The sequence below is a fragment of the Flavisolibacter ginsengisoli DSM 18119 genome, assembly GCF_900129295.1.
GTDB lineage: Bacteria > Bacteroidota > Bacteroidia > Chitinophagales > Chitinophagaceae > Flavisolibacter > Flavisolibacter ginsengisoli.
This window is the reverse complement of sequence record NZ_FQUU01000004.1, coordinates 57,672-115,342: the sequence shown is the minus strand read 5'-3', so window position 1 is coordinate 115,342 and position 57,671 is coordinate 57,672. Positions and strand designations below refer to the sequence as shown.

Here is a 57,671-nt window from a genome sequence, read left to right as displayed (position 1 = left end):
AGGGTAGTATCTGATTCCATCAATGAATCTGACGAGTTGTTTAAAAACAAACCATTTACAGTCTTCATCACATACGCACATGCCTTAAAGATCCTTTCATCACAGGCATTCCCCGAGTTGCTGGTTACAGAGTATTTGCCTGCAGAAGAATATTCCATAGACTGCCTGGCACAAAATGGAGAAGCTAAACTGATTGTTCCAAGGCTGCGCACAAAAATGATCAATGGTATTAGTGTGCAGGGCCAGTTTGTGAATGACAATGACATCATTGATTACTGCAAAAGACTCATATCTCTTATAGGCCTGCATGGCAATATAGGCATCCAGTTAAAAAGATCAGCTTCAGGCAAACCTTTGTTGGTAGAGGTAAACCCCCGGGTACAGGGTACCATTGTAGCTGCACTGGGGGCGGGCGTAAACCTTCCCTTATTAGCTATCAAGCAGGAAATGGGACTTGACATTGATCCATCAGAGTTGAATGTAAAATGGGGTACAAGGTTTTCCCGCTACTGGACAGAGGTTTTTTATTAGTCCTTGTTAAACTGTGGATCTTACCATTTTGTTATTCAATTGAAAACGTAAATTGCTCACATGAAAAGAATTCTGTGGCTTGGGGTACTGGCTATAATTGCATTTGTAGCCAATGGTCAGCCTGTAAAGAAAACATCAGCCAACAACACATTGCTATGGCGCATTACGGGTAAGAATATTGTGCAGCCATCCTATCTTTTCGGAACCATGCATATGCTTTGTGCTGATGATATTGACCTGAGTGATAGTCTGGTAAATGCCATTCGCAAGGCCGATAATGTGTATTTGGAACTGGACATGGACAACCTATTTGAAATGATGGCCGCCATGACCAAAATGAAGATGAGAAATGACACCACGTTATCTGATCTTCTTTCAAAAGAAGAGTATGAAAAAGTAAAAAACTATTTCAAAGAAAATAGCTCCATGATTCCTTTTTCCATGCTGGAAACTTACAAGCCTCTCCTGGCAGCATCTATGATCATGGAAAAGCAGGCAGGGGCTTGCGACAATATGATATCCATGGAGCAACTGATCATGAAAGAAGCCAAAAGGAATGATGTGGGCATAAAAGGAATGGAAACTATGGAATATCAAATGAGCATATTCGATAGCATTCCTTACGGTTTCCAGGCAAAGCAACTGGTAAAAATGGTAGAGGAAGGTAATAAAAACGAAGACAATGAAATGCAGACACTGACCAACGCTTACCGGGATCAACAATTGGATAAAATGGAAGAGCTCACCAAAAATGAAGACCTGGGCATCAAGAATTTTGCTGATATGCTTTTATACAACCGCAATGCTAACTGGGCCAGGAAGCTCGATGGTTTGTTGCCCGGCAAGTCGTTGGTAGTAGCAGTGGGTGCAGGTCATTTGCCTGGAGACAGGGGAGTGATAAATTTGTTGAGAAAAGCAGGGTATAAAGTGGAGCCTGTGGAAAATAAAATGATCAGGAAGAAAACCAAAGAGATCTGATCAAAGAAAACAGGAATTGAAATTATATTAATACTGTTTCATCAAAAGATAGATCAAATATTATAAAAAAGGTTGATGGCTTGCAAACCATCAACCTTTTTTTATTGGAAATACCGAAAGCATTAGAACTGCTCCAGTCCGGAGAAGAAGAAATCACCTTCGATCTTTGCATTTTCATCACTGTCACTCCCGTGTACTGCATTTTCGCCTACAGAAGTAGCGAAAAGTTTCCTGATTGTCCCTTCATCCGCCTTGGAAGGATCGGTGGCACCTATCAGAGTTCTGAAATCTGCAACTGCATTATCTTTTTCAAGAATAGCCGCTATGATCACACCACTGCTCATGAATTCCACTAACTCGCCGTAAAAAGGCCTTGCCTTATGTACCGCGTAGAACTCACCGGCTTTCTCTTCTGTCAATTTGGTTTGCTTCAATGCCACGATACGAAATCCCGATTTAATGATCTTATCCAATATAGCACCTGCATGGCCATTCTTCATGGCATCAGGCTTAATCATTGTAAATGTTCTGTTAGTCATTACTCTTATTTTTCAAATTTGGCCGCAAAAATAGGGAGAACTTATCGATTAGCTAACGTTCTGTGGTTTAGTAATCAAGAGTGTTGTTCAAAACTTAACATGCTGTTGTTTGATTATTGCAGAGCTGACAGTTTGTCCTAACACCCTACCATAAATATCACTTACCATATAGTTTCGCCTGCTTTACTTCCTATCAACTACCTATCTACGGTATAGATACTCCGTACCAGCACGGAGTATCTATACCGTTACTATACTGTTGATAGGAGGTAGGTATGAAGTAACTATCAACTGGCCTTAATGGTGAATAGGAGGAAGGTGTAATAATGATTATATTAATTAAGCATTGGTTATCAATATTGTATTGGTAGCTGCTTGCAATACTACTTTATATAAAAAGTAATGATGCTTTAGACATTGAAATCAGAGGGGTCGTCTGCGGGTTATTCTTTTAAATAGTCTTGCGACAACCCAAACACATAAGATCAAAAGTAGCAATGCCACCATGACAGGAATGACAAAGCTTAATAAGGAGCTTGTAACTGCAGCGACATTCTCGGTTGTAGCCACTACTGCATTTCCGGTGCCAATGGTTGCCTTACTGCTTAACAACCGCAACAGGCCGGTTCCCAACTGGATAGTACCGGCAGTGGAACCACCCGCCAGGAAGGCAAGTCCCCACCTGACAATGGGTTCCTGGCCGGAAAGGGGAAGTATGGAAAACGCAAGTAATGTTCCCGCTGCCACCGACAAGGGTGTAGCGATCGTATCAAGCAGGTTATCAATAAATGGTATGTAATAAGCGGCTATTTCCGCTATTGCGGCCGTTGCGAAGCATATAATAGATGTCCAACTGCTTAGCCACCCCATATCTGGTGGCAGGTGTATTATATTAAAATGGCCTGCTACAGCTGCTGCAAGCATAGGAAGGAATACCCTGAAGCCTGCAGTGGCGCTGAGGGCAATTCCCATGGCTATGGTCGTTATAAGACCCTGATCCATATCAAAAAGATACAAACTATTCTAATAAACACCTGACTGGAGTTTCTATGAACAAGCGTCAATGACTTCATAATGTAGGCTGGAAAGGCCATTTGACAGGCATACCTGGATGGAAACTTAATAAAAAGCCTAATCCTGCTATACTAAAAGCGAAACAACAAACTTTGCCCTACTTTTGCCGCTCTTTATGCAGGCAATACAGGAAATATATGGTCAATTGAAGGACCCAAAGCGCGTCGTGATTACTATGCATCAGAAACCTGATGCCGATGCTATGGGCTCGGCATTGGCATTGTTTCATTTTCTAAAGGAATTTGGGCATGATGTCATTGTCATATCTCCAACCAACTGGGCCCGTTGGCTGAACTGGATGGATGGTGTCAGCGAGGTGCTGGATTATGAACTGAATAAGGTGGAAGCCAACGAAATTCTTGACCGGACAGAATGGTTATTTTGCCTGGATCACAATCATTTCAGCAGGGCCAAGTCCATGGCTCCAAAACTTGCGGCCATTGATTGCGTAAAAATATTGATAGACCACCACCAGGAGCCTGATTGCGCTTCTTTCAATTATGGTATTTCCAATACTGGGAAAAGCTCTACCTGCGAAATGATCTATGACCTGATTGTCAATTCCGGTCACAGGGATAAGATCAATAAAGTAATATCAGAATGCCTGTATGCCGGGGTAGTTGCTGATACTGGTTCCTTCCGCTTTTCATCTACCACCGCCAATGTGCATCATATGGTAGCCGCTTTAAAGGAACACGGCCTGGAGCATACAAAGGTTCATGAAGCACTGTATGACAATTTCCTGGAGAACAGGCTTCGTTTCCTTGGTCATGTACTCACGAACAGGATGGAGATATTTTATGAGCTTAACACTGCTCTGATCTATATATCTAAGATAGAATTGCTTAAATATGAGATCAAAACAGGAGATACAGAGGGTTTGGTAAATTATCCATTATCTATACAGGGAATCAAACTTGTAGGCTGTGTCATTGACAGGGATGAAGAAAGAAAATGGTCATTCAGGAGCAAAGGTCAGTTTGACTGTAATACATTTGCCCGCAAATATTTTAATGGCGGTGGCCATTATAATGCATCCGGCGGAAATGATTCTGCTTCTTTGCAGGAAACTGTTCAGAAATTTAAAAATGCAATTAAAGAAAATAGTTCTCTTTTACAATAATTAAACAATCCAAATGCAATTTTCAAAAACTATTCTAGGTGTTTTGTCTGTAGCTATGCTTTTTGCAGCATGCAACAGCGTTGATTTTAAAAAAACAAAGGCAGGTGTACCGTATAAGGTTTTTGGTAATGGGAAAGGTGATTCCATTAAACAAAACAACATTGTTAAGTTTGAGGTGATCCAGAAAACAAAGGATTCTGTTTTGTATAGTTCCTACAAAATGGGTCAACCCCAGTTCATCCAGATCCAGCCCATACCAGCCACCTTTAGCTACAATGATATAGGCTCTAATATCATGGAGATCTTTATGAATGCAAAAAACGGTGATAGCATCTATATGGTGCAATCTACGGATTCATTGATCAAGCAGAACCCGCAGATGGCAGAGCAGGCTAAGATCAAAAAAGGACAGGAGTTCATTACTACCATCAAGGTGCTTGAAGTTTTCAAGACGCCTGAAGAAGCTCAGGCTGCTGTTAATAAGGACAGGATAGCGAACGCAGATAAGATGGAAAAAGAAAGCCTTGAAAAGTTTAAGAAAGATACAGCAGCCCAGGCAATGGTAAGCAAGGACGCAAAAACCATTGAAGCGTACCTGGCTAAGAATAATATCCAGGCTCAAAAAACAAGTTGGGGTGTTTATGTACAGATCCTCAACCCGGGCCAGGGACCAAAGTTAAAAGTTGGACAGTATGGTACTGTACGCTACAAAGGGCATAAATTATCAGGTGAAGTATTTGACTCCGGCACTTTTCCTTTACAGGCAGGCATGGGTGGATCAATACCTGGTTTTGATATGGGAGCAAGAGAACTGGCAAAAGGTGGTAAGGCAAATATTTACATTCCTTCCACGCTTGCTTATGGACCAAATGGAAGCGGTCCCAAGATTGGACCAAACGAGATCCTGGTATTTGAAATGGAGTTGCTTGATATCTCAGATACGCCTCCAGCACAAAATCCACAGGGAAATATTGATACGACAAGAGCTCAAAAGCAATAATAGTATTAAAAAAATTCCGAACTTTGAAGCCCATCGAAAGATGGGCTTTTTCTATTGAATGGAAAATGCTAATGTCCCGTTTTTAGTCCAAATTTCCATTTAATCCAGTAACCTGTTTTAACGTCGTACCCGCCCGTACTTTTCTGAGCTACCATCTGTAGACCTGTTGGAAACAATACCATAATTTGAATTCTATACTTGCGTTATTGAGGCGGAAGGGCAGTGCGTACACTGCTCTTTTTTTTGTGTTTATATTTCACTCAGGCCTCTGAATATTTCTGCACCAGTTTAATAGCTTCCATTGCTTCTTTCACATCATGCACCCTTAAAATATTGGTTCCGTTCAATAATGCCATTGTATGTAATACAGTAGTGCCATTCAGCGCTTCCTCCGCTTTTATACCTAATGTTTTATAGACTGTTGCTTTGCGCGACAAGCCCACCATTAATGGTTTATTTAGCTGCCGGAAATACTGCAATTCTTTAAGCAAGGTGAAATTATGGGTAGCTGTTTTTCCAAATCCAAAGCCCGGGTCGATTATAATATCATTGATGCCGCTTTTTATGAGTTCAGCCATTTTGAAATTGAGTGAGTCGAAAACCTCTGTTACTACATTTTCATAACTGGGGTTCAGTTGCATGGTTTGTGGATGCCCCTTCATGTGCATCAATACATAGGGCGCTTTTAAAGCAGCAACGGTTGGCAATAAGTCTTCGTCAATCGCGCCGGCACTTACGTCGTTAATTATATGCGCGCCTGCATGAATGGATTCCTTAACTACTTTTGAGTAAAAGCTGTCTATAGAAATAAATGCTTCCGGAAATCTTTTGGCAATAGATTCTATGGCAGGCAATACTCTTCTCAATTCTTCTTCTGCGCCTACCTGTTCACTTCCCGGCCTTGTACTTTGCCCACCGATGTCAAGTATGGTCGCACCATCCTGCAACATTTTTTCAGCCCGCATCAATACCTCTTTTTCATTAGCTGAGCGACTCCCCGGATAAAAGGAATCAGGTGTTGTATTAATGATGCCCATTACAATAGGCTTATCAATAACCATCAATCGTCCTTTACAATTAAGTGTAAACATTAAGCGCCGTTTATTACTTTTGAAGCTAATGTAGATAATAAATCATTTCATGTCCGATACCAACCAGCAATACGAAGCAATTGAACATAAATGCCAGGATATATTTATCCATAAAACAAAAGATTATGGTACTGCCTGGAGAGTACTAAGAAATATTTCCATCGTTGACCAGATCTATATCAAAGCACAGCGCATCAGGACCATCCAGGAAAAGGGAGAACAGAAGGTTGGAAACACCGGGGATGATATTGCATCTGAATTCATTGGTATTATTAACTATTCCATTATAGGCCTGATCCAGATGGAACTGTCCGAAAACGATCCCGAAGAACTGGAAGTAGATGCGGTCGAAACCTTATACGACAGGTATTTTACAGCCGCAAGGATGCTGATGCAAAGTAAGAACCACGATTATGGAGAGGCCTGGAGAAATATGACACAGGAAAGTTTTGTTGACCTGATATTGATGAAACTGCAGCGTATGCGGCAGATCATTTCAAACAAAGGTAAAACCCTTATCAGCGAAGGCCTGGATGCCAATTATTATGATATGATCAATTATGCTGTTTTTGCATTAATATTAATGGAAGAATCAAAACAACAGTAATGCGAATTCTTATTCGTATCATCCAGGCGGCTGTAGGCATCTTATTTATTATCTCAGGATTGGTGAAAGCCAATGATCCATTGGGACTGAGTTACAAGATGCAGGAGTTCTTTGAACTATGGAGCAGTGAATTGACAACAGGTCATTTTTTTCTGAAAGGTGGGTTGATCGGTTTTTTTGATTTTCTTCACCAGCAATCCCTTTCACTTTCCATATTTATGATCACGCTTGAGATCATTGCGGGTGTGGCCCTGCTTTTGGGATGGAAAAAGAATTTTATTCTCTGGCTGTTATTAACACTTATTGTATTCTTTACTTTCTTAACGGGCTATGCTTATTTATCGGGCAAGTTTACCAACTGCGGATGCTTTGGTGATTGCTTGCCTATTACGCCATTAACATCTTTTACCAAGGACCTTTTTCTACTTGTATTTATCATTGCATTGCTCCTTGGTAAAAAATACATCACACCCGTATTTACCAGTGCAACACGCGGATTTATTGTTGCGGCATCTTTAGGACTTACATTACTGTTACAATGGTATGTGTTAAATTACCTGCCCCTGGTAGATTGCCTTTCATTAAAAAAGGGAAACAACATCGCTCTGCAAATGAAACCACCTCCGGGTTCAGTTCCTGATAGCTTTGCCATTCGTTTTATATATGAAAAAGGTGGAAAACAATTTGAATTTGCGCCTGAGAATTTACCTGCGGACTTTAATACCTACAAATTCATTGACAGGAAGGATCAATTGGTTCGCAAAGGAAATGCTGAACCTGCATTGAAAGGATTTTCCCTGACAGGCGTCAGCGGCCAGGATTCAACCACTGCCATCTTATCACAGCAATTAGCTGTGTTATTGTTTTTCCAGGATGTACATTCAGGTAAATGGATCAACAAAGACCTTGAATCGCTGATTATGGCTGCCAATAAAAAAGGAATTCCACTTTGCATTCTATCTCCATCAGCCCCGGATGCTTCGAAATTATTCAAAGACACAACTGGTTTACAATTCTTTAATTGCGATTTTACAGTAGTGCGCATTGCGGCAAGAACCGAACCTGCCGTATATATACTAAAAAATGGGTCAATCTGGAATAAATACAGTTCACAACAATTAGGGAAGGCTGGTAACGACCTGTCTTTTCTTCAACCCTAACAAAAGAGAAACCGTGTTACCTTTTATTTTCCGAAAGATAGTTTATGGCCTGCTGGTACTGGTAGGGGTAGTGGTGCTGGTGTTTGTTTTATTCCAGGGATTTGGAGATCCTGCACGACTGGTAATGGGTCAGACGGGTGATGCTGCCACACAGGCAAATATTCGTAAGGAGCTTTACCTGGACCAGCCCAAATGGAAACAATTCCTGTATTACCTGAATGATGTCTCGCCTGTAGCATTTCATTCTAAAGAAGAGATACAAAAAAAGGAACTAAAAGGACTATTTATTGGAGGGGATACAAAATTTGCCTTTAAGCTTCCTTATCTCAGAAAATCTTACCAGACAAAGAAATCTGTCAGCGCCATCTTGTTGGAGGCCCTTCCAGGCACCTTGCTTTTGGCCATTGCCGCCATGACCATTGCTGTGCTTATTGGTATCCCACTTGGCATGCTGGCAGCAGTTAAACAAAATACATGGATGGATACTGGTGCTGTATTTTCCAGTATCATAGGTATTTCCGCCCCTTCTTTTTTTATGGGCATCATCATCGCCTATCTTTTTGGTTTTGTCTGGACAGACTGGACCGGGCTACATATTACAGGGAGCTGGTTTGATATTGACGAAAAGGGAGTAAAAAGACTCACGCTTCAAAATCTTGTATTGCCAGCAGTGACTTTAGGAATTCGTCCACTTTCCATTATAACTCAATTGACCAGGAGCGCCATGCTGGATGTGCTTGACCAGGATTATATCAGGACAGCTTACGCAAAAGGGCTTAGTAAGAGCCAGGTTATTTGGAAACATGCATTGCGTAATGCACTTAACCCGGTAATCACAGCCATTACCGGATGGTTTGCTGAGCTGTTGGCAGGAGCTTTTTTTATTGAATACATCTTCGGATGGAAGGGGATAGGTAAAGTTACCGTTGATGCCCTGGAAAAGCTGGACTTTCCCGTAGTTATGGGATCAGTACTTATCTCGGCTACTTTCTTCATACTCATCAATATCCTCGCAGATATTCTCTACGGTATAATTGACCCCAGGGTACGAGTTAAATAGGTACAAATTTTGTTGAAGGGTTTGGCAGTTTCACGGGTGTAAAAGCTTAACTTTAATACGAACCAGCAATAGATTACCACCCATTTTATCATCCTTTTAAAAACTATTTCTATGGAAAAAGTTGCTGAGGTATTGGACCGCAAGTATCCCCAATTCAACACTGTTTCCCCTGACTGTTTTGTTAGCGATGCATTGTATCAAATGGCGTGTGAAAACGTAGACCATTTGATCGTGTTGGAAAATGATAAATTCATGGGGGTGCTGACCGATCATGACATTGCAAGTAAGGTACTGTTTGATGATCGGCCATTGAAAAGTATAAGGGTAAAAGAATTCATGACCCGTACACTGCCGGTTGCCACTTCGCAGGATTCACTGGAACACTGTATGCAATTAATGGAACGTTTTAACGCACGGCACCTTGCTATCTATGATAACTTTTTATTCAAAGGAGTGCTTTCTTCTTACGACCTGATACAGGAGGCGTTAAGTAAACGTAAGTCGATATTTGAGGAGGAAGGAGCTATTCGCCAGGGGTATCCTTGGAATTATTGAATGACAATATTCTCAATCACTTTCTCACCTAAAGCTTCGTTAACGCGAAGCTTTATTTTTTCTTTCTGAAAATTAAGTTCCTGCTTCAGCGGTGCTACATTGGTAGTAATAAAAAGTGTTTTATTGATCACCTTTAAACTTTCTGTGTAGCGGGCTATTGTTTTTCCCATGACATTTTCCCAGACCTGGTCAATCTGTAAAGCCTGTATATCGCCCTTGATGCGACTTTGAGCCAGGTATTGCTTTAAAACATCTCCAATTGAATATTGCCCCATGGGGTAAAAATAATACTATTAGTTTCAGTAATCATGACCTTAATAGATTTGTGGAAAAGCAAGTGAAATAGCTTCAATAATATCTGATGCAAGCATGCTTTCCATAGAAAGTTTTGATGCTGCAAGGTCACCTGCCAGCCCATGGATATAGACACCAAGTATGGCAGCCTTTTCCGATTCATATCCCTGTGCTCTAAGTGCTGTAAGTATCCCGGTCAAAACATCTCCACTTCCTCCTTTGGCCATGCCTGCGTTGCCTGTGTTGTTGAAAAATATTTGTCTGCCGGGCGTGGCAATGATTGTATGATGTCCCTTTAATACAATGATGCATTTCAATTCAGCAGCTTTTGCAGTAGCAGTTGATAACCTGTCGAAATCATTGGTATGATCTCCAAACAGCCTGTCAAATTCCTTAGGGTGTGGGGTAAGGATACTGTCAGCAGGGATATGGGTCAATAATTCTTTGTGTAGTGATAAGATATTTAAAGCATCGGCATCTATAACAAGTGGCATTGTATAACGCCTGGCAATAAAAGAAACCATCTTTTGCGTAGCTTCCTCAGTGCCTATCCCAGGGCCAATTCCAATGGCAGCATATTTATCCAGGTCACCGGGCAGGGAAGATAAATGTTCATCGTTTTCATCTGTCATCACCATGGCTTCAGGTGCAACGCTTTGTAAAATGGAATAACCACACCTGGGTACAAAAACAGTGGTAAGTCCTGCCCCCGAACGCATACAGGCCCTGGTGGCTAAAACAGCAGCTCCTATCTTACCATAACTCCCAGTTATAAGAAGTGCATGGCCAAAATTTCCCTTGTGTGAGAATTCATTTCTTGGTTTGAATATGGATCTTATCAAAGCAGGTTCTGTCAATTCCTTATGGAATATGTTATCCTTTAAAAAGCCGGGGTGCAATTGAATATCCAGAATGTGAATTCTTCCTATATATGGTGCATTCTCCTGGACCAGCAGGCATAATTTATACACCTGGAAAGTAAGCGTATGATCTGCCACTATGATAGGATGCCCTTTGGATGATTTATCTAAAAAAAGACCTGAAGGGACATCTATGGAAACTACGATTGCATGGGCTGAATTAATATGTTCAACAAGCAATGCTGCGATACCAGACAGAGGCTTATTCAATCCGGATCCGAAGAGTGCATCAATGATAATGTCAGTCTCCGTGATGGAAATAACAATATTTTCCGATTGTATAAAATGTATATCAGTAGTGATCTCATGAAGGCGTTGAAGGTTCTCCTGGAAATCGGGGCTGCCAGGCCTGCCATTTTCAAGTATATAAATAATGGTACTGAAGCCTGCTTGTAGTAACATTCTTGCAATGGCTAATCCGTCGCCACCATTGTTACCCTTGCCACAAAATATTTTAAAGGAATGTCCACGCCAGTGTTGTGCCCTGATCCAATCAAAGCAACAGGTAGCAGCCCGTTCCATTAGATCAACCGAGCGTATAGGTTCATTGTAAATGGTATATTGATCCCATGCCTGTATTTGCTCCCTTGATAAGATCTGCATGGTCTTGTAAACTTTGGATCATCTATTCCTCACCGTCATCCTGCTTGCCATCATAATTCCCAAACAAGTTATACAATTTTTTGGCTGTGGTGTACACATTCGTATTGTACTTGTTTGACAAAATGATAATAGTAGCATTTTCTTCAGGTAGGCGGGCAAAAGCTGAATTGAATCCATGCCAATGACCATTGTGATAGATCACCTTCTTTTTATTAGGCAATAAAAGCATCCTCCAGCCCAGGCCATAATTATGAATGCCTGGTTTTTCATTGCTGTAAGGAGTATATGCTGAGTCAAGTAATGGTTGCTTGATGATTGATTGAGCATATAAAGACTGGTCCCATTTCAGGAGATCCCTTGGTGTTGAAAAAACATTTTTATCACCATAAGGGCCATCAGAAAAATCAAGCGTCCATGGTGCGCCATTACGCTGGTATGATTGGGTGATAGTAGAGTCGTTCATGGTATGAACAAATGTATTGGTCATGCCTAATGGAACGAAGAAGTTCTTTTTCATGTATTCAGGGAAGGATAGCCCGCTTGCCTTTTCTACGATGAGTGCGAGCAATACGTAATTGGTATTGCAATAATTGAAATGACGGTCAGGCTGGTAGGCGTGTGGGGGATGCCAGTTGATCAATGTAGCTAATACTTCATTATTACTGGCTTGTTGCGTGCGGGGCCATTTGCCAGCTTCCATATAATTCAGGTAATTAGGTAAACCACTTCTGTGGTTCAAAAGCATTTTTACCGTGATGCCCTGGTAGGGGAATTGTGGAAAGAATTTATTTACTGAGTCATTTAAGCTAAGCTTTCCTTCCTGTACCAGTTTTAATACCGCTGCAGATGTCATGGTTTTGCTGGTAGAAGCGATCTGAAATGGGATATCTGCATTCAGTGAATCTTTCTGCCTGAGGTCATGGAAGCCCACATAATTTTCATAAACGATCTCTCCATTCTTAGCTACTATGATACCGCCATTGAATGAACTCCTGTAAAGTGTATGCCTGAGCATATCTTCAACTGCATCATGATAATGTTGTTTTTCCTGCACAGTTAAAGCGGGAAATAATGGTGCAGGAGTAGGTGCAGGTTCCTGTATAGCAACTGGCTGGCTGCTTTGTGATGAAGATTGGCAACCCCATAAAAGGGTAATTATCGCTCCGGTAAGAAGAAAGTTTTTCAAAAGATAATTATTTTGATGAACAGGATACCTGATAAAATTATTATTTAAGTCTACAAAAACAAATCCAATTTGTTAATTCTTGCAGGCTGGTTTTTTTATTATTCCTCATATTTGCAAGATGGATGCCGCGCAAACAAGTTACCCCAAAGAAAAGATTAAAATTTTATTACTGGAGAATGTAAGTGACGTAGCCGTAAAAAACTTCGCCAGGCAAGGTTATTCACATGTTGAAAAACTTACCAAAGCTTTACCAGAGGCGGAATTGATCCAGGCTATTAAAAATGTTCACTTATTAGGTATCCGTTCTAAAACCCAGGTTACTAAAGCTGTGTTGGATGCCGCAGAGAAATTGCAGGCTATAGGCTGCTTTTGTATTGGAGTGAACCAGGTGAACCTGGATGTGGCTACTGAAAATGGGATAGCTGTATTCAATGCTCCCTATTCCAATACCCGGTCTGTTGCTGAGTTAGTGATAGGAGCGTCCATTATGCTGATAAGAAGAATTCCAGATAAGAATATAGCTGCTCATAAAGGCACCTGGATGAAGGAGTCCAGCGGTAGTTATGAACTCAGGGGAAAGACCCTGGGAATCATTGGATATGGAAATATAGGAACCCAGGTAAGTGTATTGGCAGAGTCGTTGGGTATGCGTGTTATCTTTTATGATATTGAAACCAAAATGCCATTGGGTAATGCAGAAGATATGCGGAGCTTAAAAGAAGTATTGAGCAAGGCTGATATTGTAACCCTACATGTACCTGAGACAGCCCAAACTAAAAATCTCCTGAATAAGAGTAATCTTAAATACTGTAAAAAAGGTTCCATTATATTGAACTATGCAAGGGGAGAAGTGATTGAATTGAATGACCTGCGCAAATTCATTGAAAGTGGTCAGATAGCTGGTGCAGCCATAGATGTTTTTCCTGTAGAGCCTGAGAAAAATGGAGATCATTTTGAATCCCCTATTCAAAATTTACCCAACGTATTGTTAACACCACATATTGGAGGGTCTACCGAGGAAGCGCAGCAAAATATTGGTGAGGATGTTAGCAATAAATTGTTGAATTACCTGGAAAAAGGTGTTTCACTGGGGTCTCATACTGTTCCTGCGTTATCATTGCCTCCACAGGAAGGCAGTCACCGCATACTTCATATCCATAGAAATGTTCCAGGTGTACTATCGGAGATCAACAGTGCACTTTCGAGGAATAAGATCAATATCGTTGGACAATACCTCAAGACAAATGATGCTATTGGCTACGTGGTAGTAGATGTTGATAAGCAATTATCAAGAAAAGCAACACAGTTATTGAAGGAAGTTCCAAATACTATTAAAGTGCGGCTGCTCTATTAAATACAGGGTTTTAAAGATTATGTAATGTTTTCCATGCTTACATCCTCTTGTTAGCAAGGGAATCCTGCATTATTTTCTCGCGGGATGTTTTAGTCCAGTCAATGATCATTTTACGCTGTGCATCATTCAGCTTTGCATTTGTATGTATCCACAGGTAAGAATCTAAAGGCATTTCGTGCTTATCTAACTGTTCACTGATTTCTTTCATTTTCTTGTCTTTTCTTTTATAACTTCCGGTAGAGAATGTGCTAAAATTTAGTTCTCTTTTCCCTTCATTTATATGGTTGTTCAGCCACCAGTTCACCGGCGTGATCTTGCTATACCAGGGGTATTCGGTATGATTGGAATGACAATCGTAGCAGGATACCTTTAAAAGAGTCATGACGGTGTCGGGCACAGGAATTGTATGTGTTATATCTGTAGCAGCCTCCGCAGTTCCATTGTTATGAGAGGGTTGTATAAATTGAATTAAAACCAGGAATATGATAATGCCAATCAATATTTTAAATCCCATCTTAAAATTTTGTGGCTAATTTAAATAATATAAATGGGGAACACTGAAAATTGTTAGAGGTCATTCGAATAAATAATTGAGGTTATTAGAATGTATAAATACGTATAGAATAGGCTTTCTATCCTTTTCTGTTACATAGGCAAATGACCAAGCCAAAATCAATCTTGCAAAATAAATAAGGGTTTTACATTATACCTTAATTTATAATGCATTATCATCTCTTAATGAACAGGTAATTATTTAAAACGAATCAAATAGTATACTATTTTTTTATTAGGTTTGAAACATAATTTCACCACTTAACTATGGGTACCAGAAAAACGAAAGCGAATGGTGCAGCACCTGCATCTGATCACGTTATATTAGAAGAGGTAAAATCAAAAACAAAAACTTCAAATGGCTCCCAGGCAGCCAAAGTCCCCAAAATCATCACTTCTGAATTTGATGGTTTGATAGATCAGCGGCAATTGCTGGCTGTACTATCCCAGGTAAAGAATGGAAATTTTGCTATCAGGGTTTCAAATGACCAGGTAGGTGTTACCGGGAAGATTTATGATACACTAAATGATATAATTGCTTTAAATGAGATACTGGTTCAGGAATTAAACCAGGCACGTAAAATTATAGGCAAGCAGGGAAAACTAAACCACAGGGTGGAATTGCCCAGGCTTGCGGGTGGTTCATGGAGTACAGCTGTTGATTCAATCAATAGTTTGATCTCTGACCTTGTGCATCCAACCATTGAGATAGCTCACGTAATTTCTTCGGTTGCAAAAGGAAATCTTTCACAGGAAATGCCATTGAAGATCGGCGATCACCTTTTGCAGGGTGAGTTTGCCCGTATCGCCTCTGAAGTGAACGACATGGTGAAGCAATTGAACCTGTTCTCGATGGAGGTGACGCGTGTGGCCAGGGAGGTAGGATCTGAAGGTAAACTGGGAGGCCAGGCAAAGGTTAAAGGTGTAGCAGGTGTGTGGAAGGATCTGACAGACTCAGTGAACCAGATGGCAGGTAACCTGACAGCCCAGGTGCGAAACATTGCCGAGGTAACAACAGCTGTGGCGAAAGGTGACTTAAGTAAAAAGATCACGGTGGATGTGCAGGGAGAGATCCTCGAGTTAAAGAATACCATCAATACGATGGTGGACCAGCTGAACTCATTCTCTTCAGAGGTGACAAGGGTGGCCCGGGAAGTAGGTACTGACGGAAAACTGGGAGGCCAGGCCGAAGTACCAGGAGTAGCAGGTACCTGGAAGGATCTGACTGACTCGGTGAACCAGATGGCCTCTAACCTGACAGGCCAGGTACGTAACATCGCCGAGGTGACGACGGCGGTGGCAAGGGGTGACCTTTCCCGTAAAATTACAGTGGACGTAAAAGGAGAGATCCTCGAGTTAAAGAATACGATCAATACGATGGTGGATCAGCTGAATTCATTCTCTGCCGAGGTGACCCGTGTGGCACGCGAAGTAGGATCTGAAGGAAAGCTGGGAGGCCAGGCAACAGTAAAAGGAGTAGGTGGTGTATGGAAAGACCTGACGGATAACGTGAACCAGCTGGCTGGTAATCTTACGGTGCAGCTTCGTGACGTATCCAAGGTGGCAACTGCCATTGCGAATGGTGACCTTACACAAAAAATCACAGTGGATGTAAAAGGCGAGATCTTACAGATCAAGGATGTGATCAACAGGATGGTGGACCAGTTGAACTCCTTTGCCTCAGAGGTAACCCGTGTGGCCCTGGAGGTAGGTACAGAAGGAAAGCTTGGCGGACAGGCCAAGGTGCAGGGAGTGGGTGGTACATGGAAAGATTTGACAGACTCAGTAAACCAGATGGCCTCAAACCTGACTGCCCAGGTACGAAATATTGCCGAGGTAACAACAGCGGTGGCCAATGGTGACCTTTCCAAAAAGATCACGGTGGACGTTGCCGGTGAGATCCTTGAATTGAAAAAGACCATCAATACGATGGTGGACCAGTTGAACTCATTTGCCTCAGAGGTGACCCGTGTGGCCCTGGAGGTAGGTACAGAAGGAAAGCTTGGCGGACAGGCCAAGGTGCAGGGTGTGGGTGGTACATGGAAGGATCTGACTGAATCAGTGAACCAGATGGCCTCTAACCTGACGGCCCAGGTGCGTAACATCGCCGAGGTGACAACCGCCGTGGCAAAAGGTGACCTTTCCCGTAAGATCACGGTGGACGTAAAAGGAGAGATCCTCGAGTTAAAGAATACGATCAACACGATGGTGGACCAGTTGAACTCCTTTGGTTCCGAGGTAACCCGTGTGGCGCGAGAGGTAGGATCTGAAGGAATGTTGGGAGGCCAGGCGGATGTGCCGGGTGTGGAAGGACTTTGGAAAGACCTTACTGATTCCGTAAATAAAATGGCCTCTAACTTGACAGGCCAGGTGCGAAACATCGCGGAGGTAACTACGGCTGTGGCTAACGGTGACCTGTCGCGCAAAATTGAAGTGGACGTAAAAGGAGAGATCCTTGAATTGAAAAATACCATCAATACCATGGTGGAACAGCTCCGCGCCTTTGCCTCCGAGGTAACGCGTGTGGCGAGAGAGGTGGGAACGGAAGGAAAACTGGGAGGCCAGGCCAATGTGCCTGGAGTAGGTGGTACATGGAAGGACCTTACTGACTCAGTAAATGGTATGGCCGGTAACCTTACAGCCCAGGTACGTAATATCGCTGATGTGGCGATTGCGGTGGCTAACGGGGATATGAGTAAAAAGATCACGGTGGATGTACGGGGTGAGATCCTGCAGTTAAAAGAAACCCTCAATACCATGGTGGACCAGCTGCGTGCCTTCGCTTCGGAGGTAACGAGGGTGGCCCGGGAGGTAGGTTCTGAAGGTAAATTGGGAGGCCAGGCCTTTGTACCGGGAGTAGCAGGAACCTGGAAAGACCTTACCGACTCTGTGAACCAGATGACTGGTAACCTGACACTGCAGGTACGTAACATTGCCGAGGTGACCAAAGCGGTGGCTTCTGGTGATCTTTCTAAAAAAGTAACGATCGACGTTAAGGGTGAGATCCTTGACCTTAAGAATACCATCAATACCATGGTGGACCAGTTGAACTCCTTTGCCTTCGAGGTAACCCGTGTGGCGAGAGAGGTGGGAACGGAAGGTAAATTAGGCGGACAGGCTGAGGTACAGGGAGTGGCCGGTACATGGAAGGATCTGACCGACTCAGTAAACATGATGGCCTCAAACCTTACCAACCAGGTACGGGGAATTGCCAAGGTGGTAACTGCGGTGGCAACCGGTAACCTAAAACAAAAATTATCTATCGTATCAAGAGGCGAGGTAGCCCAGTTAACGGAGACTATCAATGAAATGATCGATACGCTGGCCGTGTTTGCGGACCAGGTAACGACTGTGGCACGTGAAGTGGGAGTGGAAGGAAGACTGGGTGGACAGGCCTCGGTACCAGGTGCCTCAGGTATCTGGAAGAACCTCACGGAAAATGTGAATCAGCTTGCAGAAAACCTTACTACTCAGGTACGTGCGATCTCCGAGGTTGCTTCTGCGGTAACTAAAGGTGACCTTACCCGGATGATTCGTGTAGAAGCCAAAGGTGAGGTAGAAGAGTTGAAGGATACCATCAACCAGATGATCGCCAACCTGAAGGAAACAACTTTACTAAACCAGGAACAGGACTGGTTAAAATCAAACCTTGCGAAATTTACCCAGATGCTCCAGGGTCAGAAAGACCTGAATACGGTAACACGAAGGATCCTTTCGGAGCTGGCACAGGTGGTAAATGCGCAGCAGGGTATGTTCTATATTTTGGAACAGGATGAGAATGAGCAAAACAAAAAATTAAAGCTATTCTCTGCCTACGCATTTAATGATGAGATAAGCATAAACAAGGAATTTTCATTAGGCCAGGGACTTGTGGGCCAGGTAGCCGTTCAAAAAGAAAGGATTCTTTTAAATAATGTTCCAAAAGATTATATAAGGATCAGTTCAGGGCTTGGAGAATCTTCGCCGGCCAGTGTTATTGTTTTACCCGTATTATTTGAAACGGAGATCAAAGCAGTAATTGAATTGGCGTCTTTTGATGAGTTCAGTGAAACTCACCTTGATTTTTTAGGACAGTTGACGGAATCAATTGGTATCGTTTTGAATACCATTGAAGCCAACTCAAGAACAGAAGAATTGCTGGAGCAGTCGCAATCACTGACAGAGGAGCTAAGAAGAACAAACGAAGAACTACAGGATAAAGCTCACCTTCTTGTTAAGCAAAAAGAAGAAGTGGAAGCTAAGAACAAAGAGGTGGAAGATGCACGTAAATCATTGGAAGAGAAGGCAGAACAGCTGCAGCTAACATCTAAATACAAATCTGAGTTCCTGGCAAATATGTCGCATGAGTTACGGACACCGTTAAACTCGTTGCTGATCCTTGCTCAACAATTATATGAGAACAGGGAAGGAAACCTGTCAGAAAAGCAGGTACGTTATGCCAAGACCATTCATAGTTGTGGTGATGACCTTATCCAGTTGATCAATGATATCCTGGATCTTTCGAAGATCGAATCAGGTTATATATCTACCGACTTTATTAATGTCAGGTTCAACGAGATCACTTCATTTGTGGAAACTACCTTCAAGCACGTTTCCGAGAGCAAGAACCTCAAATTTGGAATTGAAGTAGACAGCCAGCTTCCGGATGCTATGGAAACTGACGTTCAAAGGCTTAACCAGATCCTTAAAAACCTATTGTCTAATGCCTTTAAGTTTACCGAAAAAGGAGGTGTGCAATTAAGGATCTACGATGCAAAGAAGAACTGGAAACCCGGGAATTCCAGCCTGGATAATGCCCGCCGCGTGGTTGCATTTGAGATCAAGGACAGTGGAATTGGAATTTCAAAAGATAAACAGAACATCATATTTGAAGCATTCCAGCAGGCAGAAGGATCTACCAGCCGGAAATACGGAGGTACAGGTTTGGGATTATCCATTAGCCGGGGACTTGCCGACCTGTTAGGAGGTTCTATTGAACTGGAAAGTGAATCAGGTTCGGGAAGTACGTTTACCTTATTCCTGCCTATCAGCTATAATCCTTCCATTATAAAAAAGGAAAAACAATCAAGTTTAACAATAAGTGAGTACAAGCTGGCAGAAACTTCTGAAGATATGTCCCTCCAGTCTGTGCCCACCATTAAAGTGGAAGCCAAAGACCTGGAAGGTTTGAATGAGATCATCAATGAAACCGGTGATGACCGCAATAATATATATGGTAATGACCGAGCCGTACTTGTCGTGGAGGATGATCTTCGTTTTGCCAAGATCATGATCGATAAGGCTCATGAAATGCAGTTAAAAGTAGTTGTAGCCGGTAGCTTTGGAGAAGTATTTGAACTTACCAATAAATACAATCCAATTGCAGTTACCCTTGATGTGAAACTTCCTGATGCGAGTGGCTGGAGAGTGCTTGACCTCTTTAAAAATGATATCAATTTCAGGCATATACCGGTTCACCTGATATCCGGTGAAGAAAACCGTTTACTGGCAATGCAACGGGGCGCTAGGAGCTTTAACCTGAAACCTTTAAAGAATGAGGACCTGGATATCCTGTTTAAAGATATAGTTCAGTACCAGTTGCATAAACCAAGGCATTTGCTCATTGTGGAGGACAACCAGATGGATTCTTCACAAATAGCCAGGATCATGGATAATGGCGAATTGATTGATATCACTATTGCAGATACAGGGAAACAGGGTGTTGAACTGATAGCAAACAATCAATATGATTGCATTATTGTGGATTATATGCTTCCGGATATCAACGGTCTTGACTTTGTAAAAGAGATCAATAATATCAAGCGCTTCCAGATGACGCCAGTTTTGATCTATTCGGCGAAAGACTTTTCTCCAAAGGAAAAGACACAATTGAAGCAGTATGCCAACAGGATTCTTTTAAAAGACTTCAATTCCATGGAGCTATTGCTGGAAGAAGCTGTCCTGCATATGCATATTGATCACAAAGACATGCTGCCGGAGAAACAAATGATCATTGAGAATCTTCGTTCTAAAGAAGATGTTCTTACAAATAAAACCATTCTTGTGGTTGATGATGACGTCAGAAACCTGTTTGCTCTGACAACAGCTTTTGAACGCTATAATATTAATACCATTACCGCAGAAAGCGGCCAGGAAGCCATTAACATTTTAATGGAAAATCCATCAGTGGATATGGTGTTGATGGACATCATGATGCCGGAAATGGATGGTTATGAGACCACCCAGAAGATCCGCAGGGAACATAAAAATAATAACCTTCCGATCATTGCAGTAACAGCAAAAGCAATGAAGGGTGACAGGGAGAAGTGTATTGAAGCAGGTGCATCGGATTATATCACCAAACCTGTTAAAATAGACCAGCTTCTTTCCTTAATGAGGGTATGGCTCTATAAATAAGGTATAATTTGGATGATCAAAACAGGCAATTCATATAACAAGGGGCTTAATGGAAATACAGAAATCAGAAGAAATAGAATATAAACGGCCTGTGAAGATACTGGCTGTTGACGACAGGGAAGATAACCTGTTGTCAATAGAAACTATCCTGGAACAGGAAGATTATACTGTAGTCAAAGCCACTTCAGGCAGGGCTGCCCTGAAAATCCTGCTTACTGAGCAGGATTTTACCCTGATCCTGATGGACGTGCAAATGCCCGATATGAATGGTTTTGAGACAGCTTCACTCATTTACGAACGGGAAAAGCTCCGCCATATTCCCATTATATTCATAACCGCCCACAACCAGGGTGAAGAAAGGATGTATGAAGGTTATAAAATGGGTGGTGTGGATTTTATCTACAAACCCATAAACCCTGAGTTGCTCCGTTATAAGGTAAGCGTCTTCGTGGAGCTGTATCAGAAGACGCACCAACTGATCAGCCATGAAAAAAGTCTTGTAGCTGCCAACAAAAAGCTGGAAATAGAGATTGAAGAACGAAGGGCATCTGAGGAAAAAATAAAACTGCTGAATCAGCAATTGGTTATAAATAACCAGCAGTTAAAGAATACCATTGAAGAACTGGACCGGTTTGCCTATGTAGCATCACATGATCTGCAGGAGCCATTGCGTAAGATCCTGGTTTTCAGCGATAAGATACAGACTAAGTACAGCAACGTGATCGACCAGGAAATGGATAGGAACCTGGCCAAGATCGTTAAGGCATCAGAACGCATGCAATTGCTGATCAATGACCTGCTGCGTTTTTCAAGAAATAGTTCCAATAGCGAAGACTTTACATCTATCAACCTTGAACAACTGATCACCGAGGTTTTAAATGACATGGAGGTAGATATTGAACGCTATGAAGCCCAGGTAAAAATTGAAAACCTGCCCCAAGTTTGGGGTATATCCAGCCAGATGCGGCAATTGTTTCAGAACCTCGTTAGCAATTCACTTAAGTTCAGGAAAAAGCAATTGACACCGGTTATACATATATATTCAGAACCCAGGAAAATGTCAAACGGACAGGAAAAGGAATTGAGCCGTATTGTTATTCAGGATAATGGGATTGGATTCGACTCAAAATTTGCAGATGATATTTTTACCGTTTTCAAGCGCCTTCATAGTTACCATGAATTTGAAGGTAGCGGTGTTGGCTTATCAATATGCAAAAAGATCGTTGAGCGTCATAATGGATATATTTCAGCTGAAAGTGAAATTGGTTTTGGAGCGAAGTTTATTATTGACCTGCCGGTTGCTTCAGAAGATCTAATCAATTCTTCCAAATTGGAGAAGCTCAAGTCTCAATAAAGCTTAATCAATTATTTAATGGCTTTTGACCTGCAAGCCCGGTATTAAAGGACTAATCCTATATACTTTCCAATTCTGCTTTTTGCCTATAATTAAGCGTTATGTTATTCAGGTTAGCAGGTTTTCGTATGTTATCTCAAAACGAAAACCCGTGCTACGGAGTGAGCTAAAACATGATTTTGTGGAGCTGGATGAGCATGGCTTACCGCCAATGGTTATAGACACATCGGGCAGATTAACTGACTATACTCGATTATCAACTGAATCTAAGATGATTGTCGCCGACTTTGGCGGTTGGCGTAAGCCTCGCTGAATTTTATTCTTTGCTCATCCGAGAGTAGAGCATCAGACAAAGCCCATAATAAATCTTCAATCCTTTCGAGTGTTTCCTCTTTTGCAGCAGGTCTAATATGTTTGAAAAGTTCGTTGGGGTCGGGCTGCTCTACGTTTGGGTTTGTAATCATGTTTTAATAACGGCCTTTTGTGCGCCTGTTTAGCATAACGACTAATTATAGGCAAGCCGCCTTCGAATTTAAACGATTTTCGACACACTACAAATTTGTTCCAAGCTGTGTTCTCGAAAATCGTTTAAATTCGAAGGCGGCATAAACGACCCTTATAATTTCATGTATCTGTATTTGCCTATAATTTATATTATGTTAAATAGGCACACAGGGCATGTTTGTATTTTTCTTGCTTGACGTGGCTTCGACCGTTTGAGGTTGTTGAAATTTTAAGGTTTTCCTCATAATACATAATGTGTATATTGGAGAATCAACTAACTACTACCCTTACTGCTTATGGAAGAAAAAGTTAGATTCTGGGAAAAGCTTTTCCTATGTGTTATAGACGAATTAAGGAAAAGACAAAATGGAACCCTTTATGATATTATCAGAGCAAGTGGATTACTAAGACAACTGTTCATTGATGGAGATAAATCATTGATTCATCGTGCTAATAAAAAAGAATGTTTAAAAATTAAATTTTTAGTTAGAGACAACTCTTCTGAACTATATAAAATGCCAGATAAGTGGTGGGGTCGACTTTATCCTATTAATAGGAAAATACCTATAGAATTATCATTAAATAAATTCCTGAAATGGCCGATTTGTATTTATGAAGAACATACCTATACAGTATATGACCTTATAGATTACTTCTCACATTTTTTAGGAGGTATTCATGCTGGATTACCGTCCGATGAAAAGCAAAATACATTTACGTTAATTCATAAAGCATATCCACACATAAAGGATATGCCGTCCATTTCATTATATGGGATATTAGAAGTATCAATTTGTGCATTAAAACCTTTGGAAGATGCCATTAAAGGTCGCACCAATACGGGTGGACTTGAACCATAGTCTTCGGGTGCCAATCACAGTAGTTGTTGGTGCTATTAAATAGCATCGAGTTCAGCTGCAACAAGCCTCGTAAAGTTGTACTATGGTAAAATAATTTATACCCTTGGTATATTGGCCCAGGATCAAAGCTTACTGATCACATGAAAAACTACAGCTCCCAGGAAAGCTCCTATGATGGGACCAACAATAGGAATCCAGCTATAGCTCCAATCACTTGTTCCTTTATTTTTCATCGGCAAAATGGCATGGATGATGCGCGGACCGAGATCCCTTGCTGGATTGATGGCATAGCCGGTAGTTCCGCCCACGCTCAATCCTATTCCCAATACCAATAATGCTACAGGCAATGCATCGAGGGCTCCCAGGCTATTGTCTGGTGAAGCCATATACAATACACTGATCACAAGTATGAAAGTTCCTACGATCTCGCTGATCAAATTATGCGTGGTATTCCTGATGGCAGGTATAGTAGCAAAACAAGCCAGCTTTAAGGTCTTGTCTTCCGTTGCATTAAAGTGTAACTGGTAGGTAAGCCACACAATGAATGCACCAATCATTGCACCTGCAAATTGGCCTCCCAGGTAAAGAGGAATTTTATCGATATTGATCTTACCCAGGTAGGCAAAGGCTAAAGTGATGGCAGGATTCAAATGTGCGCCACTAGTTTTAGCAGCAACAAACACACCTACAAATACAGCTATGGCCCAGCCAAATGTAATAACGATCCAGCCGCCATTATTGCCCTTTGTCTTGTTGAGTACTACGTTAGCCACCACTCCATTACCTAAAATAATGAGCAGTGCAGTTCCAATGAGTTCAGATATAAATATAGACATACGAATGTTTGATGATTAGTTTTCAAGTTCACCCCATACCTGTGCTGCTTTAACAGCAGTGTGCCATTTCAGAATTTGTTTTTGACGCTTTGTAGTTTCTATGGATGGCTCAAATGTTCTTTCCTCTTTCCAGTACTGCTCTATTTCTGCAAGGTCTTTCCAAAGTCCAATGGCCAGGCCGGCCAGGTAGGCCGCACCTGCTGCAGTGGTCTCCGTGATCTTAGGCCGAACGACGGAGCACTCCAGCATATCGCTTTGAAACTGCATTAACAGGTCATTCACAGTAGCTCCGCCATCAACCCTTATCTGTTTGATAGGAATAGATGCATCTGCATTCATTGCCTGGAGTACATCCATGGTTTGAAAGGCTATACTTTCAATAGAAGCACGGGCAATATGTGCAGCTGTAGTACCCCTGGTAATACCCATCATGGTTCCCCGCGCATGCTGGTTCCAGTAAGGAGCCCCAAGCCCGGCAAATGAAGGAACAAAATAAACGCCACCATTGTCTTCAACAGAAGCAGCCAGTTTTTCCACTTCACCGGATGTTTTTATAATTCCCAGGCCATCTCGTAACCATTGCACTACCGCGCCGGCTATGAATACACCTCCTTCCAAAGCATAGGTGGTTGTTTCACCTATTTTCCAGGCTATGGTCGTAAGCAGGTTGTTTTTGGATAAGATGGGCTGCGTACCTGTATTCATTAACATGAAACAACCGGTACCATAGGTGTTTTTCACCATGCCTGGTTGCGTGCACATCTGGCCAAACAAGGCTGCCTGCTGATCGCCGGCAATGCCACTAATGGGAATATTGGTACCCGTTAGTACCTGGTCGGTATAACCGTAGATCTCACTGCTGGAGCGAACCTCAGGAAGAATGGCAGCAGGAATATCAAAGAGTTTCAGCATAGCTTCATCCCACTGCAGTGAATTGATATTATACAACATGGTCCGGGAAGCATTGGTGACATCCGTTGCATGTACTTTTCCATTTGTAAGCTTGAATAATAACCATGCGTCAACAGTACCAAAACAGAGTTCTCCCCTGTTTGCTTTTTCTCTTGCGCCTTCAACATTATCCAATATCCATTTGACCTTGGTGGCAGAAAAATAAGCGTCCGGGATCAGGCCTGTTCGTTTTTGTATATCTTCTGCATGACCCTGCCTTTTCAGCTCATCGCAATAGGATGCCGTTCTCCTGTCCTGCCATACGATGGCTTTATGTATTGGCTGATGTGTGGCACGGTCCCAAACCACTGTTGTCTCCCGTTGATTGGTGATACCAATGGCGGCGATATCCTGTGTGGAGAGACCAGCCTTAACCACTGCCTCCGCTGCAACACCCAACTGTGTATACCAGATCTCATTCGCATCATGTTCAACCCACCCCGGCTCAGGGAAAAACTGGGTGAACTCTTTTTGTGCAACAGACACTACTTCTCCCTGCTTGTTAAATACTATGGCCCTTGAGCTGGTAGTTCCCTGGTCAAATGATAAGATATATTTCGACATTGCCTTGCTTATAAAATTTTATAATGGTACGTTGTTATTTCAGAATTTTCAAAACTATAGTTTGTTTTCTTAAACTTATTGGGCAGTTAACTGCAAAACAATACTGCTTAATGCCAATGGTCTTCCTTTATTAAATTGCAATCCAACCTTCATTAAATAATCACCGCTATATATCTTGTCATGATACATTGTTACAGGTTTAGAGCCAGGCATTAAATTGATCTCTTCTATTTTATACTTTTTATTTGCATCCAGTCCCTGCAATTTTACTTCATCAAGCTGTTCGCCAAAGCGTGTATTGAGATTGTAGTTAAAAACCACAGCCTTGTTTTGTGTGCTGTCAACATACATCAGCACTGCCCTGTTCTCATCATATGGAGAGACGAGGTGGTACAGGTCTCCATACCAGATAACAGGACTGATACGCTTATAATTCTGTACAGCAGCCTTGCTGAATTCAAGTTCTTCAGGCTTCAGCTCTTTGATATTTATATCATATCCCAACTTCCCCATCATGGCCACATCAGTCCTGAACTTTAAGGATTGCTTGCCTGATGAAGTGATATGATTGGCAACTGCAAGTGCTGGGAAAAAATAGGAATACCCCCATTGGATATATACTCTTTCCAGTCCATCGGTATTGTCACTTGGCCAGAATTCAGTGAAGTATTTTAAAGCGCCATAATCTGTACGGCCGCCGCCACCAGAACATAGCATCATTGGCAGGTGCGGATGTTTGCTATGCAGGCGCTCCAATACTTTATATAAACCATTGACATAATCAATAAACAAATGGGACTGCCTGTTGCCTAAATAGTTGGAATAACTATTGGTCATAGTACGGTTGCAATCCCATTTGATATAGGCCAAATGAGGATTGGAGGTGAGCATATTATCTACCATGTTGAAAATGAAATCCTGTACCCGGGGATTACTTAGATCAAGGACTAATTGGTTGCGCTGGTAATTTTCATCCCTGTTGGGCAGCCTGATGATCCACTCCGGGTGTTGTTCATATAATTCACTTTTGGGATTCACCATTTCAGGTTCCAGCCAGATACTAAACTTCACCCCTTTACTTTCCGCTTCTTTGACGAGGTAACCAATACCTCCCGGCAGCTTTTGCTTGTTTTCCTGCCAATCGCCCAGGCCAGCCCTGGCATCAGTTCGCGGGTATTTATTGCCAAACCAGCCATCATCGAGTAAGAAAAGATCTACTCCCAGTTTGGCAGCATCATCAAACAATTTCACCAGTGTATCCTGTGTAAAATTAAATCCCGTAGCCTCCCAGTTATTGAGCAATGTATAACGTGGACGATCACCATCCATTATCCCATAATGCCTTGCCCATTGGTGAAGATTACGTGTAGCCTCTCCTCTACCGTGTGTTGAAAACGTGAATATAAAAACAGGAGTTACAAACAGGGCACCTGGCTTTAGTTCATAGGCAGAAGCATAGGAATTGATTCCACTAAGTATCCTCAGGGAATTTATATTGTCAATCTCGAAGTGCAGGTTATAATTGCCTGTCCAGGCTAGTGTGCCTGCAAGTAGATCACCGGTATTTTCTTTAGCAGGTGCATTTAATGCCAACAGGAACATAGGAGAAAGAAACTTATTGGCCCGTGTTCCCAGTTTGGAATCGATCTCTTTAATTCCTGCTGTTAATTGGGTTTCTTCCATCCTGGCTTCCATGCCCCAGTCACCATGAAACTGCGTTAACCAGTATTGCTGTGCATCCAGGTGTAAAAGGGAGGAGGCATAATTTTGCAACCATACGCTACCCTTCTCTTTGTTGCTGATCTCTGTCCAGGTTTTTATTATATTCTCTCGGTAAAAGGCAGCAAAGTTTAATCTTACTTCAAAAGCATATTTTGGATCTATCAGCAAAATGGAAGTAATGGTGGTATTCTTATCTGGTTGTTTTACCTGCACTGACTGAAAATGTAATTCCAGGGATGGGTTCTTATCTGCATGTTCCACTTGTATAGCAGGTGTGAACAGGTCCTCCATGCCGGCACCAATATAGGCTTCGTTCCGTGTATCCGCTAAGGAAGCATATTCAGCGGCATCTTTCAATTTCTCTCCCAGGTATGCCTGGTACAATCTCCCGTTTTTCTTTACTTTATAAACAATACTTGTTTTTGCTGTTTCAATAACAATAGGTGCCACCTGGGCGCATATCCTAACAGAAAAAGAAACAATTAGTAGCAATAACGAAATAGAACGATACATTATCATCTATTAAGGGTAATAGGATTATTTCAATTGTTGAAACAGGTCGGGGTAATCGGTAATGATGCCATCAACACCCGTGTTCTTTAGCTGTTGTATTTGTTCAAGGGTGTTGATGGTCCATGGTACCAGCTTCATTTGCCTGGAACGGCATTGTTGCACCAGTTGCGGAGTGACCAATGAAAAATGCGGGCTGTAGACAAATGGTGTAAAGCCCAATTGCTGTAACTGTTCTTCCACTGAACGTTTATCATAATCCTCAATTAATAAGGAAGTGGCAACAGAAGGATATTTGCGATGCATTACCTGTAAAGCCCTCGGATCAAAGGACTGGATGACTGTGCGGGCCTCAGTTCCTTTCTGCAGTATCACCTGCATGACAAGGTCAACGAATGCTTCAACAGGAGGATGTTTTTTTCCGTCATTCTCCGGCTTCGACTTGATCTCGATATTATAAAACATGGCCTTTCCTGTTTCCCCTGCATGTTTTTCTGTTGCATCCAGCAAATCGGCCAGCAAGGGTTTGTGTACAGCAATTTTCTTTTGCCTGGGAAAGGCCGCATAAGGCTTTAATCCAACATCATATTTCTGAATGCTGTCATAGGTCATTGTATACAGCAGGCGTTGTACTGCCTCTGCTTTAGTCAATGTATTTCCTTCCGGTGTCGTGGTAAAATTCTCATTGAAATAGGGATCGTGAGATAAGATTACCTTATTGTCTTTGGTAATATGCGTATCCATTTCAAGTGTGGTTACACCCAGGTCAATAGCATTCAGCATGGCCGGAATAGTATTCTCTGGCATCAATCCCCTGCCTCCCCTATGCGCTTCTTCATCAAAGGCAGGAAAAGCTACTGTTGCATGTTTATTTCCTGTTACTTTTTTAGTGTCAGCACAGGAAAATGCCAGCAAAGCTGTTGCCATACAATAAACTATATGCTTCATAAGATCTAGTTTAAATAATTACCTTTCTTTAAAATGGATGCCCACAGTTTATATCCTTCGATGTTAAGGTGCAATCCGTCCTCTGTGTATTTCTTATCCAGTTTACCATTGGCATCCTGGAAATTTGGATTCAGGTCGATCAGGTTCACCTTACAATCCCTGGCCAACTGTTTTAATGCTGTATTGACATATGTAATATGTGCATCTTTATTGTAATGATTTTTGAACTGTGTGAATTCATTGTTAACAGGAAGCAGGGTTTGCATGTAAATGGATGTTTTCGGACTGCCTGCTTTTATCCTGTCAATGATCTTTTTGTAATTGGATACAATAAAGCTGTCAGGAATGTTACGCGAGATATCATTGATTCCTATAAGGATAAACACTTTTGCCGGTTGTCCTTCAATGACCTCATCTAATCTTTCCAATACACCAAATGTTATGTCACTTGATATGCCCCTGTTGCGGACATTGGTTCTTTCCAGCAATTCGTTCCAGTCTACACCGGCAGTAATGCTGTTGCCCAGGAAAATATAATCATTACAGCTATTGGGAAAGCTTTTGAACTGTGCAACTTTCAGTGAATAACTGGCAGGCCGGTAAGTACTGTCCCACCTGGTTGCCTGGGCATTGGCAAAAAAAGAAAATATCAGAAAGGGAACAACATTAAAAATTTTGGTACGCATAGGTTTCATATTGATAAGGAAGATTCATACACTTTTCCAAATCGATCAGTAGTTTTCACTACAATATTTTTGGTGTTAACTGGAATAAATGCCTTGAATAAATGGTCAGTCTGTTTAGGTTCAGCAAAGCTGCGCGGTTGGGGAAGATTAGGGCCCAGCATTGTAGCGTAAGCCCCGGGATCAAGGCCTATAAACTGTTCCAGTTCTCCTTTGCTTACTCCATCTACAAAATATTCAGTTTTCCATGCAGGGTCATAGTTCCAGATATTTACCTGTACCTGCTTTTGGGTGGCATTATAATCGGTTACAAATATCTTTTGCTGATAATCTGCTGTTTCACCTGTAGCCTGGTAATGCCAGCTTAGTTCCGTACCATTTACTTTATAAACCCCGTAGCCGCAAGGTGTACCATCTTCACAGATGGGACCAGTCCACCAGGCGCCACATACTGTGCCATGGTTGTGCTCATAAATATTATCCTTTATCACATTGCGGTGATAATGTGTATGGCCCGACATAATATGTACATTTCTTTCCTGCAACAAAGCATAGAGATCTGAATTATTCTTCACACCATTATGAACAGGGATGTGCAGGCAAAGTATGATGAGATTTTCTTTAGGTATATAAGACAAATCCTTTTGAAGCCAGTCGAGCTGGTGTTGTGGTATGAATCCATCATAATCCCGGTCTTTGCCAAGGTACCTAACATTATCCATCACCACATAATGCACTTTGCCCCTGTTAAATGAATACCAGGTAGGGCCATATTTTTCCTGGAAGGTGTCATCAGAGGTTTCATCACCTCCTTTATTGTAATCCATGTCATGGTTGCCCAGGCATTGGAAAAACGGAATGCCCATTTTGCCAACGGCTATATCATAGTCAGCAAAATGTTTATGTTCATCCCAAACTATATCACCAACCGTAATACCATGTATAAGGGCGCTTGAACCTGCAGCAGCTATGATCTTCTGAACATCCGGCACGGAATGAGCCATCATTTTCTCCACATCTTTGGCGTTTTTTACCTGTGGGTCTGCCCAGATGATGAACTGGTGTTCGTTATCATCTTTATCCAATTGTTGTAATTCAAAATTTACTGCCTTCCTGTTCTCAATATCCTGTACAAGGTGGTAATGCCTTGCAATACTTTTCTCTTCTATGAAACTATACCCTGAGGGCGTTGATATAAAAACAGAAGTTGCTTCGGGATGCAGTGCAAATTCATAGGCACCTGATTTATCTGTAAGCACCAGGTTATATCCATCGCTGACAACAACATTAGCTACTCCCCTGTTGCCAGATCTGACAACACCCTTTAAAAGATTTGCTTCTTCCTTTGATGAATAGAGCTTTTTATTGCAGCCAACTAATAATCCTCCTGTAAGCCAGGCAAAATTTTGAAGAAATCGTCTTCTTTGCATGTTGGATTTAATTGGCCAGGCTAGACAAAGATGTTATTATCTAACCTGGCTTCTTATTTATAATGACTAAACCGGCCTAAGGTAAACCGAGCCGTTATTAAATGTCCCTTATTCTTCAATAGTGGTTGCACCTTCAATCGCGCTAACATTTGAAGTGGCTGTAAGAACCAAATTATGTAATGTTCTTGCAGTTGTCCACCTTCCAGTTGTTTTATTATAGGTGCCTCCTAATTGTGAGAAATTAGTTGCAAGGCTAAATCCTAATTTACTTTTGTTAGAGCCCATTGCAAAATAAGGCTGGTCTTCCTGTGTTGATGGATTTTTTGTATCATAATAATCAGTATTGGTGATACGGTATCCCTTTTCAGGCGGACCTGCTGTATAAAGACTTCCATTACCTCCATAAAATATAACATCAACAGGAATGGTTTCCAGATCTACTTCTGTTTTGTCAAACACGGCAATACCGCCGGCATTTCCACTGTTTGCCAGGAGGTTGTTGGTCTTAGTTCCAAATCCGTCTCCCGGATCAGTTGCATACATCTTGGAAAACCAGGTGGAAGAACTGATGTCGGTAGACCCTGCACCCCAGATGTTTTTATTTGCGCCCACATAGAAGTACTGACCCTTTTGCACAGTTCCCGATGTGAGGTTTATTTTGTAGGTTCTCAGGTCACCAGTAGCCCAGCCATTTGTCGGGAAACCAGTGGGTGTGGCCGAACCTGCATTGTTGGTAGTCACCACAGAGAAAGGAGTTGCAGAGAAATCAATATTCTTTGTTGCCATTAATTGTATGTACTCATAGTTGGCATCTGTACCTGAAGGATCAATCAGGTAACCAGTAATAACTACAGGGGCGATTTTTGGAGCAGTTGAACTCAATACGGTGATATCATCTTTACTACGTGGCCATAATTGCGGGGCACCATTCTGATCCAGGAATAGAATACCTGAAAAGTTTGAGAGGAATGGTAGCGGATCATTCGCAAACTCTGCACCTGCTTCGGTATGTAATGTTATATTTCCGAATCCATCATTGATCATATAATCACCGGCATAGGTAGATCCTGCAGGAACTGAAGCATCAAATCCAGCCTTGGCTATTGATATCAATGTGCTTTCATATAATTCCGGTGTAGCAAGCACCTCGTTTGCTTTTTTAATAGGCACCTCTACGGCTATACCAGACGAAACTTTTGTTACCGCACTACTTTTTATCCCTGTTAGCTGAAGGATGCCATTTACCCTTTTCAGTATACCCCCGCTAACGTTAATGATGACAGAATCACCTGTCGTGTATTCATTGGCTGCATCTCCAATGGGAATGGAAATACCTCTTAATTGTGCCAGTCGGCGGCTATCCTGAACCACAAGCAAACCTGCAGGTAAATTGCCTCCTGAATGATCCGACACCACCACTGCTGCTATCTTATCAGCTCCAAACATATTCTCTGTGGTCAGTGTTACATCTTTCCCCTTATATATGTTCCTGATATCGAATATGGACATGTAGGGGCTCACCTTTGCGCCAGGGTAATTATCTTTTTTACATCCCCACATCATGCCCATGAAAAGCAATAAGAAGGAATAGCATAATATTTTTTTCATTGTAGTATGATTATGTTTTACAACATGGTTTTAAAAATAGTACGATAGCTTAGGGTTTTTGCCACCATACAGGAGTTGATATGACATCAGGACCCTGTGCAGCTACAGCAGCTTTGTAATTGGTTGGATTGGTTGATTGAACATACACCGGGTAAGTCATCCTGGCAGGCATTTCTCCATTGTTTCTCAATCCTGTTCCTTTTGGTAAAATAGGGTGGCCAGTGCGGCGGTATTCAAACCATTGCTGCAGGTCAACGAGAAACAGTGCATAGTACTTTTGCAAATGAATCTTTTCCATTTTCTGGTCAATGCTCTGAGTATCGTTCCATTGCATATCGGCTGCAGCAAGATAATCCGTAACTGCAACAGGCCAGGTAGGCAACCAAAGTTTGATGCTTGCTTCCACTCCATTATTGTAATAGGTTTCTGCAGATCCATCAATGTAACCCTTTGCAGCTGCCTCTGCGAGAATGAACTGCAATTCTGCATAGTTCATAATCATGCCTGTAAGTGGTTCATTTACCAGGCTTGGCCCTGTATTACCGTTATTGGAAGAAGAATAGAAATAAGATTTACGCGTTGGATTATCCCCTATAGCATACCCACTTGGCACACCTTCATAAGCTCCCTGGTAGGGTGCAATAGCCCACCTGTTGGTCTTGGTAGGAGAGCCTGTTCCATAGGTAACATCAATTCTTGGATCGTGCCAGACAGAAAGGTTGTCTATAAAGAAACTGGCAATGCCCGGTGCCCTGAAATCCTGTTCCCTGACCGTAGTAAAGGGTGATGTATAAGGCGCAACCCCTGTCCATCTTAAAATGGCAGATTCTTCATTGCTTGTCATGATCGGATAGTCCAAAGGGTTATCAACGATCTGTTTCATCTTGGCAATTACTTCCTGTGACACTTCAGCTTTGCCGGAGAGTCTTAACAATAACCTTAAGTAAAGAGAATTGCCAAACTTTTGCCACTTGGTAACATCACCATAAAATACCGGATCACTTGAAGCCTGTATACTTTTTTTACTTGCTAACAATGTATCAGCAGCCTCCAGCTTTTTGAAGATATCAAGGTAAATATCTTTCTGGCGGTCAAACTTTGGTTCATAGATACTACTGTCCCTTGCCAGGTTGGATTCAAAATAGGGAACATCGCCATAGGTGTCTGTGAGCAAGGAATAGATCCATGACTGGCAGATCAATGATATGCCCATATAGGATTTATTATAGTTCAGTTCTTCACTTGCAAACTTGTATATATCCTTAAAGTTGGTCAGTTCTGAATACCAGCCATTATACAGGTAATCCGACCAGTTGGCGCGGTAATCATACCTGAACACCCTGCCATCTCCATCACTCATATCCACAGTAACCTGCATGAGTTCATTATTGAAATTGCGGTTGCGTAGCATGTTATAGGACAATGTGCTTACCAGTGCAGGTGCCAGCAATTGCTGCGGCAAGGCACTGCTTGTATTATTAGGATCTGTATTGATCTCCTGGAAGTCTTTAGTGCAGGAACTAACTACAACGCTGCACATAACAGCTATTCCGAGTATTATTTTTTTGGTCTTATTCATTTTTAAAAAATTAAAATCCAACAATTAGATTCACTCCCATTGTGCGGGTTGATGGAAACTGACCAACTTCGAAACCACGAACAATATCTGTTCCGCTAACGGTTCCGAATTCAGGATCGAATATTGGCCATTTGGACCAGATATACAGGTCACGTCCATAAACACCTAATGTTGCCCGTTGAATACCTATTTTTTTGGTAATGCTGGTTGGTAAAGTATAGTCAAGTCTTGCTTCCCTGAATTTGATGAAGTCAGTGCTGAATGTACTTCCTTCCGCATTGTCAATTCCAAAATGCGAACGGTAGTATTCATCAATATCAGTAGCAATTACATCATTCTGTTTGTATTTGCCATCTGTTCCCATAACTACTCCATTACCGATAATGCCATTATATCTACCTGGTAAAGTGTTTTTCGTTTTACCCTGTTCTGCCAGCTTGTAGTGCATCAGGGAATGTGCCACTGCACCATATTGTCCATCAAATAAAAGATTAAGACGGAATCCTTTATATTGAAATTCATTATTGAATCCAAGCTTCCATTTGGGAATTGTATTTCCCAGGAAAATAACATCCTGGGTGATCTTTGCGAATCCGGTATTGGCATCATAAACCACCTGGCCGTCAGGTGCACGCTCATACCCTCTTCCATAAAGATCTCCCATACTGCCTCCTACTTTGGCAACGATCTGACCACCACCTACCGGGCCTGTTTGCAGCACCACAGAACTATCAGCCAGTTCTTTAATGGTATTACTATTTGCAGAGAATACAATGCCTGTATTCCATTTCAACCCTTTCTTGGAAGATATGGGAGTACCATTGAGGGATACTTCAACCCCTTTATTATTAACCTTACCCGCATTGATCAATACTTTGGTATATCCGGAAGAACGGTCAAGTATACGTTCCAGGATCTGGTCCTTAGTATTCCCGGTATATAATGCAAGGTCCATATTCAGGCGATTATGGAACATCTTTATCTCCATTCCTGTTTCATAACTAACTGTTCTTAATGATTTCAGGTCTGGATTAGCCAATATAGACGGGTTTTGTAATCCTCCGCTGTATAAACTTCCTGCAGAAGTATAATTATATGCTGTACGATAGGGAGTGGTACCACCACTACCAACACCAGAAGCAGAAAATCTAAGTTTTGCGAAATCAATCGATGACGGAAGCTTTAGTACTTCGGAAGCAATAAAGCTTAAGTTGGCAGAGGGGTAAAAAAATCCTGCATTTTCTGTTCTTGTTGGAGTTGCCAGTACACTGTTCCAGTCCTGCCTTGCAGTAAGATCGAGAAACAGGAAGTTTTTAAATGCGCCTGATACGAGTCCGTAAAAACTGTTAATAGCGTATTTGGTATTGTATGGTAATGTTACAAGTGGGCCTGCTGCATTGGACATTGAGTAGATCTGCGGGTAAATCAATGAGTCTGCACGTACTTCATCTTTGTTGTATGTATTTCTTAATGCACTACCACCTGCAGTTACGGAAAAATCAAAATCTTTTAGTTTTTTAGCATACCTCAATAGGAAATCGGTTGTAGCTTCCTGTGAAAAGATATTTTGAGTTCTAAAACTACCTAGCTGGTATTTTGAACCTGCATCAAATGGACGCTCTTGTGCACGCTGCTCATAGGAAAGATCAAGAGATGTTCTTACCTGCAAACTTAACTCTTTGGAGAAATTATAGCTTGCCTGCACATTGCCGGTAATGTTATGACGATTCGAGCGATTGATAAATTCGTAGGCTACGGCATAAGGGTTTTCAGGGAAGGAACTGTAAGGATACATGATCTTTCTTCCTTCCAGCCCATTTCTCCAATAATTTCTTAACCAATCCAGGTCAGCATTCGGCTGCCAGAAAATAAACCAGTACATGATGGACTGGTTACCATAGCCAGCACCCGGAAGATTGTCGCTCCATTTATTGGTATAATTGATCTTTGAGGAAATCTGGAGCTTCTCATTAACTTTTGAGTTTACAGATAAAGCAATTGTATTTCTTTTATAACCAGTATTAGGTATGATCCATTTATTTGAAACATTAGTAACAGAAAAACGGGCAGTGGTTTTGTCAGTACCACCATCCACGCTGATTGAATTGGTAACAGTATTACCTGTATTGAAATAGTTTTTTATTTTATTTGGATAGGGCACCCATGGAGTTCTTTCGGTTCCCTGCGTTTGCGTTACAGGGTCAAACTGAAAAAATGATTGTCCTTCAAACCTGGGACCATAAGCCGAACTGGTGGCGCTCGTACTAGGTCCATCTACGGATGCACCAAAAGAATAATAAGGTTTGCCATCATTACCCTGGCCGTATTCATACTGGAAATCAGGCCACCTGTTCACCTTTTCCATTGATGCATTGGAATTAAGGGTGACTCCCCAACCTTTTCTTTTTGCACTTCCTGATTTTGTAGTAATAATGATAGCTCCATTCGCGCCACGCTGTCCATATAAGGCTGCTGCACCGGGCCCTTTTAATACACTCACGGATTCAATGTCTTCAGGGTTTATATCATTAAGACCGCTTCCATAATCTGCAGGCATATTATCGCTGCCTGTACCATATGCAGTTTCACCCCCCACAGCACTTCTTCTGCCACTTCCCTGGTTAATAACAACTCCATCAACTACTATCAATGCCTCATTTTCACTACCACCGGTAAGGTTGCTTTCACCCCTGAGAATGATTTTATTAGATCCTGCAGGTCCGCTGTTAGAACGCACCAGGTTAAGGCCTGCTACTTTTCCCGACAAGGCATCTGTCCAGTTGCTGGAAAGTGCTTCTGTCAACTCCTCTCCTTTCACTTTAGCAACAGAATAACCAAGGGCTTTTTCTTCTCTTTTAATTCCCAGGGCTGTTACTACAACACTTTCCATCTCAGTATTAGTACTGATCATATCAAAGTTGAGCACAGATTGGTTACCAACCCGTTTTTCAAGAGGCCTGTAGCCTACAGCAGAAACAACAAGAACCTGTTGGTCAGATGCTTTAATTGAAAAATGTCCTTTTTCATCCGTGCTGGTAAATACTTTGGTTCCTTTTACCTGCACTGTAGCTCTAACTACCGGTGCTTTGTCTTCAGAATTTCTAACCTGGCCTGTCACTGTTTTTTCCTGTGCGGATACCCAGGAGCCGGTTAGTAGCAGGAAGAAAAACAGCAGCACTCTCGGAGTGCAAAGTTTTTCTACAGCAGTCGCAAATGATCTCATACGCAAGTTGATTAAAGATTATAAATGATTAAAAAGCTTTTTCTTTATTCCAGGTTAAGGCGGTAAAAAATATAGCAAGCACGCAGGCGGCAATCATAACTAAAAAGCCACCATTCCATCCCCAGGCATCTACAACATATCCCATAGCAATATTTGCAAATAGAGCTCCGCCCAGGTATCCGAATAAACCTGTTAATCCTGCTGCAGTTCCGGCAGCTTTTTTGGGAACCAGGTCAAGGGCCTGTACACCAATAAGCATTACAGGACCATAGATCAGGAAGCCAATTATGATCAGGGCAATATTATCTATAGAAGGATGCCCCGCAGGATTCTTCCAGTAAACGATAACTGCTGCCAGTACTAATAACATGTAAATAATGGTTGCCGGAGCTCGCCTGCCTCTGAATACTTTGTCACTTAACCATCCACATAATAATGTTCCGGGAATACCTGCATATTCATAAGCAAAATAGGCCCAGCCTGTTTCATTGACTGTAAACCCCTTTGCTTCCTTTAAATAAGTCGGTGCCCAATCCAAAACCCCATAACGCACCAAATATATAAAGGCATTGGCAAAAGCTATGTACCACAACACCCTGTTAACCAAAACATAATCTATGAAGATCTGCTTTGCTGATAATTCTTTTTCATGTTGATGTGAATAATCTACAGGATGGTCATTCTTATATGTTTCAATGGGTGGCAACCCGCAAGATTGGGGTGTATCCCTGATTAGTAAATACGCAATGAAAGCAATAAAAATGGCGATCATTCCCGGGAAGTAAAACTTGCTTTGCCAGGTGCCGAAAATGGCCAATCCTGCAATAGCCAGTGGACCGATCAATCCACCTCCTACATTATGTGCCACATTCCAGATGGACATCTTCACGCCTCTTTCCCTGAGCGAAAACCAATGAACCATTACCCTTCCACAGGGAGGCCATCCCATTCCCTGGAACCAACCGTTGATAAAAAGCAGGCTAAACATGATCACTATCGATGAAAGAGCAAACGGGATTGTTCCCATGGCTATCATTGTAAGTGCAGATAAAAGGAGTCCAACGGGGAGGAATATACGCGCATTACTTCGGTCGGATAAGTTTCCCATCAGGAATTTGCTGATGCCGTAAGCAATAGAAACGCCTGAAAGAGCTATTCCCAGTTCGCCCTTTGAAAAGCCTCTTTCAATAAGGTCGGGCATGGCAAGAGAAAAGTTTTTTCTCACCAGGTAATAACCTGCATAACCTATAAAAATTCCAACAAATACCTGGATCCGTTTTTTCTTATACGCTTCATCCACTTCTTTCGCTGGCATTAACTCTTTATGTGCCGGCGGTTGTAAATAAGTCAGCAATCCCATTATAGCAAGCGCTTTTAGTTTGTTTTCAGAATATATTGGTTAGCGAGACTGGTATAATTTTCAACCTGCTCTTTTTGCCAGGCCTGGTCCTTATCCATCTCCTCGGCCATGATCCTTGCCACTTCAGGGGCAATGCGAATGCTCTCACCGGCATTCAGTAACAAGGCGCGAGTTCTCCTGGCAAGCACATCCTCCACCGTTCTTGCCATCTCATTCTCCACAGCCCAGCGAACCTGCATTTTATGAATCTTCAGACTATCGCTTATCCATTGACCAGAACTGCCATTCATTTGTTTTTTTATTAATTGGCAATCGCTGCCATAGAAGTACAGTGGGTCGTTCCAGTTCATTCCTTCCGCATAACCATGAATGTGCATCAGGGAAGTGGTTGTTTTTTGGTGCTTCCATTGCAACTCCTTTTCCACGCGATTCATCATGTCTTCTCCCATTTTTCGGTATGTCGTCCACTTACCACCAAGAATGGTAAAAAGGTGGGAAGCAGAAACCATGATCTTATGGCTTCTTGAAATTTCCTTTGTGGTTTGTTCTTCACCCTGCGGAGCAGCCAGGGGACGCAGGCCTGCAAACACACTCAACACATCACTGCGTGTAGGCTTCTTCGTAAAATAATCCGCAGCAGTTTCCAGTATAAAATTGATCTCTTTTTCCAGCGCCTGGGGTTCCAGGGAGGCTTCCTCCACTGGTGTATCAGTAGTGCCCAGGACCACCTTATCATGCCAGGGCACTGCAAATAACACACGCCCATCGCTTGTTTCCGGTATCATTAATGCATGTTCTGAAGGATAAAAAGCTTTATCAAGTACCAGGTGCACACCCTGGCTCACGCATATGCTCTTTAAACTCTTTGGATTATCCATATGAAGGATATCGTCGACAAACACACCTGTGGCATTAATCACCGCTTTTGCACGGACCCGGAAATTTTTTCCGTTTTCAGTATCCACCACAAGAGCTCCTTCAATTTTTCCCTGATTGTCTTTTAGTAAGCCTGTAACCTTTATATAATTGATGGCACAGCCGCCTTTTTCTATGATGCTTTGTACCAGGTTAATAGCCAGCCTGGAATCGTCAAATTGTCCGTCATGGTATAATACACCACCCAGCAAACCTTCCTGTTTTATACCTGGAAGGCTTTCAATGGTCTTTTTCCTGGAAACAAAAACAGAAGAGCCAAGTGTCAGGCGGCCTGAAATCCAGTCATACATTTTAAGGCCTAAAGTATATTTGATCTTATCCCAGTAATTGTAAATGGGAATGATAAAAGTTTGATTCTTTACAAGGTGGGGAGCATTCCTGCAAAGACGTCCTCTTTCCACACTAGCTTCCCGCACCAGTCTAATGTCACCCTGCGCCAGGTAACGAACACCTCCGTGTACTAGTTTGGTGCTCCGGCTTGAAGTTCCCTTGGCAAAGTCAGATTGTTCTAATAAAAGGGTATTATATCCCCTGGCTACAGCATCCATGGCTACTCCAAGACCGGTAGCCCCACCACCAATCACAAGTACGTCCCATTGTTTTGACTCATCAGCTAATTGTAAAGCCAGTCGTTCCCTGTCTATAGAATTCACTTTAAATTGCAGATCATTCATTCCTTAAATATGTTTCAGTTTATTTTGTTTTATTAATGAAACTAAACAAAACGAAAGCAATTTTAACAATTTTATTTATAAACGAAAGGATTATGAAACAATTAATAATAATAAGTTTTCCACATTTGGGGAAAGAACCTATTTAAATATTTTAGATACGAATTATTGGAATTCAAATTCCCCGTTATTATTTTGTACCCTCAAAGAACTTATGAGTAGTCTAACTGACAGGCATCAGCATATCATCACCAAATTGAGAAAAGAAGGCAATGTGAAAGTTGTTGACCTTTGTTCTGAACTAAATGTTTCATCTGTAACCATTCGAAAGGATCTGAAATTATTGGAGGATAAGCACCTTTTATTTCGAACCCATGGTGGTGGTACAATGAGCAATCCTTATACAGCAGACAAGCCAGTAAAAGAAAAAGAAAAGATACAATCAGGCGAGAAATCCAATATTGGTGAGGCCGCAGCCAACCTTGTTGAGCCTAATGACTGTATTCTTATTGCCTCCGGAACAACAGTATTATCTCTAGCCAGGAACATCTATCCTAAGGGCAGCCTCACAGTAATCACAGCAGCGCTGAATGTGGCTATGGAGTTGATACGTCACCCCGAAATAGAAGTGATTCAACTGGGTGGAATATTAAGAAAAAGTTCTTCGTCTGTTACTGGCAGTTATGCAGAGAAGATCCTTGAGGATTTTTCCTGCAGTAAACTTTTCCTGGGCGTGGACGGAATAGACCTTGAATTTGGGCTAACTACTACCAATATGATGGAGGCACAGCTTAATAAAAAAATGATTAAGGCTTCTCAAAAGACCATCGTTCTTGCGGATTCGACCAAATTTGGAAAAAGAGGCTTTGGTAGAATCTGCGGCCTGGAAGATATTGAACAAATCATCACTGACAGTGGCATTTCCGACCATATGGTGGAGAGTCTGAAGGGAATGGGAATTGAAATTACTATAGTCTAGAATTGAAAAGGTATAGAAGGATTTTACTTTGCATTTCATTGAGTGAAGTTCATTAATTAATAAAGCCTCCCGGTGGGGAGGCTTTAAAATTTATTTACCTATCGAATATTATAAAGTCTTCAGTTTTTCCTGTAAGGAGGCGACTTTATCTGCCTGCTTTTTCCTTTGGTGATAATCGATTAACTGGTTGATGATCTTGCGATAGTTAGCTTTATCCTGCGCTTTTGTATGAGCATTGTCCTGAGTATACAGATCAAATGCTTTTTGAGCGTATGTATAAAACTCATCATACTTTTTATCAGTTTTTGCCACTAAATCTGCTTTTTTTGCTTTGTCGGCAGCTGTGGTTCCACGCACCGCCCTTAAGGCATCATCCAGATCGTATATTTGATTATAGATATGTTGCGCCATAATATAGTTGGCAAAAGCTGATGATTGCAGGCTCACGGCTTTTTCCAATGCAGCTTGTAACTTTTGTTGCCGGGCTTCATAATCCGAAGGCTTTTTATCATACGTATACGTATAGTTGAAAAGCTCCGTGGCGTAATCAAGTGCTAAAGGAAAATTATTGGGATATTTCTGTAGCATTTGTTCATAGCGGGCCAGCCTTTTGGTAGTATCTGTGGAAGGTATGTTACCATATTCCAAAGCTGTCCAATAACCTTCATCAGGGAATAATTCACGACCTAAAGCAAGGTATTTATCAGCTTTAGCTGCATCATTTTTCTTCGCATAATATTCTGCCAGCAAACCATAGACTTCTTTGTATTCCTTGTCTTTGATCTTGGCATTAGCCAACTGTTCAAAATAAGGTATAGCATCATCTTCCTTCTTAGCCAGGTATGCAGATGATGCGGTCAGGTTCACTAATTGAGTGTCAAGGACAGGAAAGGAAAATCCATTATAAGAATAACCTCTTTTTGCAATATAAGTTTCTATATCAAGCGCATTCTTCATTTGGTCAAAGGCTGCAGCATAATCCTTGTTATTATAATTTTTAACTCCTTTATTATAATACATGTCGTACAGGCTAAATAAGCCAACATTCTGATCAAGGACCATCATGGTATTCTTAGGCTCCAGTTCCTGGTACTTTTTGAAAGCATCATAGGCTTCTTTTTTCGCATCATAAGTCAGGCTACCAGTGCTGTCCTGGCGTGCTAATTCTGTATATACCTTACCCTTGTAATACCAGGCGTTTGCATTTATCTGGTTTTTAGGGTCGGCTAATACCTTGTCAATCTTTTCCTTTGCTTCGTCATATTTTCCTTTGCTGATCTTTTCCTGGACATCATCCAGCTTCTGTGCAAAAACACTGCTGATAGATGAAGCAAGCAATACTGATAATAACAGTTTTCGCATTGTTTTCTTGTTTTTAATATTTATGATTGAACGGGATCCTCTCCTTCAGATGTATTTTCCTTTAAATTGGTTGTTTCATCTATAGGAGTTATTTCTGTAGCCACTTCATGTTCCTCAGCAACCACCTCCACTTCGTCCTGTTCGTCAACCTTTGTAATGGCTGCTATCTCATCTCCTTCATTGATCCGGATCAGTTTAACTCCTTGTGTAGCACGTCCCTGCTCCCTGATATCAGATACTTTCATCCTTATGGTAACACCGCTTTTACAAGTGATCATCATATCCTCTTTTTCACTTACGTCAACGATCCCTATCAATCTACCGGTCTTTTCTGTTACACTAATGGTTTTCACCCCTTTGCCTCCTCTGTTGGTAATACGATATTCTTCTACGGGTGATCTTTTTCCAAAACCTTTTTCACTTACCACCATTACAGTCCTGTCTGGCGTACTTGGATTTACACAAATCATACCAACTACCTGATCCGTAACATCATCTACTTCAATGCCACCGACGCCTATTGCACCCCGCCCGGTTGGACGAACTTTTGTTTCCGGAAAACGAATGGCACGGCCTGAAGCCACTGCCAGCATTATTTCACAATTGCCATCAGTTAATTTGGCTTCCAGCAATTGGTCACCTTCTACAATAGTGATGGCATTAACACCCGTCTGTCTTGGACGACTGAAATCAGCCAATGCTGTTTTCTTAATGACCCCTTTCCTGGTACAAAGAACAATGTAATGGTTGCTAACAAAATCAACATCCTGCAAGTCTGCAATATCTATGATAGCCCTGATCTTGTCATCTGGAGCTATTTGTAATAAATTCTGAATGGCTCTGCCTTTGCTGTTCTTTTCTCCTTCAGGTATCTGGTATACATTTAACCAGTAGCATCTTCCTTTCTCGGTAAAGAAGATCATGGTGTGATGGGTAGAAGCAACGAAAAGGTGTTCTATGTAATCCTCTTCTCTTGTCTTTCCACCTACAGCTCCCCTGCCGCCCCTTCTTTGAGATCTGAACTCTGTAGCAGATGTACGTTTGATATAACCTAAATGCGAAATGGTGATCACTACATCTTCTTCCTTGATAAGATCTTTGATGCTCATCTCGTTGTCCAGGAAGGTGATGTCTGTTTTACGGGCATCTCCAAATTTATCTTTTACTTCTTTTAGCTCTGTTTTGATGATGTCAAAACGTATTCCTTCATTGGCAAGGATCTCTTTAAGGTGAGCTATCAGCTTCATCAGTTCATCATATTCCTGTTTGATCTTGTCTCTTTCCATGCCTGTCAATCGCTGCAGACGCAATTCCAGGATGGCCTTAGCCTGGATCTCATCGAGACCCCAGCCTGCGTTGATCAGGTTTTCTTTAGCTACATCAGGTGTAGAAGAGGCGCGGATCAAGGCAATAACCTCGTCCAGGTGATCCAGGGCTATTAAATAACCTTGTAAAATATGAGCTCTTTTCTCAGCTTCCCTCAATTCATATTTTGTACGGCGTACCACTACCTCATGACGGAATTCAATGAACTCACTAATCATTTCCTTGAGGTTAAGCAGTCGGGGACGGCCTTTTACAATAGCTACATTATTTATACCATAGCTGGTTTGTAATTCTGTGAACTTAAATAGCTGGTTCACTACCAAATTCGCAACAGCATCCCTTTTCAGGTCTACCACAATACGGGTGCCTTCTTTATTATTAGATTCGTTGTTGATGTGTGCAACTCCTTCAATGATCTTTTCATTCACCAACTGCCCAATACGGTCGCAAAGTGAATCACGGTTTACCTGGTAAGGAACTTCTGTTATGATGATCTGCTCCCGGCCACTTGGTTTTGTATCTATATGAAGTTTTCCTCTTAATACGACCCTTCCCCTTCCAAAATGAAAACCTGCCTTAATACCTTCCATTCCGTAAATGGTGCCACCCGTTGGAAAGTCCGGGGCTTTTACGAATTGCATGAGTTCATCAATGGTGATATCGCGATTGTCTATGAAAGCTATGCAACCATCAATAACCTCACTTAAGTTATGAGGCATCATGTTGGTAGCCATACCAACAGCAATACCGCTGGAACCATTCAATAATAGTTGCGGAATACGGGTAGGTAGCACAGTTGGTTCTTCCAGGGAATCATCAAAGTTGAACTGGAAGTCAACAGTTTCCTTATCAATATCCTGCAGCATGGCTTCAGCCATACGTTGCATTCTCACCTCTGTATACCTCATAGCCGCCGGACCATCTCCGTCCTGGCTACCGAAGTTTCCTTGCCCATCAACCAGGGTATATCGCATGCTCCATTCCTGGGCCATACGCACCATAGCATCATATACAGATGAGTCTCCATGTGGGTGATACTTACCCAACACCTCTCCCACTATACGGGCTGATTTCTTGTGGGCACGATTATGAGCCATTCCCAGCTCATTCATGGCAAAAAGGATACGGCGGTGAACAGGTTTCAAACCATCCCGAACATCAGGCAATGCACGCCCCACGATCACTGACATGGAATAGTCAATGTAGGCGGTTTTCATTTGCTCTTCGATGTTTACTGGAATGATCCGGTTGAAATCATTTGTTTGTTGCGGTTGAATATTTTCTTCCATTCTCGGGACTTGTTAAATGCGATTTTTAAGGTCAGCAAATGTACCCTTTTTAGCCCTAAGAACCTGATGAGCTGAGGTATTTTAAGGACATATTACCATCAAATCCAAAAGTTTGGCTATATATCCCTTATTTCACCTTTTTTGAATTATTCCAAAGTGCGGGCACGGAATTTTTAGTAATGAATTTGTGCCTAAATGTTAAGTTTATGGTTAACTATTTGTTGCTGCGGAACGGAAAGCTTTTTGGGCCATTTACTTTGGAAGATTTAAAGTCTTTTGGGCTTCAATCGTCTGACCAGGTACGTATTGACCATGAACAATCTACATGGCGGTCAATATTTGAAATAGAGGCATTGCAAGACTGCCTGGAAGATACCTTTTCAGAAACTATTTCAGATGTAAATACTGATAAAGGATCAATAGGCAAGCTTACTTCACCTAATGTTTCTTACGAACCATTCCTTTTTAAAAAGCGATTTTCCTCTATTAACTCTAAAGTCAAAAATTCTTTTCCAAAAGATCCCTATTCTGATTTTGAAGAGAATAGTATTTTATGGTTTATCAGGTTGTTTAAACAAAATCCTTTTACTGTAGCCTACGTTTTTATACTTATCGTAGGCGGCACCATTTTATTAAAGAATATTGTTGATAAACTAATCAGGAATACTTTTCCTATGGAGCAAATTTCAATGGTTGCCACTTCCAAAACCCAGATCAAAAAAGCTTCTGAGAAAATGTATCAAAATGCATTGGTTCGGGAATGGATACCTCCTCAACAGAAATTCAGGAAAGCTCGTAAAACAGTTGTTTCACCTCAGGATATTATAAAACACCTGACTCTTACATCAAATAAATATAAGAAAGGGTTCTTTGGAGGCATAAGTGATCTTAACCTGACTATTCACAATACATCTAATCATTTTGTTAACCAGGTAGAGATTGAATTAACCTATAAGGATAACAATGAAAAGACGCTTGATACAAAAAATTTCCAGGTTGAGTCTATTTCCCCCCATGGGAATAAGGTAATTAGTATTCCTCCTTCACGTAGGGGTGTTAAGGTTAGTTATAGAATCCTGAACATTTATGCCAGTCATCCACAGTCCTTATCAAAGGAGATATAAAGGAATACCCACATTTCCAGATCCCATCCTATAATTTACAAGCTTACATTTGTTATATAGTATGAAAAGTATTTTATTATTTGGTGCCGGTAAATCAGCAACTGTTCTGATTGATTATTTATTAAAGAACGCTGAAAAAGAACAATGGCACTTAACGCTTGCAGATGCCCATCCTGGCATGAGCCAGGAAAAGATTGGTGGATCAATTTTCGGCACTGCTGTTACTATTGATATATCTAATGAGCAAGAGAGAATATCCCTGATTACACAGGCTGATATAGTGATTTCATTATTGCCCCCGGCATATCATATTATTGTAGCAAGAGACTGCATAACATTTTCTAAAAACCTTTTGACCGCTTCTTATATTGATGAATCCATGCGCAGTCTTTGTGAGAATATTGAAGGGAAGGATTTACTTTTTTTATGTGAAATGGGCCTGGATCCGGGAATTGACCATATGAGTGCAAAAAAAATGATCGACGACATCCATGAAAAAAATGGCAGGATCAATTCCTTTATTTCGCACTGCGGTGGATTGGTTGCACAAGAAAGTGATAACAATCCATGGCATTATAAAATTAGCTGGAACCCAAGGAATGTTGTTATGGCTGGCAAGGCAGGAGCTATTTATAAACAAGGCGGAGAGATTGTTGAATTAAATTATGAAGATCTTTTTGCTGAAAAGAGGTATGTGGCTATCCCGGGAAGTGAAGCTTTGTGCTGGTACCCCAACCGTGATTCCCTGGGTTATATTTCCAAATACGGATTACAGGAAGCAAATACTTTTATCCGTACTACTTTACGTCATCCAGATTACATATATGGTTGGAAGAATATTATCGACCTCAAGCTGACTTCAGAAGATATTTTTTACAACACAGATAAATGTAGCCTTTCCATGTTCTTCAGGGAGCATATGGATAAGAATGGGTTTAGTGAATGGCTCGAAAATAAACTCCGTGATCAATTTGATTTGTCTAAGGGCTTGTTAGCCGAACTGGTTAACCTGGTAGAACTGGAACAAAAAGCCGCAGATAAAGGTGTAGATACTCCCGATGAAATTATGATGGTTGACGGTAAGGGTGACCTGCAGAAAGTGGATATAGATGACCTGAAGATTAATGCTGCTGCAACATTAGCAGATAAAATGCATGATGCTAGCCTAACTTTAAAACAGCTTTTTTATTTGGGAATGGATGATGATACAACGATGATCAATAAAGGTAAATGCAGTGCTTCAGAGGTTTTGCAATTTGCGTTGGAAAAAAAACTTGCCTTACAGCCCGGAGATAAAGATTTGGTCATTATGCTTCATGAAATCGAATATACCCTGGACAACCAAAAGTATAAATCTACAGCATCTCTTGTAGTAACCGGTGAAAATGATGCAAATACGGCAATGGCAAAAACCGTTGGACTTCCATTGGGAATTGCTGCTAAATTGATCCTGAATGGAACCATCCATGATAAAGGGCTATTGATCCCGATTTATAAATCTATTTATCTTCCTGTTTTAGAGGAATTGAAAGAACATGGAATATCCTTTTTGGAAGAGACGATAGCTTTGAATTAATATACATTATTTATATTCTGCTAACATTACACTTAACTCCTGCATCCCTTCACTTGCTAATTTTTCAATAGCGACAAAATTATGCTGATTAGTGAAAGGAATTTTCTTATCCACTATGAATTTGGGTATGTTATGTGGAACATAATGAAGTAAGCCTGCAGCCGGGTAAACTACAAGAGATGTACCCACTATTAAAAAAATGTCTGCTGTTTTAGCAATTTCTATCGCATCTTCCATCATGGGTACGGCTTCCTCAAACCACACAATATGGGGCCTCAATTGATGACCATCTTCAGCCACATCCCCTATTTGTATTTCATCTTGTATAGGATATATGAGATTTTCATTACGCTCACTTCGCATCTTTAGAATTTCACCATGGAGGTGAATTATTGAACCGGAACCTGCACGTTCATGCAAGTCGTCAATATTCTGAGTAATGATGGTCACATTAAAATCCTTTTCTAATTCTGCCAATGCATAGTGGGCTGCATTTGGTTTTGCATTTATAACGCTTTTTCGCCTTGCATTATAAAACTCCAGTACTAATGCAGGGTTTCTGCGCCACGCAGTAGCAGTTGCAACTTCGTTAATGTCGTAGCCTTCCCAAAGTCCGTCTGAATCACGAAAAGTCTTCAGGCCGCTTTCTGCACTAATGCCTGCTCCCGTTAAAACAACCAATTTCTTTTTTTCCATAACTAAAACATCTTTGTTTCAATAGGATTTCAAATCAATTCTTATAACGGAGTCCTTTTGCTGAAGGCTTAACCCGCTTTTTTTATAAAATGCGGGTTCCCAATCACCATAGTTTGGATTAGGAAGTATTATAAAACGATCACCAAACATTAAGGCTGATTGTAGGGTATTATTTTCTCTTTCCTGTTGCGGCTTTTTATCAAACAGGTTACTGAAGTCTGCAAGGTTATCTCCAATTAATAATAACACATCATAATTGGCCATTATATTTTGTCTTCTTTCTTCTTTACTGGATACACCCTGGCGCATGAGCAAATGGCTATTATCTGTATTGGGAAGCTGGTATTTGGCCAGGTTGGCTAATGTGGCGGCTTTTTCCCTTTCATCGCGGTTTGTTACATAGAAAATAGTGATTCCCCTGGAAGCTGCATACTTTAAAAATGATGGCGCACCTGGTACAGTATCAGCAATAGCTTTGGATGTCCATTGATACCATGATGCGGGGTCATAATCTTTGCCATTCAAAGCCTGGTGAACAGCATAAGGACTATTGTCTAATACAGTTTCATCAATGTCAGTAATTATAGCTTTTGGTTTAGATCCATTATTTGCCTCGTTAACTCTAAGCCTTGCTATATTATATGCCTGGAAACAAAGGGCTTTATATTCCGCTGCTTTTTGTTGGTATATGCTTGTAAAAAGTTTTCCATCAACTACTATAGATTGGGCAGGAACTGATGTGACCGATTGCCTGGTCGTTATACAACTACAAAAAATCACTAAACCGAATATTCCATATTTTTTCATGGGTATATATTATGGCACAAAGGTATAATTCCCCAATTCATATGTAGCGGTGAATAGTTTGGACTTTTTTTTGTTGGAATAAAGAAAAAGATACGTATGGCAGAACAAAGATTTGAAGTATTGCTCGATGGAGTTCCGTATTCCGTAACAGCCAGTCCTTTCGAGTTCAATACAGAAACCCGGTACAAGGTGCAATACAATGGGAACGAGCATATTTTTACGTGGGATTCCAGCCTCGGCAGGCTGGCCTCCATTGATGACGATGCAGGTATTATTCCCGATAATCTGGAATTAGAAATTGCAAGAAAGTTACAGTCATCAACCCGGGTTTAAATTAAAAAAGTAGCAATGATCATTGCTACTTTTTTAATTATTCCAATAAGTATCGCGTTTCACATTAAGATCCTGCCTTAGCTAGTTCCAGCACGGCCTTCCATTCTGTCTCTGTTACTGGTTGTACAGAAAGTCTGCTGATACGAAGCAGGGCCATTTCCTGTAATCTTTTATCGTTTTTGATTTGCTTCATGCTCACAGGGTTCTTTAAACTCTTAATGGGTTTTAAGTCTACTGTTACCCAGGCATCTTCTGAAGTAGTAGGATCCTGGTATGCTTCCTTTACTACCTTAGCAATACCAACTATCGACAACCCTTCATTGCTGTGATAATAAAAAACTTCATCTCCCTTTTTCATTGCTTTTAAATGATTGCGGGCAGCATAATTTCTTACGCCTTCCCATGATGTTTTTCCATCTTTCTGAAATTGCTCCCAGCTATATACAGAAGGTTCTGATTTTACTAACCAATAAGCCATTGTAGGTAGAATAAATAATTAAAGTATTTCCGGCTTTATTACAAAACCGCTGTTTACACTGCAAGGATAAAATATTTTGAATTGGTAAATCTAAATTTTATAGTACTGCGTATTTATTCCTGGTACTTCAATTTATCCATTAACATACAAAGTCAAAACAAATGAAAAAGATCGCTACATCCGTTGCATTATTTATTGCAATTATGGCAACGCAAAAAACTATGGCCCAGGCCAGCATGACAATGAAAGAAAGCACTGTAGAAGTGGGAGGTTCACCTATGTATCCTTCAAAAAACATTATTGAAAATGCAGTAAATTCAAAAGACCATACTACTTTGGTCGCAGCAGTAAAAGCTGCGGGCCTTGTTGAAACGTTACAAGGAAAAGGCCCCTATACTGTCTTTGCGCCTACTAATGCTGCATTCGATAAATTGCCTGCAGGAACCATTGATGTTCTTTTAAAGCCTGAAAACAAAGCTCAACTAACTTCTATCCTAACTTACCACGTAGTTCCTGGAAAATTAAGTAGCCAGGAATTAATGAAGTGGGTGAAAAAGGGAGGTGGTAAAGCAGAATTGAAAACAGTGCAGGGAGGAAAATTATGGATCCTTGAAAATTCAGAAGGTCTATGGGTAAAAGATGAAAAGGGTAATACAGCAAAGATCAGCATAGCAGATGTCAATCAAAGTAATGGAGTAATCCATGTTATAGATACAGTGCTGATGCCAAAATGATTTCCAGGTATAGCATAAATAACGAAGCCGCAAGTTTTACAAACTTGCGGCTTCATTTAGTCTGCATTATCTTTGAGAATCATTTATTTTATAAGGTACGACAACTGGTTTTTACCAGCCTTGCGCCAATACATCAGCCAAATGCATGGTCTTTAAAGAATGTTTCCGGTTATCAATATATCCCTGCAAATGCATCAGGCAGGAAAGGTCAGTGGAAACCAGGTATTCGGCACCGGTAGCTAATGCATGTTCAACTTTTTGCTCAGCCATCCCAATTGAAATTCCTTCAAACTTTACAGCGAAAGTTCCCCCGAAACCACAACAGGTTTCTACATCCTCCATTTCAACTATCTCTAATCCTTTCACTTTTGAAAGCAATAAACGGGGTTCGTTCTTAATCCCGCATTCTCTAAGTCCTGCACAAGAGTCATGATAGGTAGCTTTCCCTGGCAAGGACGCTCCAAAACTTGTAATGCCCAATTTGTTAACCAGGAAATCAGACAATTCAAAACTGTTTTGCCCGATAGCTTTTACTTCATTATGCAGCGAAGAATTTTCAAATAGCTTAGGATAATAATTACGGATAAAGCCAATGCAACTGGCACTAGGCGCTACAATGATTTGGTTAGGATCAAAATCGTTTAAAAACTTAGTACAAACCTCACGTGCATCATCCCAGAAACCTGCATTAAAAGCCGGCTGACCACAGCAGGTTTGGGATGTATTGTAGCTGACATTACACCCCGCTTTTTCCAGGACCTTGATCATGTTGAAGGCGGTTTCAGGAAACAGCTGGTCAACAAAACAGGGAATAAATAGCTGGATATTCATCTTATTGTTTTCCTTCCTTAAATTCCTTATTCAATAACATCATCTTTAGCGCAGTGACAGCGGCTTCCTCTCCCTTATGACCATGAATGCCTCCTATCCTTTCCCTTGCCTGTTGTTCATTATCTACTGTAAGTACACCAAAAATTACAGGTACTTCCAATAAAAGATTTAATTGGGTAATGCCATCAGTTACGGACTGGCATACATAATCAAAATGAGGTGTGCCACCCCTGATCACGCAGGCAAGCGCAATGAAGGCAGTTGCTGCTGCAGGGCTGCCACAGGTTGCATATTGTTTGATGGCAAAAGGTATCTCTATAGCGCCTGGAACAACGATAGTTTTTGAAGCAATACCGTAGCCTTCCAACATCTTCCTGCAACCACTTTCCAATTCGTCAATAATCGCTGCGTTCCATTCAGTTTTGACTAAAACAACAAGGGCATCCTTTAACTGTTGGATGCCCTCAATTTCTTGTAAAAGCTTACTATTAGCAATATCTGCCATTATGATTTCAATTAATCCACATTATAAACTCCGGCCTGTGCCAGGTATTTATCAGCTTCCATGGTATAAGTACTTTGTGGAAACTTCTTTTTTAATTCTTTATACAGGTCAATTGCTTGTTTCTTATCATTTAAAACACGGTCAGCAAAATAAGCTGCCAGGAACAAATACTCTGAAGAACCTTGTTCGTCTGTTTCAAATTCATGGGCAGCTTTTTTATAATAGCTGAATGCATCTGCATTTTTTCCTTCACCCGCATATGCATCAGCCAGTAATTTATAAGAACGGGCTTTGATCTGTTCGGCATCAGTATCGAAGTCTTTTAAAGATTTTTCTGCTTTAGCATAATCCCCGGTTTTCAGGTAAATGGTTCCTGCATAGAACTTTGCCATATTTCCGGCATCAGTGCCACCATATTGGCTTATTACTTTTTCAAATCCAGGGTACTGTCCATCGCCTTTCAAGGCCTTGTTCAGTGAATCGGCACGGTAATATTCTTCTGCTTTGAAAATAGCTTCTGCGGCCTTTTTCTCTTTTGGTGCTTTAACCAGGTATTTATAGGCAAGGTATCCGCCTCCTACCACAATAATGGCAGCACATACCATCAGTATGGGACGATTATATCGAGCCCAGAAATCTTTAGCCCGTTCAACCACTTCTTCATTTTCTGCTTGGTGGCGTGGATGTTTAACTTCAGCCATGAATATTCATTGTTTAATTTGGTGGAATAATTAATCCGTGATAAACGGATAGTTTTGGTCAACGTATACATCTTTCAACACTTCATCATCTGATGGCCATGGAGATTCTTCAGCAAACTTTACGCTTTCTTCTACAGCTTTATTTACCCGTTCATTGATCTGGTTGATTTCCTCTTCAGTTGCCAGTTTATTATCTAAGATGGTCTTCAATAAAGCAGTGATGGGATCCTGGTTCTTATATTCTTCAACTTCTTCTTTCGTCCGGTATTTCTGTGGGTCTGAAATAGAGTGACCCTTATAGCGATAGGTTTTGATCTCCAGTAAAGTGGGGCCGCCTTTTTCCCTGGCTCTTTTTACCGCCCTGGAAACTCCTTCATGAACGGCTTCGGCACTCATGCCATCAATAACATCAGCAGGCATTTCATACGCATCAGCCAGCTTATAGATATCAGTTATATTAGAGGTGCGGCTTACAGAAGTACCCATTGCGTAATTATTGTTCTCACAAATGAATACCACTGGTAATTTCCACAACATGGCCAGGTTAAAGGTTTCATGCAACATACCCTGGCGGGCAGCTCCATCACCAAAATAGGTCAGTACCACGTTATCTGTTCCGCGGTATTGCTCTGCGAAGGCCAGTCCGGCACCTGTACCGATCTGGGCACCTACAATACCATGGCCTCCATAGAAATTCTCCTTCTTGCCAAAAAAGTGCATGCTTCCACCCTTTCCTTTGGCACAGCCTGTGGACTTGCCATACAATTCAGCCATACAGGAATTAACTGATATTCCTTTAGCAATAGCCAAACCATGATCACGATAAGCAGTAATGAACATATCTTCTGGTCGCGTGGCAGTCATGCATCCGGCGGCTATAGCTTCCTGCCCTACATAGGCATGAAAAAAACCGCGGATCTTTCCTTCCATCTTATACTTTTCTTCTGCCATGAGCTCAAACTGGCGGATGAGCTGCATTAATTCGTACCAATACAGGTAGGTCTCTCTTGAAAATTTAGTAGCCAAGGCTGCAATTTTGAGCCGCAAAAATAAGGGAATACCGCTTTAATATCTTGTTTATCATTCAGAGATTTCAGTTTTAAGTCCTTAAGCGCCAGCTATAATTAGTTTTTTTGGCAATAATTTATACCAGGAATGCTGTTTTCATTGCCTTATCCGGGAACTGACCGTTGCAGGTTTTTATTCCAGAGGCCTACCTTTGCCTTATGAATTTAGAATACAGAGAACTTTTACCAGATAACTTTCCAGGTAACAGTAAAGTATGGATTTATCAAAGCTCCAGGCTGTTCACCTTATCAGAAGCACTCGAGATCGAAACACTTCTGAACAAATTTGCTGCTGAATGGCGTTCACACGGTGCAGAAGTAAATGCCTATTGCAATTTATTCTTTGGGCAGTTCATTGTTTTGATGGCTGACGAATCGCAGGTGGGTGTTGGTGGATGCAGCACGGATTCTTCTGTTCGTTTTATTAAGGACCTGAGTGAAAAATTTGGAGTTGATCTGCTCAATCGCACCAACCTTGCCTTTGTAATTAAGGATAAGATACAGGTATTGCCTATGAGCCAGTTGCCATATGCTTTTGAAAATGGGTTTATTAACGGGGATACCTTGTTTTTTGATAACCTGGTGCTTAATAAAGCAGCCCTGGAATCAAAATGGATCGTACCAGTTAAGGAATCCTGGTTGGCCTCCAAACTGCCTTTACAGGTTCCATCCTAAGGCGCAGGTTTTTGATTATTAAATACCTTTTTAATAGCAGCCATCTTTTTACTGCTTCCATTATTGGAAAAAACATACGATAGTGTCAGCCTGAAATTCCTTGTTTGAGCGCTATTGTAATTTTCCTGGGTGAAGCCAGTACCAAAGGTCCAGGACCTGTTTTCCTGTTGCAGAAAAGGATCAGTTATAGTAAGGTTGACTACCAGTTTCTTTTCCAGCAGTCTTGCCTGGAAGCCCATATTCATACCTAAAGAACTTCTTGTGGCACCCTGGGGATTGGCATAACGATTATAGGTAAAGCTACCGGTTGCGCTATAGAGATCTTTCCAGTTGTAATTACCATTCAGGTTAAAGGATAATGAACCTCCATCTTTGAATTTCCTGTTTTCTTTGTCGTAAGCACTATAAATTCTATAGGCATAACGGCCACTCATATTCAACTTTACTTTTTGATGGATGGACAATCCATTCCAGCTGCTTATTTCATATTCTCTGCTCCCGCTGATATTTTGCCAGGTAATTTCCTGTGGGCTGATCCTTATCTGGCTGAATACTTCGGCTGACTGGTTATAACCAAGGGCAATATTGCTGTAAGCACCATTTTTTGATTTGCCAACTACCAGGTCAAAATTGTTGGAAAGAGAAGGTTTTAATCCCAGATTGCCATACCTTATATTATATTGATCTGAAGAATCTATGGTGGGGTTCATTTCATTCACACCAGGCCTCCGTATGGTGCGACGGTAAGATAAACTGAGTGAATACATTTTATTCCAGTTCTTACTCAGTCTTGCAAATGGAAGATAATTCCAATAAGCATTTTTATCAATTGAATTGCTCTTGAATAGATTAAATCTCAAACTTGTCTTCTCTGCCGCGAGACCTGTAGAAATATTAAAATCCTCTCCAAACAATTGCCTGATGGAACCTCGCATATTTGTGATGTGCTGGTAATAAAGAAAATGATTGGTGAGTGCTTCCAAAGCATCCCAACTTAAACTGCTGGTATTGAGAAAAGAAGCATCGGAATTCATATCTGAACGGCTGGTATTGTAATAACTTCCCAAAGAAATAAATGTCTTCTTATTATCAAAAGGAAGGTCATAATTCAACCGGATATTTTTTCCTGTGTAATAATTGTTCATTACCTGTCTTTGGGTGGAATCTTTGCCGGAAGCACTATGGTCAGGATTAAAATATTCTTCATAAAATTCCCTCGAGCTAGTGTTATCAGACCGATTAAAGCTGGATATAACCTGGAAGGCTTCGCCTGCCCTCCTGGTCTTAGCAGTATAACTTAAGGTAAGATCCGGGCTATAGTTAACCCCTTTATTATGAATGGTCCTGTCAAAAAGCCTGGTTATTTCGCCATTTGCATTTGAGGCAATGTATTCAAGGTTATTGAAGTTGTTGAAATGGTTTTGATTGTATTGAAGCACAAAGTTCAGGTTGTGGTATTTATTTACATCATAATTGACAGAAGCCCGCCCATTAGGCCTCAGGTTATCATTTCGGTAATGATTCACTGACTGCAATGCAGAATTATTTGTATAGATCCTGCTATAATAACCATTGCCAACGTAAATATTATATCCTGCGCCTGCATGCATCGAAAATGTCAATCCCTGCTTGCGGTATTGCAAGCTAATGTTACCACCTTCCTCTCCCCTTGTACCAGCATAAACACTGACCCTGCCATTGATGCCAACAGTGCCTTTTCTGGTCACAATATTGATAACACCACCCTCTTCACCGGCATATTGTGGCGGTGGATTGGTCAATACTTCTATTTTCTCAATTGAGCTTCCGGGCATTGATTCCAACAGGTCCTGTAACTGTTCCAGGTTTAATTCAACAGGCTTGTCATCTATTAAGATCTTTGGTGATTTGCCCCGCACCATTATTTTGCCGGAAGGGTCTTTCGATATCAACGGAACATTGGCTAATAGATCGCTGGCATTACTACCTGCACTCAGGGCAGATTCACCGGCATTGAAAGTGATATTTCCATCCTTACTTTGGATCAAAGGTTTTTCTGCATATACAATAACCACATCCAGGCCTGAAGCTTCATTTGGTTTCAAAATGATATCATTCAGGTTAAAGTCAAAACGTTCCATCCGGAAATAAATGCTGTCAAGTACCACAGTCTGTAAGCCTGTATAAGAAATCTTTAATTTGTAAAATCCAAATGGGATATTGTTCATTTCAAAATCTCCATTGGCTCCTGTCAATACGGTCTTTGAATTGAAGGTATCCCTGAAAGAGAGCAATTGAACGGTGGCGCCACCAAGTGCTTTGTTTTGTTCGTCCAAAACAGCACCTGTAAGTATTCCCACATTTTTTTCCTGTGCCCAACTATTAAAAAAACCGGCAATAAAAATCAATAAAACCCAACGCTTCATTCCTTTCAAAGATAATTACCC

At 41.3% G+C, this 57,671-nt stretch carries 46 protein-coding genes (1 of these 46 only partly in view); 18 read left to right on the top strand and 28 right to left on the bottom strand.

Annotated features, from left to right (window positions below; genetic code table 11):
* Both BUA53_RS06040 and BUA53_RS06035 read left to right on the top strand, forming a co-directional pair.
* Positions 1 to 531, top strand: partial view of an ATP-grasp domain-containing protein gene (locus BUA53_RS06040; RefSeq protein WP_072834461.1) — the 3' portion only. The gene continues 510 nt to the left of window position 1, outside the view; 531 of the gene's 1,041 nt are visible here — the last part of the coding sequence; its start codon lies off the left edge, out of view; the stop codon is at positions 529 to 531.
* Between the two features lie 60 nt (positions 532 to 591).
* On the top strand, positions 592 to 1,509 hold the full coding sequence (locus BUA53_RS06035) for a TraB/GumN family protein (RefSeq protein WP_072834460.1): 918 nt from the start codon (positions 592 to 594) through the stop codon (positions 1,507 to 1,509).
* A 122-nt stretch (positions 1,510 to 1,631) separates the two neighbouring features.
* On the opposite strand, the gene BUA53_RS06030 is transcribed toward BUA53_RS06035, so the two are convergent.
* Both BUA53_RS06030 and BUA53_RS06025 read right to left on the bottom strand, forming a co-directional pair.
* Entirely contained in the window at positions 1,632 to 2,048 is a 417-nt protein-coding gene (locus BUA53_RS06030) for a nucleoside-diphosphate kinase (protein WP_072834459.1), read from the bottom strand.
* Between the two features lie 423 nt (positions 2,049 to 2,471).
* Positions 2,472 to 3,050 (bottom strand): DUF4126 domain-containing protein, encoded by a 579-nt coding sequence (locus BUA53_RS06025; protein ID WP_072834458.1) that lies wholly within the window; start codon positions 3,048 to 3,050, stop codon positions 2,472 to 2,474.
* Positions 3,051 to 3,237: 187 nt separating this feature from the next.
* Between BUA53_RS06025 and BUA53_RS06020 the strand changes: the two genes are divergently transcribed.
* Together BUA53_RS06020 and BUA53_RS06015 are read left to right on the top strand one after the other, a co-directional pair.
* A complete protein-coding gene (locus tag BUA53_RS06020; RefSeq protein WP_072834457.1) occupies positions 3,238 to 4,245 on the top strand; it encodes a DHH family phosphoesterase in 1,008 nt (335 codons plus the stop codon).
* Positions 4,246 to 4,258: 13 nt separating this feature from the next.
* Positions 4,259 to 5,245, top strand: coding sequence for an FKBP-type peptidyl-prolyl cis-trans isomerase (locus BUA53_RS06015; RefSeq protein ID WP_072834456.1), 987 nt, complete (start codon positions 4,259 to 4,261; stop codon positions 5,243 to 5,245).
* Positions 5,246 to 5,505: 260 nt separating this feature from the next.
* Here the strand turns inward: BUA53_RS06015 and folP are convergent, their stop codons facing one another.
* Entirely contained in the window at positions 5,506 to 6,336 is an 831-nt protein-coding gene (gene folP / locus BUA53_RS06010; RefSeq protein ID WP_072834455.1) for a dihydropteroate synthase, read from the bottom strand.
* 49 nt (positions 6,337 to 6,385) lie between these two features.
* Between folP and BUA53_RS06005 the strand changes: the two genes are divergently transcribed.
* From BUA53_RS06005 to BUA53_RS05990, 4 genes are all read left to right on the top strand, one after another.
* Complete coding sequence (locus BUA53_RS06005; protein ID WP_072834454.1) at positions 6,386 to 6,943, top strand: DUF1599 domain-containing protein; 558 nt, start codon at positions 6,386 to 6,388, stop codon at positions 6,941 to 6,943.
* Positions 6,943 to 8,103, top strand: a complete 1,161-nt coding sequence (locus BUA53_RS06000; RefSeq protein ID WP_072834453.1) for a BT_3928 family protein — start codon at positions 6,943 to 6,945, stop codon at positions 8,101 to 8,103. The genes BUA53_RS06005 and BUA53_RS06000 overlap by 1 nt, the downstream gene beginning before the upstream one ends.
* Before the next feature lie 13 nt (positions 8,104 to 8,116).
* Positions 8,117 to 9,163: an ABC transporter permease gene (locus BUA53_RS05995; RefSeq protein ID WP_072834452.1), complete on the top strand. Its 1,047-nt coding sequence runs from the start codon at positions 8,117 to 8,119 to the stop codon at positions 9,161 to 9,163.
* Positions 9,164 to 9,274: 111 nt separating this feature from the next.
* A complete protein-coding gene (locus tag BUA53_RS05990; protein ID WP_072834451.1) occupies positions 9,275 to 9,718 on the top strand; it encodes a CBS domain-containing protein in 444 nt (147 codons plus the stop codon).
* Here BUA53_RS05990 and BUA53_RS05985 read toward each other — a convergent pair.
* The 3 genes from BUA53_RS05985 to BUA53_RS05975 are packed head-to-tail and all read right to left on the bottom strand — an operon-like array spanning position 9,712 to position 12,721.
* On the bottom strand, positions 9,712 to 9,993 hold the full coding sequence (locus tag BUA53_RS05985; protein WP_072834450.1) for a DciA family protein: 282 nt from the start codon (positions 9,991 to 9,993) through the stop codon (positions 9,712 to 9,714). The genes BUA53_RS05990 and BUA53_RS05985 overlap by 7 nt on opposite strands.
* Before the next feature lie 39 nt (positions 9,994 to 10,032).
* Entirely contained in the window at positions 10,033 to 11,535 is a 1,503-nt protein-coding gene (locus BUA53_RS05980; protein ID WP_072834448.1) for a bifunctional ADP-dependent NAD(P)H-hydrate dehydratase/NAD(P)H-hydrate epimerase, read from the bottom strand.
* Between the two features lie 22 nt (positions 11,536 to 11,557).
* A complete protein-coding gene (locus BUA53_RS05975; protein WP_072834446.1) occupies positions 11,558 to 12,721 on the bottom strand; it encodes a serine hydrolase domain-containing protein in 1,164 nt (387 codons plus the stop codon).
* Positions 12,722 to 12,839: 118 nt separating this feature from the next.
* Between BUA53_RS05975 and serA the strand changes: the two genes are divergently transcribed.
* The gene (gene serA, locus BUA53_RS05970; protein ID WP_072834679.1) at positions 12,840 to 14,075 is read left to right on the top strand and encodes a phosphoglycerate dehydrogenase; all 1,236 of its coding nucleotides are present in this window, start codon (positions 12,840 to 12,842) and stop codon (positions 14,073 to 14,075) included.
* A 37-nt stretch (positions 14,076 to 14,112) separates the two neighbouring features.
* Here serA and BUA53_RS05965 read toward each other — a convergent pair whose 3' ends face one another.
* Positions 14,113 to 14,589 carry a heme-binding domain-containing protein gene (locus tag BUA53_RS05965; protein ID WP_072834443.1) on the bottom strand — a complete coding sequence of 159 codons (477 nt, stop codon included), beginning with the start codon at positions 14,587 to 14,589 and terminating at the stop codon, positions 14,113 to 14,115.
* Between the two features lie 305 nt (positions 14,590 to 14,894).
* Here BUA53_RS05965 and BUA53_RS05960 point away from each other — a divergent pair, with 305 nt between their 5' ends.
* The 3 genes from BUA53_RS05960 to BUA53_RS05945 all read left to right on the top strand — a co-directional run bounded on the left by BUA53_RS05960 (position 14,895) and on the right by BUA53_RS05945 (position 23,741).
* Positions 14,895 to 21,023: a HAMP domain-containing protein gene (locus BUA53_RS05960; RefSeq protein ID WP_084079858.1), complete on the top strand. Its 6,129-nt coding sequence runs from the start codon at positions 14,895 to 14,897 to the stop codon at positions 21,021 to 21,023.
* Between the two features lie 49 nt (positions 21,024 to 21,072).
* Entirely contained in the window at positions 21,073 to 22,377 is a 1,305-nt protein-coding gene (locus BUA53_RS05955) for a sensor histidine kinase (protein ID WP_072834441.1), read from the top strand.
* Positions 22,378 to 23,177: 800 nt separating this feature from the next.
* Complete coding sequence (locus BUA53_RS05945; RefSeq protein WP_072834437.1) at positions 23,178 to 23,741, top strand: hypothetical protein; 564 nt, start codon at positions 23,178 to 23,180, stop codon at positions 23,739 to 23,741.
* Between the two features lie 122 nt (positions 23,742 to 23,863).
* On the opposite strand, the gene BUA53_RS05940 is transcribed toward BUA53_RS05945, so the two are convergent.
* The 11 genes from BUA53_RS05940 to BUA53_RS05890 all read right to left on the bottom strand — a co-directional run bounded on the left by BUA53_RS05940 (position 23,864) and on the right by BUA53_RS05890 (position 40,765).
* Positions 23,864 to 24,577, bottom strand: coding sequence for an MIP/aquaporin family protein (locus BUA53_RS05940; protein ID WP_072834435.1), 714 nt, complete (start codon positions 24,575 to 24,577; stop codon positions 23,864 to 23,866).
* A 15-nt stretch (positions 24,578 to 24,592) separates the two neighbouring features.
* Complete coding sequence (glpK, locus tag BUA53_RS05935) at positions 24,593 to 26,092, bottom strand: glycerol kinase GlpK (protein ID WP_072834433.1); 1,500 nt, start codon at positions 26,090 to 26,092, stop codon at positions 24,593 to 24,595.
* A 75-nt stretch (positions 26,093 to 26,167) separates the two neighbouring features.
* A complete protein-coding gene (locus tag BUA53_RS05930) occupies positions 26,168 to 28,327 on the bottom strand; it encodes an alpha-galactosidase (protein ID WP_072834432.1) in 2,160 nt (719 codons plus the stop codon).
* A gap of 24 nt (positions 28,328 to 28,351) precedes the next feature.
* The gene (locus tag BUA53_RS05925; RefSeq protein ID WP_072834430.1) at positions 28,352 to 29,272 is read right to left on the bottom strand and encodes a glycerophosphodiester phosphodiesterase family protein; all 921 of its coding nucleotides are present in this window, start codon (positions 29,270 to 29,272) and stop codon (positions 28,352 to 28,354) included.
* A gap of 5 nt (positions 29,273 to 29,277) precedes the next feature.
* Positions 29,278 to 29,958, bottom strand: a complete 681-nt coding sequence (locus BUA53_RS05920) for a GDSL-type esterase/lipase family protein (RefSeq protein WP_139256352.1) — start codon at positions 29,956 to 29,958, stop codon at positions 29,278 to 29,280.
* 5 nt (positions 29,959 to 29,963) lie between these two features.
* On the bottom strand, positions 29,964 to 31,385 hold the full coding sequence (locus BUA53_RS05915) for a calcineurin-like phosphoesterase C-terminal domain-containing protein (protein WP_072834427.1): 1,422 nt from the start codon (positions 31,383 to 31,385) through the stop codon (positions 29,964 to 29,966).
* A 108-nt stretch (positions 31,386 to 31,493) separates the two neighbouring features.
* Entirely contained in the window at positions 31,494 to 32,993 is a 1,500-nt protein-coding gene (locus BUA53_RS05910) for a DUF5689 domain-containing protein (RefSeq protein ID WP_072834425.1), read from the bottom strand.
* A 49-nt stretch (positions 32,994 to 33,042) separates the two neighbouring features.
* Complete coding sequence (locus tag BUA53_RS05905; RefSeq protein WP_072834677.1) at positions 33,043 to 34,572, bottom strand: SusD/RagB family nutrient-binding outer membrane lipoprotein; 1,530 nt, start codon at positions 34,570 to 34,572, stop codon at positions 33,043 to 33,045.
* Between the two features lie 10 nt (positions 34,573 to 34,582).
* Positions 34,583 to 37,795 carry a SusC/RagA family TonB-linked outer membrane protein gene (locus tag BUA53_RS05900; RefSeq protein ID WP_072834423.1) on the bottom strand — a complete coding sequence of 1,071 codons (3,213 nt, stop codon included), beginning with the start codon at positions 37,793 to 37,795 and terminating at the stop codon, positions 34,583 to 34,585.
* A 28-nt stretch (positions 37,796 to 37,823) separates the two neighbouring features.
* A complete protein-coding gene (gene glpT / locus BUA53_RS05895; RefSeq protein ID WP_262494388.1) occupies positions 37,824 to 39,155 on the bottom strand; it encodes a glycerol-3-phosphate transporter in 1,332 nt (443 codons plus the stop codon).
* 14 nt (positions 39,156 to 39,169) lie between these two features.
* A complete protein-coding gene (locus BUA53_RS05890) occupies positions 39,170 to 40,765 on the bottom strand; it encodes a glycerol-3-phosphate dehydrogenase/oxidase (RefSeq protein ID WP_072834421.1) in 1,596 nt (531 codons plus the stop codon).
* Between the two features lie 211 nt (positions 40,766 to 40,976).
* Here BUA53_RS05890 and BUA53_RS05885 point away from each other — a divergent pair, with 211 nt between their 5' ends.
* Positions 40,977 to 41,741 (top strand): DeoR/GlpR family DNA-binding transcription regulator, encoded by a 765-nt coding sequence (locus BUA53_RS05885; RefSeq protein WP_072834420.1) that lies wholly within the window; start codon positions 40,977 to 40,979, stop codon positions 41,739 to 41,741.
* Positions 41,742 to 41,849: 108 nt separating this feature from the next.
* Here the strand turns inward: BUA53_RS05885 and BUA53_RS05880 are convergent, their stop codons facing one another.
* Entirely contained in the window at positions 41,850 to 43,103 is a 1,254-nt protein-coding gene (locus BUA53_RS05880) for a hypothetical protein (RefSeq protein WP_072834419.1), read from the bottom strand.
* 20 nt (positions 43,104 to 43,123) lie between these two features.
* The gene (gyrA, locus tag BUA53_RS05875; protein ID WP_072834417.1) at positions 43,124 to 45,718 is read right to left on the bottom strand and encodes a DNA gyrase subunit A; all 2,595 of its coding nucleotides are present in this window, start codon (positions 45,716 to 45,718) and stop codon (positions 43,124 to 43,126) included.
* 206 nt (positions 45,719 to 45,924) lie between these two features.
* Here gyrA and BUA53_RS05870 point away from each other — a divergent pair, with 206 nt between their 5' ends.
* Both BUA53_RS05870 and BUA53_RS05865 read left to right on the top strand, forming a co-directional pair.
* Positions 45,925 to 46,842 carry a hypothetical protein gene (locus tag BUA53_RS05870; RefSeq protein ID WP_072834416.1) on the top strand — a complete coding sequence of 306 codons (918 nt, stop codon included), beginning with the start codon at positions 45,925 to 45,927 and terminating at the stop codon, positions 46,840 to 46,842.
* 61 nt (positions 46,843 to 46,903) lie between these two features.
* The gene (locus BUA53_RS05865) at positions 46,904 to 48,418 is read left to right on the top strand and encodes a saccharopine dehydrogenase C-terminal domain-containing protein (RefSeq protein ID WP_072834415.1); all 1,515 of its coding nucleotides are present in this window, start codon (positions 46,904 to 46,906) and stop codon (positions 48,416 to 48,418) included.
* Positions 48,419 to 48,424: 6 nt separating this feature from the next.
* Here the strand turns inward: BUA53_RS05865 and BUA53_RS05860 are convergent, their stop codons facing one another.
* Together BUA53_RS05860 and BUA53_RS05855 are read right to left on the bottom strand one after the other, a co-directional pair.
* Positions 48,425 to 49,114 (bottom strand): SIR2 family NAD-dependent protein deacylase, encoded by a 690-nt coding sequence (locus BUA53_RS05860; RefSeq protein WP_072834413.1) that lies wholly within the window; start codon positions 49,112 to 49,114, stop codon positions 48,425 to 48,427.
* Positions 49,115 to 49,132: 18 nt separating this feature from the next.
* Entirely contained in the window at positions 49,133 to 49,921 is a 789-nt protein-coding gene (locus tag BUA53_RS05855; protein WP_072834412.1) for a 5'-nucleotidase, lipoprotein e(P4) family, read from the bottom strand.
* A gap of 96 nt (positions 49,922 to 50,017) precedes the next feature.
* Here BUA53_RS05855 and BUA53_RS05850 point away from each other — a divergent pair, with 96 nt between their 5' ends.
* A complete protein-coding gene (locus tag BUA53_RS05850) occupies positions 50,018 to 50,254 on the top strand; it encodes a hypothetical protein (protein ID WP_072834410.1) in 237 nt (78 codons plus the stop codon).
* A 64-nt stretch (positions 50,255 to 50,318) separates the two neighbouring features.
* Here BUA53_RS05850 and BUA53_RS05845 read toward each other — a convergent pair whose 3' ends face one another.
* The gene (locus BUA53_RS05845) at positions 50,319 to 50,732 is read right to left on the bottom strand and encodes an EVE domain-containing protein (protein ID WP_072834408.1); all 414 of its coding nucleotides are present in this window, start codon (positions 50,730 to 50,732) and stop codon (positions 50,319 to 50,321) included.
* A 161-nt stretch (positions 50,733 to 50,893) separates the two neighbouring features.
* Here BUA53_RS05845 and BUA53_RS05840 point away from each other — a divergent pair, with 161 nt between their 5' ends.
* Positions 50,894 to 51,466 carry a fasciclin domain-containing protein gene (locus tag BUA53_RS05840; RefSeq protein ID WP_072834406.1) on the top strand — a complete coding sequence of 191 codons (573 nt, stop codon included), beginning with the start codon at positions 50,894 to 50,896 and terminating at the stop codon, positions 51,464 to 51,466.
* A 111-nt stretch (positions 51,467 to 51,577) separates the two neighbouring features.
* Here the strand turns inward: BUA53_RS05840 and BUA53_RS05835 are convergent, their stop codons facing one another.
* From BUA53_RS05835 to pdhA, 4 genes are read right to left on the bottom strand one after another with little or no spacing between them, the layout of a single operon-like run.
* Complete coding sequence (locus BUA53_RS05835) at positions 51,578 to 52,297, bottom strand: (Fe-S)-binding protein (RefSeq protein ID WP_072834404.1); 720 nt, start codon at positions 52,295 to 52,297, stop codon at positions 51,578 to 51,580.
* A 1-nt stretch (position 52,298) separates the two neighbouring features.
* Positions 52,299 to 52,802, bottom strand: a complete 504-nt coding sequence (ribH, locus tag BUA53_RS05830) for a 6,7-dimethyl-8-ribityllumazine synthase (protein WP_072834403.1) — start codon at positions 52,800 to 52,802, stop codon at positions 52,299 to 52,301.
* Positions 52,803 to 52,813: 11 nt separating this feature from the next.
* On the bottom strand, positions 52,814 to 53,503 hold the full coding sequence (locus BUA53_RS05825) for a tetratricopeptide repeat protein (RefSeq protein ID WP_072834401.1): 690 nt from the start codon (positions 53,501 to 53,503) through the stop codon (positions 52,814 to 52,816).
* Between the two features lie 30 nt (positions 53,504 to 53,533).
* Complete coding sequence (gene pdhA, locus BUA53_RS05820; protein WP_072834675.1) at positions 53,534 to 54,529, bottom strand: pyruvate dehydrogenase (acetyl-transferring) E1 component subunit alpha; 996 nt, start codon at positions 54,527 to 54,529, stop codon at positions 53,534 to 53,536.
* A 200-nt stretch (positions 54,530 to 54,729) separates the two neighbouring features.
* On the opposite strand from pdhA, the gene BUA53_RS05815 reads away from it, so the two are divergent.
* Positions 54,730 to 55,245 (top strand): hypothetical protein, encoded by a 516-nt coding sequence (locus BUA53_RS05815; RefSeq protein WP_072834674.1) that lies wholly within the window; start codon positions 54,730 to 54,732, stop codon positions 55,243 to 55,245.
* Here BUA53_RS05815 and BUA53_RS05810 read toward each other — a convergent pair.
* On the bottom strand, positions 55,242 to 57,650 hold the full coding sequence (locus tag BUA53_RS05810; protein WP_072834400.1) for an outer membrane beta-barrel protein: 2,409 nt from the start codon (positions 57,648 to 57,650) through the stop codon (positions 55,242 to 55,244). The two genes, BUA53_RS05815 and BUA53_RS05810, sit on opposite strands and share 4 nt — an antisense overlap.
* Positions 57,651 to 57,671: the final 21 nt, after the last annotated feature.

Excerpts from the sequence above, each read along its gene's own strand:
- BUA53_RS06035 (WP_072834460.1), top strand. The coding sequence starts at position 592 with ATGAAAAGAATTCTGTGGCTTGGGGTACTGGCTATAATTGCATTTGTA.
- BUA53_RS06030 (WP_072834459.1), bottom strand. The coding sequence starts at position 2,048 with ATGACTAACAGAACATTTACAATGATTAAGCCTGATGCCATGAAGAAT.
- BUA53_RS06025 (WP_072834458.1), bottom strand. The coding sequence starts at position 3,050 with ATGGATCAGGGTCTTATAACGACCATAGCCATGGGAATTGCCCTCAGC.
- BUA53_RS06020 (WP_072834457.1), top strand. The coding sequence starts at position 3,238 with ATGCAGGCAATACAGGAAATATATGGTCAATTGAAGGACCCAAAGCGC.
- BUA53_RS06015 (WP_072834456.1), top strand. The coding sequence starts at position 4,259 with ATGCAATTTTCAAAAACTATTCTAGGTGTTTTGTCTGTAGCTATGCTT.
- folP (WP_072834455.1), bottom strand. The coding sequence starts at position 6,336 with ATGTTTACACTTAATTGTAAAGGACGATTGATGGTTATTGATAAGCCT.
- BUA53_RS06005 (WP_072834454.1), top strand. The coding sequence starts at position 6,386 with ATGTCCGATACCAACCAGCAATACGAAGCAATTGAACATAAATGCCAG.
- BUA53_RS06000 (WP_072834453.1), top strand. The coding sequence starts at position 6,943 with ATGCGAATTCTTATTCGTATCATCCAGGCGGCTGTAGGCATCTTATTT.
- BUA53_RS05990 (WP_072834451.1), top strand. The coding sequence starts at position 9,275 with ATGGAAAAAGTTGCTGAGGTATTGGACCGCAAGTATCCCCAATTCAAC.
- BUA53_RS05985 (WP_072834450.1), bottom strand. The coding sequence starts at position 9,993 with ATGGGGCAATATTCAATTGGAGATGTTTTAAAGCAATACCTGGCTCAA.
- BUA53_RS05980 (WP_072834448.1), bottom strand. The coding sequence starts at position 11,535 with ATGCAGATCTTATCAAGGGAGCAAATACAGGCATGGGATCAATATACC.
- serA (WP_072834679.1), top strand. The coding sequence starts at position 12,840 with ATGGATGCCGCGCAAACAAGTTACCCCAAAGAAAAGATTAAAATTTTA.
- BUA53_RS05965 (WP_072834443.1), bottom strand. The coding sequence starts at position 14,589 with ATGGGATTTAAAATATTGATTGGCATTATCATATTCCTGGTTTTAATT.
- BUA53_RS05960 (WP_084079858.1), top strand. The coding sequence starts at position 14,895 with ATGGGTACCAGAAAAACGAAAGCGAATGGTGCAGCACCTGCATCTGAT.
- BUA53_RS05955 (WP_072834441.1), top strand. The coding sequence starts at position 21,073 with ATGGAAATACAGAAATCAGAAGAAATAGAATATAAACGGCCTGTGAAG.
- BUA53_RS05945 (WP_072834437.1), top strand. The coding sequence starts at position 23,178 with ATGGAAGAAAAAGTTAGATTCTGGGAAAAGCTTTTCCTATGTGTTATA.
- BUA53_RS05940 (WP_072834435.1), bottom strand. The coding sequence starts at position 24,577 with ATGTCTATATTTATATCTGAACTCATTGGAACTGCACTGCTCATTATT.
- glpK (WP_072834433.1), bottom strand. The coding sequence starts at position 26,092 with ATGTCGAAATATATCTTATCATTTGACCAGGGAACTACCAGCTCAAGG.
- BUA53_RS05930 (WP_072834432.1), bottom strand. The coding sequence starts at position 28,327 with ATGTATCGTTCTATTTCGTTATTGCTACTAATTGTTTCTTTTTCTGTT.
- BUA53_RS05925 (WP_072834430.1), bottom strand. The coding sequence starts at position 29,272 with ATGAAGCATATAGTTTATTGTATGGCAACAGCTTTGCTGGCATTTTCC.
- BUA53_RS05920 (WP_139256352.1), bottom strand. The coding sequence starts at position 29,958 with ATGCGTACCAAAATTTTTAATGTTGTTCCCTTTCTGATATTTTCTTTT.
- BUA53_RS05915 (WP_072834427.1), bottom strand. The coding sequence starts at position 31,385 with ATGCAAAGAAGACGATTTCTTCAAAATTTTGCCTGGCTTACAGGAGGA.
- BUA53_RS05910 (WP_072834425.1), bottom strand. The coding sequence starts at position 32,993 with ATGAAAAAAATATTATGCTATTCCTTCTTATTGCTTTTCATGGGCATG.
- BUA53_RS05905 (WP_072834677.1), bottom strand. The coding sequence starts at position 34,572 with ATGAATAAGACCAAAAAAATAATACTCGGAATAGCTGTTATGTGCAGC.
- BUA53_RS05900 (WP_072834423.1), bottom strand. The coding sequence starts at position 37,795 with ATGAGATCATTTGCGACTGCTGTAGAAAAACTTTGCACTCCGAGAGTG.
- glpT (WP_262494388.1), bottom strand. The coding sequence starts at position 39,155 with ATGGGATTGCTGACTTATTTACAACCGCCGGCACATAAAGAGTTAATG.
- BUA53_RS05890 (WP_072834421.1), bottom strand. The coding sequence starts at position 40,765 with ATGAATGATCTGCAATTTAAAGTGAATTCTATAGACAGGGAACGACTG.
- BUA53_RS05885 (WP_072834420.1), top strand. The coding sequence starts at position 40,977 with ATGAGTAGTCTAACTGACAGGCATCAGCATATCATCACCAAATTGAGA.
- BUA53_RS05880 (WP_072834419.1), bottom strand. The coding sequence starts at position 43,103 with ATGCGAAAACTGTTATTATCAGTATTGCTTGCTTCATCTATCAGCAGT.
- gyrA (WP_072834417.1), bottom strand. The coding sequence starts at position 45,718 with ATGGAAGAAAATATTCAACCGCAACAAACAAATGATTTCAACCGGATC.
- BUA53_RS05870 (WP_072834416.1), top strand. The coding sequence starts at position 45,925 with ATGGTTAACTATTTGTTGCTGCGGAACGGAAAGCTTTTTGGGCCATTT.
- BUA53_RS05865 (WP_072834415.1), top strand. The coding sequence starts at position 46,904 with ATGAAAAGTATTTTATTATTTGGTGCCGGTAAATCAGCAACTGTTCTG.
- BUA53_RS05860 (WP_072834413.1), bottom strand. The coding sequence starts at position 49,114 with ATGGAAAAAAAGAAATTGGTTGTTTTAACGGGAGCAGGCATTAGTGCA.
- BUA53_RS05855 (WP_072834412.1), bottom strand. The coding sequence starts at position 49,921 with ATGAAAAAATATGGAATATTCGGTTTAGTGATTTTTTGTAGTTGTATA.
- BUA53_RS05850 (WP_072834410.1), top strand. The coding sequence starts at position 50,018 with ATGGCAGAACAAAGATTTGAAGTATTGCTCGATGGAGTTCCGTATTCC.
- BUA53_RS05845 (WP_072834408.1), bottom strand. The coding sequence starts at position 50,732 with ATGGCTTATTGGTTAGTAAAATCAGAACCTTCTGTATATAGCTGGGAG.
- BUA53_RS05840 (WP_072834406.1), top strand. The coding sequence starts at position 50,894 with ATGAAAAAGATCGCTACATCCGTTGCATTATTTATTGCAATTATGGCA.
- BUA53_RS05835 (WP_072834404.1), bottom strand. The coding sequence starts at position 52,297 with ATGAATATCCAGCTATTTATTCCCTGTTTTGTTGACCAGCTGTTTCCT.
- ribH (WP_072834403.1), bottom strand. The coding sequence starts at position 52,802 with ATGGCAGATATTGCTAATAGTAAGCTTTTACAAGAAATTGAGGGCATC.
- BUA53_RS05825 (WP_072834401.1), bottom strand. The coding sequence starts at position 53,503 with ATGGCTGAAGTTAAACATCCACGCCACCAAGCAGAAAATGAAGAAGTG.
- BUA53_RS05815 (WP_072834674.1), top strand. The coding sequence starts at position 54,730 with ATGAATTTAGAATACAGAGAACTTTTACCAGATAACTTTCCAGGTAAC.
- BUA53_RS05810 (WP_072834400.1), bottom strand. The coding sequence starts at position 57,650 with ATGAAGCGTTGGGTTTTATTGATTTTTATTGCCGGTTTTTTTAATAGT.